Annotated in this window: 43 protein-coding genes (2 of these 43 only partly in view); 18 read left to right on the forward strand and 25 right to left on the reverse strand. The window is 40.5% G+C overall.

Annotation, left to right across the window (positions count from 1 at the left end):
* Together SAE01_RS12480 and SAE01_RS12485 are read right to left on the reverse strand one after the other, a co-directional pair.
* Window positions 1-20: the beginning of an APC family permease gene (locus tag SAE01_RS12480; protein ID WP_147204097.1), read on the reverse strand. 1,444 nt of this gene lie to the left of the window's left edge; the window shows 20 of its 1,464 coding nt (coding positions 1-20); its start codon is at window positions 18-20; its stop codon lies off the left edge, out of view.
* Between the two features lie 75 nt (window positions 21-95).
* Window positions 96-692 carry an OmpH/Skp family outer membrane protein gene (locus SAE01_RS12485; protein ID WP_147204098.1) on the reverse strand — a complete coding sequence of 199 codons (597 nt, stop codon included), beginning with the start codon at window positions 690-692 and terminating at the stop codon, window positions 96-98.
* A gap of 312 nt (window positions 693-1,004) precedes the next feature.
* Here SAE01_RS12485 and SAE01_RS12490 point away from each other — a divergent pair, with 312 nt between their 5' ends.
* Window positions 1,005-1,907, forward strand: coding sequence for a DUF4382 domain-containing protein (locus tag SAE01_RS12490; protein ID WP_170234153.1), 903 nt, complete (start codon window positions 1,005-1,007; stop codon window positions 1,905-1,907).
* Between the two features lie 156 nt (window positions 1,908-2,063).
* Here SAE01_RS12490 and SAE01_RS12495 read toward each other — a convergent pair whose 3' ends face one another.
* Window positions 2,064-2,465, reverse strand: a complete 402-nt coding sequence (locus tag SAE01_RS12495) for a hypothetical protein (RefSeq protein ID WP_147204100.1) — start codon at window positions 2,463-2,465, stop codon at window positions 2,064-2,066.
* Window positions 2,466-2,467: 2 nt separating this feature from the next.
* A complete protein-coding gene (locus tag SAE01_RS12500; RefSeq protein ID WP_147204101.1) occupies window positions 2,468-3,751 on the reverse strand; it encodes a type IX secretion system plug protein in 1,284 nt (427 codons plus the stop codon).
* 99 nt (window positions 3,752-3,850) lie between these two features.
* On the opposite strand from SAE01_RS12500, the gene SAE01_RS12505 reads away from it, so the two are divergent.
* Both SAE01_RS12505 and SAE01_RS12510 read left to right on the forward strand, forming a co-directional pair.
* A complete protein-coding gene (locus tag SAE01_RS12505; protein ID WP_147204102.1) occupies window positions 3,851-5,089 on the forward strand; it encodes an ABC transporter permease in 1,239 nt (412 codons plus the stop codon).
* 177 nt (window positions 5,090-5,266) lie between these two features.
* Complete coding sequence (locus SAE01_RS12510) at window positions 5,267-5,749, forward strand: hypothetical protein (protein WP_147204103.1); 483 nt, start codon at window positions 5,267-5,269, stop codon at window positions 5,747-5,749.
* A gap of 71 nt (window positions 5,750-5,820) precedes the next feature.
* Here the strand turns inward: SAE01_RS12510 and SAE01_RS12515 are convergent, their stop codons facing one another.
* Entirely contained in the window at window positions 5,821-6,558 is a 738-nt protein-coding gene (locus tag SAE01_RS12515; RefSeq protein ID WP_147204104.1) for an RNA methyltransferase, read from the reverse strand.
* 19 nt (window positions 6,559-6,577) lie between these two features.
* On the opposite strand from SAE01_RS12515, the gene SAE01_RS12520 reads away from it, so the two are divergent.
* Entirely contained in the window at window positions 6,578-8,944 is a 2,367-nt protein-coding gene (locus SAE01_RS12520; protein ID WP_147204105.1) for a BamA/TamA family outer membrane protein, read from the forward strand.
* Here the strand turns inward: SAE01_RS12520 and truB are convergent.
* Window positions 8,921-9,616, reverse strand: a complete 696-nt coding sequence (truB, locus tag SAE01_RS12525; RefSeq protein WP_246113230.1) for a tRNA pseudouridine(55) synthase TruB — start codon at window positions 9,614-9,616, stop codon at window positions 8,921-8,923. The genes SAE01_RS12520 and truB overlap by 24 nt on opposite strands.
* Before the next feature lie 339 nt (window positions 9,617-9,955).
* On the opposite strand from truB, the gene SAE01_RS12530 reads away from it, so the two are divergent.
* Entirely contained in the window at window positions 9,956-10,570 is a 615-nt protein-coding gene (locus SAE01_RS12530) for an HAD family hydrolase (RefSeq protein ID WP_147204107.1), read from the forward strand.
* A 259-nt stretch (window positions 10,571-10,829) separates the two neighbouring features.
* Here the strand turns inward: SAE01_RS12530 and SAE01_RS12535 are convergent, their stop codons facing one another.
* The 3 genes from SAE01_RS12535 to SAE01_RS12545 form a co-directional block, all read right to left on the reverse strand.
* On the reverse strand, window positions 10,830-11,090 hold the full coding sequence (locus SAE01_RS12535) for a hypothetical protein (protein WP_147204108.1): 261 nt from the start codon (window positions 11,088-11,090) through the stop codon (window positions 10,830-10,832).
* A gap of 146 nt (window positions 11,091-11,236) precedes the next feature.
* Window positions 11,237-11,860 (reverse strand): DUF4230 domain-containing protein, encoded by a 624-nt coding sequence (locus tag SAE01_RS12540; protein WP_147204109.1) that lies wholly within the window; start codon window positions 11,858-11,860, stop codon window positions 11,237-11,239.
* Window positions 11,857-12,423, reverse strand: coding sequence for a DUF4230 domain-containing protein (locus SAE01_RS12545; RefSeq protein WP_147204110.1), 567 nt, complete (start codon window positions 12,421-12,423; stop codon window positions 11,857-11,859). Before SAE01_RS12545 ends, SAE01_RS12540 begins: the two co-directional genes overlap by 4 nt.
* 250 nt (window positions 12,424-12,673) lie before the next feature.
* Between SAE01_RS12545 and SAE01_RS12550 the strand changes: the two genes are divergently transcribed.
* The 5 genes from SAE01_RS12550 to SAE01_RS12570 all read left to right on the forward strand — a co-directional run bounded on the left by SAE01_RS12550 (window position 12,674) and on the right by SAE01_RS12570 (window position 20,487).
* Complete coding sequence (locus SAE01_RS12550; protein ID WP_147204111.1) at window positions 12,674-13,354, forward strand: 2-C-methyl-D-erythritol 4-phosphate cytidylyltransferase; 681 nt, start codon at window positions 12,674-12,676, stop codon at window positions 13,352-13,354.
* 63 nt (window positions 13,355-13,417) lie between these two features.
* The gene (locus tag SAE01_RS12555; RefSeq protein ID WP_147204112.1) at window positions 13,418-14,158 is read left to right on the forward strand and encodes a hypothetical protein; all 741 of its coding nucleotides are present in this window, start codon (window positions 13,418-13,420) and stop codon (window positions 14,156-14,158) included.
* Window positions 14,159-14,160: 2 nt separating this feature from the next.
* The gene (locus tag SAE01_RS12560; protein WP_147204113.1) at window positions 14,161-16,935 is read left to right on the forward strand and encodes a TonB-dependent receptor; all 2,775 of its coding nucleotides are present in this window, start codon (window positions 14,161-14,163) and stop codon (window positions 16,933-16,935) included.
* Between the two features lies 1 nt (window position 16,936).
* The gene (locus SAE01_RS12565; RefSeq protein ID WP_147204114.1) at window positions 16,937-18,064 is read left to right on the forward strand and encodes a DUF4249 domain-containing protein; all 1,128 of its coding nucleotides are present in this window, start codon (window positions 16,937-16,939) and stop codon (window positions 18,062-18,064) included.
* A gap of 8 nt (window positions 18,065-18,072) precedes the next feature.
* Window positions 18,073-20,487, forward strand: coding sequence for a hypothetical protein (locus SAE01_RS12570; protein ID WP_147204115.1), 2,415 nt, complete (start codon window positions 18,073-18,075; stop codon window positions 20,485-20,487).
* A gap of 8 nt (window positions 20,488-20,495) precedes the next feature.
* Here SAE01_RS12570 and SAE01_RS12575 read toward each other — a convergent pair whose 3' ends face one another.
* From SAE01_RS12575 to SAE01_RS24500, 5 genes are all read right to left on the reverse strand, one after another.
* A complete protein-coding gene (locus SAE01_RS12575; protein WP_147204116.1) occupies window positions 20,496-21,431 on the reverse strand; it encodes a GNAT family N-acetyltransferase in 936 nt (311 codons plus the stop codon).
* Window positions 21,432-21,525: 94 nt separating this feature from the next.
* Complete coding sequence (locus SAE01_RS12580; protein WP_170234154.1) at window positions 21,526-24,285, reverse strand: M1 family metallopeptidase; 2,760 nt, start codon at window positions 24,283-24,285, stop codon at window positions 21,526-21,528.
* A 46-nt stretch (window positions 24,286-24,331) separates the two neighbouring features.
* A complete protein-coding gene (locus tag SAE01_RS12585; protein WP_147204118.1) occupies window positions 24,332-25,306 on the reverse strand; it encodes a Gfo/Idh/MocA family protein in 975 nt (324 codons plus the stop codon).
* Window positions 25,307-25,556: 250 nt separating this feature from the next.
* Window positions 25,557-26,135, reverse strand: coding sequence for a GNAT family N-acetyltransferase (locus SAE01_RS12590; RefSeq protein ID WP_147204119.1), 579 nt, complete (start codon window positions 26,133-26,135; stop codon window positions 25,557-25,559).
* A 71-nt stretch (window positions 26,136-26,206) separates the two neighbouring features.
* On the reverse strand, window positions 26,207-26,365 hold the full coding sequence (locus tag SAE01_RS24500; RefSeq protein ID WP_170234155.1) for a hypothetical protein: 159 nt from the start codon (window positions 26,363-26,365) through the stop codon (window positions 26,207-26,209).
* An 89-nt stretch (window positions 26,366-26,454) separates the two neighbouring features.
* Here SAE01_RS24500 and trpS point away from each other — a divergent pair, with 89 nt between their 5' ends.
* Together trpS and SAE01_RS12600 are read left to right on the forward strand one after the other, a co-directional pair.
* Window positions 26,455-27,459, forward strand: a complete 1,005-nt coding sequence (gene trpS / locus SAE01_RS12595; protein WP_246113231.1) for a tryptophan--tRNA ligase — start codon at window positions 26,455-26,457, stop codon at window positions 27,457-27,459.
* A gap of 66 nt (window positions 27,460-27,525) precedes the next feature.
* Entirely contained in the window at window positions 27,526-28,161 is a 636-nt protein-coding gene (locus tag SAE01_RS12600) for a deoxynucleoside kinase (protein WP_147204121.1), read from the forward strand.
* Window positions 28,162-28,217: 56 nt separating this feature from the next.
* On the opposite strand, the gene SAE01_RS12605 is transcribed toward SAE01_RS12600, so the two are convergent.
* The 3 genes from SAE01_RS12605 to SAE01_RS12615 all read right to left on the reverse strand — a co-directional run bounded on the left by SAE01_RS12605 (window position 28,218) and on the right by SAE01_RS12615 (window position 32,310).
* Window positions 28,218-28,781, reverse strand: coding sequence for a UbiX family flavin prenyltransferase (locus SAE01_RS12605; RefSeq protein ID WP_147204122.1), 564 nt, complete (start codon window positions 28,779-28,781; stop codon window positions 28,218-28,220).
* 735 nt (window positions 28,782-29,516) lie between these two features.
* Window positions 29,517-31,172, reverse strand: a complete 1,656-nt coding sequence (gene glgP, locus SAE01_RS12610; protein WP_147204123.1) for an alpha-glucan family phosphorylase — start codon at window positions 31,170-31,172, stop codon at window positions 29,517-29,519.
* A 181-nt stretch (window positions 31,173-31,353) separates the two neighbouring features.
* On the reverse strand, window positions 31,354-32,310 hold the full coding sequence (locus SAE01_RS12615; protein WP_147204124.1) for a hypothetical protein: 957 nt from the start codon (window positions 32,308-32,310) through the stop codon (window positions 31,354-31,356).
* Window positions 32,311-32,437: 127 nt separating this feature from the next.
* Here SAE01_RS12615 and SAE01_RS12620 point away from each other — a divergent pair, with 127 nt between their 5' ends.
* From SAE01_RS12620 to SAE01_RS12635, 4 genes are all read left to right on the forward strand, one after another.
* Entirely contained in the window at window positions 32,438-33,130 is a 693-nt protein-coding gene (locus SAE01_RS12620) for a metal-dependent transcriptional regulator (protein WP_147204125.1), read from the forward strand.
* The gene (locus SAE01_RS12625) at window positions 33,096-34,973 is read left to right on the forward strand and encodes an Nramp family divalent metal transporter (RefSeq protein ID WP_147204126.1); all 1,878 of its coding nucleotides are present in this window, start codon (window positions 33,096-33,098) and stop codon (window positions 34,971-34,973) included. Before SAE01_RS12620 ends, SAE01_RS12625 begins: the two co-directional genes overlap by 35 nt.
* A gap of 144 nt (window positions 34,974-35,117) precedes the next feature.
* Window positions 35,118-35,717 (forward strand): DJ-1/PfpI family protein, encoded by a 600-nt coding sequence (locus tag SAE01_RS12630; protein WP_147204127.1) that lies wholly within the window; start codon window positions 35,118-35,120, stop codon window positions 35,715-35,717.
* A 9-nt stretch (window positions 35,718-35,726) separates the two neighbouring features.
* Window positions 35,727-36,587 carry an alpha/beta hydrolase gene (locus SAE01_RS12635; RefSeq protein WP_147204128.1) on the forward strand — a complete coding sequence of 287 codons (861 nt, stop codon included), beginning with the start codon at window positions 35,727-35,729 and terminating at the stop codon, window positions 36,585-36,587.
* A gap of 45 nt (window positions 36,588-36,632) precedes the next feature.
* Here the strand turns inward: SAE01_RS12635 and SAE01_RS12640 are convergent, their stop codons facing one another.
* The 7 genes from SAE01_RS12640 to SAE01_RS12675 all read right to left on the reverse strand — a co-directional run bounded on the left by SAE01_RS12640 (window position 36,633) and on the right by SAE01_RS12675 (window position 43,052).
* Entirely contained in the window at window positions 36,633-37,760 is a 1,128-nt protein-coding gene (locus SAE01_RS12640; RefSeq protein WP_147204129.1) for a DUF418 domain-containing protein, read from the reverse strand.
* Between the two features lie 321 nt (window positions 37,761-38,081).
* Window positions 38,082-38,432, reverse strand: coding sequence for a VOC family protein (locus tag SAE01_RS12650; protein WP_147204131.1), 351 nt, complete (start codon window positions 38,430-38,432; stop codon window positions 38,082-38,084).
* Between the two features lie 51 nt (window positions 38,433-38,483).
* Window positions 38,484-38,882, reverse strand: coding sequence for a hypothetical protein (locus SAE01_RS12655; RefSeq protein ID WP_147204132.1), 399 nt, complete (start codon window positions 38,880-38,882; stop codon window positions 38,484-38,486).
* A gap of 120 nt (window positions 38,883-39,002) precedes the next feature.
* Window positions 39,003-39,401, reverse strand: a complete 399-nt coding sequence (locus SAE01_RS12660; protein WP_147204133.1) for a VOC family protein — start codon at window positions 39,399-39,401, stop codon at window positions 39,003-39,005.
* 262 nt (window positions 39,402-39,663) lie between these two features.
* Entirely contained in the window at window positions 39,664-40,002 is a 339-nt protein-coding gene (locus SAE01_RS12665; protein ID WP_147204134.1) for a TfoX/Sxy family protein, read from the reverse strand.
* Between the two features lie 91 nt (window positions 40,003-40,093).
* Window positions 40,094-42,601, reverse strand: coding sequence for a TonB-dependent receptor (locus SAE01_RS12670; protein WP_147204135.1), 2,508 nt, complete (start codon window positions 42,599-42,601; stop codon window positions 40,094-40,096).
* Between the two features lie 109 nt (window positions 42,602-42,710).
* Window positions 42,711-43,052 (reverse strand): hypothetical protein, encoded by a 342-nt coding sequence (locus SAE01_RS12675; protein ID WP_147204136.1) that lies wholly within the window; start codon window positions 43,050-43,052, stop codon window positions 42,711-42,713.
* Window positions 43,053-43,522: 470 nt separating this feature from the next.
* On the opposite strand from SAE01_RS12675, the gene SAE01_RS12680 reads away from it, so the two are divergent.
* Complete coding sequence (locus tag SAE01_RS12680; RefSeq protein WP_147204137.1) at window positions 43,523-48,064, forward strand: beta strand repeat-containing protein; 4,542 nt, start codon at window positions 43,523-43,525, stop codon at window positions 48,062-48,064.
* Window positions 48,065-48,274: 210 nt separating this feature from the next.
* Here SAE01_RS12680 and SAE01_RS12685 read toward each other — a convergent pair whose 3' ends face one another.
* A complete protein-coding gene (locus SAE01_RS12685; protein ID WP_170234156.1) occupies window positions 48,275-52,753 on the reverse strand; it encodes an SdrD B-like domain-containing protein in 4,479 nt (1,492 codons plus the stop codon).
* 1,025 nt (window positions 52,754-53,778) lie between these two features.
* Between SAE01_RS12685 and SAE01_RS12690 the strand changes: the two genes are divergently transcribed.
* On the forward strand, window positions 53,779-57,671 hold the 5' portion of the coding sequence (locus SAE01_RS12690; protein WP_147204139.1) for a DUF8693 domain-containing protein. 2,152 nt of this gene lie beyond the right edge of the window; 3,893 of the gene's 6,045 nt are visible here — the first part of the coding sequence; it begins with the start codon at window positions 53,779-53,781; its stop codon lies off the right edge, out of view.

Below are 57,671 nucleotides of genomic sequence, written 5' to 3' on the forward strand. Positions count from 1 at the left end.
GAAGCAGTAGTATTATCCATATAAAAAATTATCCCGTCTGGCTATGAGCTAGACGGGATGAAGATATGAAAATGAATATTGTTTGCTTGCGACCCTTAATCTTTCTTTTTGTAAGTGGCGTTTAGTCCTCTCAACATGTCGCTTGTAATATCGTAACTGCTGTCTTTGTAATAAATAGTTCCGGGTTGGTGAGCAAGTATGTAAGAGTATCCCTTGTCTTTATTAAAATCCTTTAAAAAATCTTCGATAGTCTTGTTGACCACTTGCATTTTTTTAAACGACTCTTCCTGTAGATCGCCGCCCATCGCCTGCTCTTTATTTTGTATCATCTTTTGCTCCTGCATCAATTCCTGTTGCATGGCGCCCTGCCTTTCCTGTGTCATCGTTTGGGCTTCCTGTTGGTACTTATTTACTTTTTGCATATACCGGTTCTTCAGAGAAGTCAACTGGCCGGTGAGCTGGTTTTCTTTTGCCTTCAGCTCATTCTTAACTTCTTTCAGGTACTCGTAATTATTCTCGATTGAATCCATTTCGAAGTATGCAATCTTGAAAGGACCTGTTGGAGCGTTAGCCATTACTTTAGTTGCTTCAGGTGCTTGTTTCTTAGAAGAGGAAGAAAAATGGAGGTAAAACAACACACCTACTAAAACGAGTAAAACAACATTAAAAGCAAGGAGAAAATTTCTATTCATAACAAAATTTAAAGCGGCAAAGTAAAAGGAAAGCGGACAACAAAAGTGTTAAAAAGCATTGCCCGCCAAGCTATTTGGCGATTTGTTTTGAGGCATTAAAATGATTTTTTGAAACCAGCCGTCAACTCATTTCCAAACATTGTTGTGTCACTCACTTGTGCCTCGTTTTACTACTGAGCCAATTACTCTCTAAAAAGCTTCAAACCTTCAAACGCCGCAATGAAGCGGCAAGAAAAGGCAGCGAAATAAATGTTTGAATTAAAGCGTTATGTATCCCGTCCCTGTAAAACCTGGGCAACTAAATCTAATTATATGAAACCATTTGAAAAATTAATTGCAGGGTTAGGTGTTTTGGCAATAACGGCCAGCGTTGCACTGACGGCTTGCAGTAAATCAGCAGACACTGCTGAAGTCAGCGACGAGGTATCAATCTACTTAACAGATGATGCAGGTCCCTTTGACAACGTTTTCGTTGACATTCGGTACGTAGAAGTGAAAGTGCAGGAGGGATACGAAAACAAAGAGCATGAAGGAGACAAAGACGACGATGATGATGACCACTTTGATGATAACGACAAGGATGGTGACAATGATAATAAATCGAAGGATCAGTTTGGCAAGTGGGATACATTGTCAATCAGACCAGGTGTGTATGACATTTTAAAACTGAGAAATGGGGTAGATACTTTGTTCGCTAAGGGCAGGGTAAAAGGCCGGGTTAGAAAAATAAGACTTACCCTTGGTAGGGAGAATTCTGTCGTGCTGGCCGGTACTGCATACCCTGTGCTGTTACATCCCGGGATCAATAACTACGTTTATATCAGAACGCTTAACAGGCATCACGAAATGCTTGCCGCGAAACATATTGGCTTTTGGGTTGACTTTGACATCTCAAGTTCTATCATAAAAGATGGTAGCAAATTTTATCTCAGGCCGGTGATAAAACCTTTTTGCGAAAAGCAATTTGGAAAGGTGCAGGGAAAGTTGGTTGCAGCAGACCTGCATACGTTTGTAAAAATATACAACGCTAAAGACAGTGGAGCGGCAATACCAGAAAGATCAGGTGAATTTAAAATCCGGGGATTGAATGAAGGTACTTACAAAGCGAAATTTGTAGGCGTGTCAGCAAGTAGACTAGTAGATACTACTATTAATGATATTAAGGTAGTAAAGGGCAAAGAGACAATTATTCCTACTGTAACGCTAAGGAGATAATTGCCTTAAAAAGATGCAAAGTAGGCTGGTCGAAAGAACGGCCTATTTGTTTTTCTAGCAATTCTGAAAAATATCTTGCATCAAAAAATTAATCGCTAGGGCTAAGGGTAGAGTTAAAAGAAGAAAACTAAACCTTAGGATAGAAAGCAAAACCTACTAATTCTTTTTCTTTCCTTTTTTGGTCCACTCATCAAGCAACTCTTTTTCAGTTTTAAGAACAGGGATAATTTCCACCTTTTTTACCCAAATAGTAACGGTCTTTTTGACTTCAGGTCGCGCCTTTAAAGCAGCGGTTATCACAACAGAGTCAACCTTACTTGAAGTATCAATGATGAGATTATTGCCTTCCCACTTACCCGAAGAACTTGAGAATAATACTTCATCAGCCATTAAAGGGAGAAATGAACCTGACGAAAGTTTTCCGTCTACATTGATATAATTATAAACTCCTTTTTTCAAACTGTCTACATACAAATTGAAATATATCGTTTCTACCTTTTGCGATTTAGCGGCAAAAGAAGCAATAGTAAGCACCAGTAGAAACGCGAGTTTTTTCATAATTAAAATCCTATCCGTCGGCTTTGAAGTGAGTTAATAGATGATACACCAATCAACTCGTCATGGCGGCCGGAAAGAGAGCGATAATATATTAATACGGTATAGTCATTTTCAGTCTCCCAATAATTGCCATCCGTTTGCTCAACAGAAGCTATACTATTACGGTTACCGGCATCTTTGGTTACATACGTGTATGAATAATAACCTTGTTTTAAGTACAACGTTTTTTCGTATACACCCTTGGTCACGTTGTACGTCATTGCGCTGGTATCGTTCATATTGTACTTGTTCATTTCACCCACGACAAAAACCTTTTTGTTAGGATAGGGAACGTTCCCCTGGGGCATAAAAGTGAAATGGACGTTTGCGTAATCGGTCTGCCACCAAGGATTAGATACCTCTGTAGACTCAACAAAATACAAACCATTGTAGTCTGTAAATTTCAAATAACGCATCTGCGTTCTTTCAGGATCGACCTGCAAATAGACGTTGATATCACCAGGAAGAAAATCTGCTTTTGCAACCCGCTCACTTTGATAATGAAAACTCCTTAAGTCAGCCCAGCGAAACTCTTTACCTGCAGGAAAAATAAGGTCGTTTTCTGTGCTAAACTCCATCATATTATTACGGATAAAAGTAGGCGGTATATTCATTTTTGCATTGTCCCAACGAAAGTTTTGCAACACAACAGCTTTAATTTGTTGTACCGGGTTTACTATGTTCAATTGCCCTTTATTTACCTGGAACTCGATTTTTTGATGTGTTCTAAAAATCTGAGAATTGAAAGGCTGAACAACTTTGGTTCCTACATCAGCCAACTTCTCGTATACTAAGACCCTGCGGGTAAAGGCAAGTTTACTGGTGTCTCCATCTAAGAAAACTTTTAACAGGTAGTTACCACTCTTTGACGGGACACAATTACGATCAGGAAGAACCGCCTGGTAGTGCACATATTTACTTTGTGATATAGACGAGAGCCTATATTGATTTAGGCGAATTTGGCTAAAGCCTTTCAAATAGTCGAAAGTGCTGAGGTCAACGGGCGTCCAATCGGCATTGCAAAGTTGAAAGGTATAATAGTAGTTCTTCACCCTTCCCTCCATATCATCAAAGTGTAGTTCAAGCAACTCGTTACTATTCAGACCGATGATTGGATAGCCTAATTGGTTGCCCTGCAAGTAAAGTTTTATGCCCTGAATATTAGGCATAACAGTAACGTCGGGAAGCTGGGCGAATGAAGAAAAATGTAAGTTTAAAACAATTAAGAAGGTTAGTACTCGCAACATGTAAAGTATAATTGAAGACTCTAACCTACAACAATCCAAATGATTTTGTTGCAATGGTGTCATCAATGTAGCTTTGGCAATTATCTAAAATCATGCCGATTGAATGTCGCTGTTTTCATAGCTCGCCGCCTTGCTTTTAATGCTCAGTATTCTTTTTCCCGCTTCATTATTCGGCTCGCTGTAACTGCTACTGCAGTAAGTGTTGCGGCTATGATTATCACCCTTGCTTTTGTGAACGGTTTCCAGGAAACGGTGAGCCAGAAGGTGTTCAGTTTTTGGGGTCACATTCGATTACAACAGTATGAGCCTAACAAAGCCCTGGTGGCAGAAGAAACTCCTTTGGCAAAGAATGATACTGTCATAAGTTCTTTAAAAAAAAATCCGCAAATTCAAACCATACAAGCTTTTGCAACAAAAAGTGCAGTACTGCAACGCCAGGCAAATATTGAGGGAATATTGTTTAAAGGCGTAGAAAAGAATTATGATTTTGAGAACCTTAAAAACTTTTTGCGCGAGGGCAAGTGGCCGGATTTTGAAGATAGTTTGTACAGTCATGATATCGTAGTGTCGAGACCTATTGCAGACCAAATGGAGATCAAGCTTAACGACAGCATTAAGATACATTTTATAGATGCGACCGGTGGAAAAAGCAACTTCAGAAGAATGCGGGTTAGCGGTATTTACAAGACAGGTATCGAAGAATATGACAACCTTTTTGCCATTGGCGATATTCGACTCATCCAGCGATTAAACAATTGGGAGGTGAATCAAATAGGCGGTTATGAAATTTTTTTGCACAACTACAAAACGATGGATACCGTTAACAACAGTATCCTTGAAAATAGTTTCATTCCTATTAACTGGACAAGTAAAACAGTGCGAGAAGTCTACCCGAACATATTTGATTGGCTAGGAATACAGGATGTAAACCGGGACGTAATCTTTATTGTAATGGCAGTGGTTGCCATCATTAATCTGATTACGTGTTTATTGATTCTTGTACTGGAAAGAACAAGAATGGTCGGTATTTTAAAAGCGGTTGGCAGCACCGACATTACCATACAGAAAATATTTTTAATACAAGCCACCTACATCACCTTGCTGGGCGCTGGAGCCGGGTTATTGTTTGGCGTAGGTCTTTGCTTACTGCAGCAATATACCGGCTTAATTACTTTAAACGAATCCGCATATTATGTCTCTGTGGCACCGGTAAAAATAATTTGGTGGCAGGTTGGTGCTGTTTGTGCCGGAACGGTTTTCGTTTGTTTCCTTTCATTGATACTTCCCACACTACTGGTACGCAGCGTGCAGCCGGTGAAAGCAATACAGTTTAGGTAAATAGCGATTCTTCTTTGAAATAGGTTGAAACTAGTAGGTGTTTATGAAGTATCATTTACACATATGATAGATCGTTTTCCTCACTTTTTCCATTTTCTCCTCTTGGAACCTCTGGAAGGAAATTAGCATATAGTACCTGTATTCTCATATTTGAAATAATCAGTTAAAAACGTACATATGAAAAAAGTATTTTTTGCAGGCTTGCTTTGTATAGCCCTTGGATCATGCGGGAATGGTTCGGAAAGTAATACGACTGCAAGCGACAGTACCACTACATCCACCGAAGGAACAATGGGTACCGGTTCAGAAACGGGGATGAGTGGCGACAGCACTACGGGACAAACTGCAACAGGAAGCGGAACTGGTATTGGTGACGGAACAGTTACCGGCACAACAGGAAGCGGGACGCCTTTGGGTAGCGAAGCCGGGGGTTCCTCAGGATCTACCTCCGGGTCTAGCTCAACGGGTAATGCTTCGGGCGGAAGTACTACAGGTACAGGTGCATCAACAACCGGAAGCGGATCTGTACCCAGCGGAAATGGTAGCGGTACTGTCACTGGCACAACAGGAAGCGGAACAGGCAATAGCGGAACTGCAGGTAAAGGTGCCGGCACGTCAGGAAGCGGATCAAGCAAAAGCGGAAGTTCTAAAAAACCTTAGGCGAAAAAATGAAAGCAACTTAGAGACTTTCCATCACTTTTCTAGTTGCTTTCATTTACTATAAATATCCCTTATTGTCCTTGCAGGTTTACCAGGCAACCAACGATTATTCCGGTAGCTACAGCGGCGTTCAAAGACTCAGCTGCACCGGTGCGGGGAATAGTAACCGGGTGGGTAATGTTAGAAAGCATTGGTTCACGAATACCTTTTGATTCGTTTCCAATCACAACAACTCCTTCAGTAGCTTTTTTGGTCCCGTAAATGTTTTCACCGTTCAGTAGGGCTCCAAAAAAAGGCACCTCGTTTCGGAACTCCCACGCTTCAAAATCCTTGTACCAACATCTTACCCGCAAAATACTTCCCATGGTAGATTGCACGACTTTAGGATTATAGATCTCAACGCAATCATTGCTGCAAACAATTTGGCTTATACCAAACCAATCGGCAATTCTTATAATTGTTCCCATATTACCGGGGTCTTGTATTCCATCAAGCACGATAGTTAGATTTTCTTTTAGTATCGGCTCACCAATAGTCTGAGTTTGCTTTGCAACGATTACAACTTCATTCGGTGTCTGAAGATTACTAACACGACTAAGTTCTATTTCAGAGATTTCTGTCACCAGTGCTTTTACAGTAGGGTTTCTCTGCACCCATTCTCGTACCGCATAGACGTGTTTGATTTCAAACTCACTGTTAATCAATTCTTCAGCGAGCTTTGGCCCTTCAGCTATAAACAATCCGTCCTGATCCCTTTGTTTTTTGTGGTATAAAGATTGAATATATTTGAGTTCATTTTTTGTCAGCATAACATCTGTATAATATAATATGTTTCATTACGGCGCAGCCTACAAATTTCTAATTCCTGTTCTCGTTATAATGCTGTTGGCCTCTTGTACCGTTGTAAAAAACTATCCTGCAAACACACCTTTTGTTTTCAAAAATAAGATTAATGTAACAGGCGAAATTTCGAAAGATGAGAAGAACCGCTTACAGACTGAATTGTATAATTACTGGGATGATAGTTTGAAAGTTAATAGCATTCTGCAATTTGGAGTTCGTACCGTTATCAAAAATCCCAACGTTTTTGATAGCGCCGACATCAATAGAAGTGTTGTGTTTATGAACTCCTTTCTTACTGCACAGGGATATTACAACTCTTTGATTACCCCACAGACACCGATCGTTGATACAGTAGAAGATCAGTATCGTACAACGGTGGAAATGGACATTAGTGTAAATAAGAGTCTCAAAATAGATTCCGTAGCTTACGACACTTCCTTTCTGCCTGAGTTGCGAAAACTGGCTTTAGAAAATAAAGAAGAAAGCAGGCTGATTAAAAACAAGCCGTTCACACAGGCCGTCGTATCTGGTGAGCTTGATCGGCTCGTAGCCCTTTTCAGAAAAAATGGTTTCTACAGATTTACCAGGGAAAATCTTTATGCCGAAGTTGACACTACCGACATTTCTTTGTTAGAAGTAACCCTCGATCCATTTGAGCAGGCAAGAAAGATTTCTGAGTCGATAGAGAAGAGAAAACAAAATCCTACCATCAATATCACCATCAAACCTGATGTATCTGCTGACTCAAATGCCTTTAGAAAATATTATACAGGTAAGATCTTTTACTATCCGCAAACCCTAATTAATCAACCGCTTGATTCGGTTCTAAATAAAGATTTTCCACTTGTAACAAATCAAAGGGAATTTACTTTAAAGCAGGAAACTCAAATGGTTATTATGAGGCCGTTGCGTGAACACACTTACTTGAAGGAAGGCACTATCTACAACGAGGAAAGTTATTATAAAACGATCAATGCTTTTTCGCAGCTGGGCCCATGGAGCCAGGTGGATGTAAGAGCAATTCCGCGAACGGACTCAGCAAGTATTCTTGACTTTCATTTCTTTCTTACCCCTGCTTCTAAATATTCTTTCGGTTATGATTTTGAGGTCAGCCGCAACAGCGGAAGTATCTATTCCAGCAACCTGCTTGGTATTACCAATGTACTTACACTTCGCAATCGCAACCTTTGGAAGCGAGCAGTTCAATCCAGCACAAACGTGCGGGCAGGAGTTGAGTTAGGATTTACTGACACCGCAGTTTTACAAACGATCCAGGCAAGTGTATCGCAAACTTTCAGTATTCCTCGTTTTATAACTCCCTTTAAAATAACAGGCGTAAAAAGTCTTGATGATTATAAAACGGTCATCAATCTCAATGCCTCTTACACTGATAGAAGAAACTTTTTTCGGTTGAGGTCTGCCGTAGCATCGTGGGGTTATGAGTGGAGAAAGAATAACCATGTTTGGTTGTACCGTCCGTTAAATATCGAATTGTATAGCCTCGATACTTTGTCGGGTCTATTGGCAGCATTTGAGAAAAATCCTTTCCTGCGAACCGCTTTCAATACGGGTTATGTGATCAGCCAGAATATTACCTACAGTATCACCTTTACCAATCCGCGCCATCCAAACGTGACAAATAACTTAAGAATTTCTGCAGAGGAAGCTGGCGGCCTGATGGGAAGGTTTGTAGGTTTAAGAAACAAAATCTACCAATACCTGAAATTTGAAAGTGAGTTCAGCCAGGTGAAGCAATGGCGAAAAACCTCTTTTGCTTATCGGCTGTTTGGTGGTATCGGATACAACTATAGTAATGATCCTGTCATTGGTCAGTCGCTTCCTTTCTTTAAACAGTTCGCCGCTGGCGGTCCTAATAGCATGAGAGCATGGGGGCTCCGACAGTTAGGCCTGGGATCATCGCTTGCCAGCGATACTTCTACAGGCTTTCGCGATCGCTTCGGCGACATTCAGCTTGAAGCCGACTTTGAGTACCGCTTCCCGATTACTACTATCGGAGGTGTAAAAATTAATAGCGCCCTTTTTGCTGACGTCGGCAATATCTGGAATCTGAAAAACATTGTTGAAAACCCTGAAAGTAAGCTCACCCTCGATCGCCTGGGGCGCGACATAGCCATAGCGGCGGGAACAGGTTTACGCTTCGACTTCAACTATTTTCTTGTTCGCTTCGACTTCGCTTACAAAGTGAAAGATCCAGCCCGGCGCAGCAACAATGGCTGGATGAGTATCAGCGATTTTGAATGGAGAAACCGCGAGTATGTAAAGTACATTAACGGCAGAGAGCTCAAGAGAAACAACTTTGCTTTTCAATTAGGTATCGGGCTGCCCTTCTAAAAAAGTCCCCGTCTTTTCCTTCCTCACAAATCCTTCCATTGTTTGCGCATCTGCTGCCAGGTAATCACCAATTCTTGTTCGCCTTAGGCTGCTTAAGTAAGCGCCGCATCCCAACTGCTGGCCGTAATCGTTTGCGAGACTTCTTATATAAGTACCCGTTGTACATACTACTTTAAAATACACGACAGGCAGGTCTACTTTTTCTATCGTGAAACTCTTAATAGTAACCGGCCTTGGCTCTAACACCACATCGATGCCCTTTCTTGCCATCAGGTAAACAGGTTTTCCGGCTTGCTTTATAGCCGAGTGTATGGGAGGCACCTGGAGGATGTCGCCTGTAAAAAAAGCCGTTGCAGCACGCAGTTTTTCTTCTGTAATCTCACTGATATCTTTTGTCTCTATCGGCTCACTTTCAAGATCATAAGTTGGAGTTATTGCGCCCAGTGTAAACGAACCAGTATACTCCTTTTCCATCCCCATGTACTCGTTTATCTTCTTGGTAAACTTGCCAGTACAGACAATCAGCAATCCCGTAGCAAGGGGATCAAGCGTGCCTGCATGTCCTACTTTCTTAATCTTAATGAGCGACCTTATTTTTCTAACCACGTCAAATGAGGTCCAATCAAGAGGTTTATCAATTAGTATAACCTGCCCGGCCTCATACTTATTCAAATCTTTTTGCAATGCTTTTTTGGCAAATGTAAATCTTGCTTAATTGGTACAGCAACTACAGTCGTAATTAGAAGATTTGTTGCTGGGTTAAATGGACGGGAAAATCTTTTTTAGCTATTAAAATAAATTTTGGTCCCGCCACAGGGATTTCTATTGGTCTTAAGTTGCGTCGCACACTTGTACAGCTAAGCATCTTTTCAGCACACATTTTTCAAAAACCGAAATAAGTCTCAAGAGTAGATGGCGTACCTTATGTTTTATCAAACATTCCCCAAAAGCTTCGGCGGTACTTTCGGCGCAAAAGTTGAATTAGTTACGTAAACAAAAAATAAATTAAGTATGGGGCACGATAATAACGGCAAGTACGAAAAACTGATGGAGCTAACCAAAGGTGACTACAAAGCTTTCTTGTATGACTGCGACGGCACACTTGCCGACAATATGGAAGATCATAAGGAGACTTACGAAAGAGTAGCCTCAGATGGTGGGGTAGAAATTGATCCGGGCATAGTGGATGAATTAGCGGGATACCCAACAACTGAAGTGGTAGCCGAAATAAACAAGAGGTATAAAAGCGATTTTAATCCGAAGGAATTTGACGCTTCGAAGTCCGAGCTGTTTTACAACGAATTCATCCCTCAAACAAAACCTATTACTCACGTAGTGGACCATTTGAAGGCCAGTGCAGGAAAATACAAAATAGCGGTAGTCTCTGGCAGTTCACGGAAAACGATCAAGAAAACATTGGAAGTACTAGGGATAGACTCATTGGTTGATCTTATGGTCTGCTCGGAAGATTATGAAAAAGGCAAACCAAATCCAGAGCCTTTTTTAATGGCTGCCGAAAAACTAGGCGTTGAACCTGAAGCATGTATCGTATTTGAAGACGGTGACCCTGGTGTTCAGGCAGCCGAGGCAGCTGGAATGAAGTCGATAAGAATTGACAAAGTGTAAAATGAAATCTTGCGCTGCAACCTATGCTTCTGCTACATCATCTATACAAGTGGTTTTTCATAGAATATTGGATAAAAACAGGGCAGCATTTCTATGCAGCCCTCTTTTTTTAAACCAATATTTTTTGAACTCATCTTATAGATGAAAGTGAGATTAGAGCAAGAAAAATCAGGGAAATTTTAGCAATGCTAATTAGGGAGTAACGAGTTGTGTTTTCGTTACTGGCAGAATACCAGGTAAAAAGGCTTAAACCTGCAAATCATAAAACCAAGAGAAGACTACTTAAAGCATATATAATCTTACTTGCGTATATGGTCGGAACTTCATTGCGTGTGAAAGTCGCTATCACTCTTTTGAATTTGTGCTGAAGGCTCGTCTTTGTTTCTATAAAGAAGTTATCAATCTGAAACAGCTCATATTTTATTACTTTCTTTTCAAATCTCTCAGAAACTTTTTTTGCGTCAAAAATGGCTGCTTTTTTTTGCTCTTCGTCTAAATCGTTAAATTGTTCAACTGTCATCGTTTCCATTTGCAATAGTATTGTTAAGAATTATGCCAATAAAGCAAACAGAACAAATTTGAATAAAGTGTTATAAGTAACAGTGAGTGACACAACGATGTTGAGTAAAGACGTAGAGTCGGGTAAACAAATCATTCTGTAAAAAATTAAAACACCTCAACATGCTTATACCCAATGTTGTGCAAAAAATTTTCCATAACAATTTTGGCCTTCGCATCTGCCTTAGTTAATATGTGTTGGTTTAATGCGTGCTCTATCATTTTTCGCCTTGCCTGGGCCTTTACACGAATCACTTCATCATTTGACCATTCTCCTTTTTCAACAAACGTTTCAAAATCTGAAGGATTTAAAATAGCATCTAAAATTTGAGCCTTGGGTAACTGAACACGAACAGTATCATTTTTTATGGTAACACCTGAGTCAGACAATCGTGTTAGGTCGGTACCGACTAAAATTTTTCCCCGCCCAATTATAACCAGTTGCTTGTCTGCAGACGGAAGAATAGGCACAGGCGTAAACCGATTAAAGCCGTTGACAAATGCAGAACCTTTTGTTTTTATAGTAGTGTCAGCAACAACCTCGTCAAACGAGGTATACGTAATCAGTTGTCCTATTGACTTTATTTCTTTTATAAGTATCGGCGTTTGATCGATCGTTATTTGTTTAGAAACAAAAATATTTTTCATAGAAGGGATAACCACCCGTGTGATGAACCAGTAGCAGATCAGTAAGAAAATGATTTTTGTAACCAGGGATGCGACCTTTCTCATTGCATAGGATTTTGACGCGTACTTCCATCGTAAGTAATCCGTATGTTGTCATAGCCCAGTCTCTTTAAAAAGCTCGTTACAAACATCGAAGTATTTACTTTAGCCTGGTTTAGTATTCCCAATGAGTCAATGCTGTTTAGTATCTGCTGTTCAGCTTGTGCTGCCAGTGCATCCCGGTCTTGCGATTTAAACTTGTCTCTAAACACACTCACCGTTTCGTATTCAGTCTTAATGCCTTCAGCAGGCAAGCTAATACTGATAACCTTTGGAGGAGGCAGGGACACTTCAATGTTTTTGCCTGCTATTTTAAAACTGTTTTCATTTATCGCACCCATATCGATGCCTGCTTTTATATGTGCCTCACAACTCATCAATATTTTTCGATCGCCTACCTTAAACCATGTTTTATTGTCGCTTGCTTTAATCACTTTCGTCACAGTGTATTCTACCGTTGCCAGGTCGCTCATTTCTCTTAATGTAAGCACACCCGGCTTCTCATCGGTATTATCCTTTTTAGCACAAGAAACTAAAAACAGTAAAAGTATAAGGATAGTCTGCTGCATATTTTATATTGCTATTTTTTTATACCGGCATTTGTTTTTCATAGCGTCATTCTTGCGTCGCAATCCGTTCATCATTAAAACTTAGTGCAACTCATAAAAACGTTGCTACTTGGTTTGATCCTCTGCTAAGTCATTTGCCATCACTACAATTGCCACCTGTTGACTTATTCTAATAATAATGAAAACTATGCCTTCTATAGTTTTTACAACACGATAAAAACGGTATTTGTTTTAAAAGCATCTTTGTGCGATGAAGAAATATGCTATAATCGTAGCCGGTGGTTCTGGTCAAAGAATGGGAAGCGAGGTGCCAAAACAATTTCTATTAATAAAGGGGAAACCGCTGCTTCAATACACTCTTCAAACTTTTCTACTCACTTACGACGATCTGCAAATTATTTTAGTTCTGCCACGACAGCAATTCAATTACGGGGAACAGATTGTAAAGCAGATGGATGCAGAAGAACGCGTGCAAATAGTAGCCGGTGGGCCAACTCGCTTTCATTCGGTACAAAACGGGTTGAAGCAAATAACTGAGCCCGCCATCGTTTTTGTGCACGATGGTGTTCGGTGTCTTGTTTCAGTTCCATTAATACAAAGATGTTATCAGCAAGCGTTAGAAAAAGGAAGTGCGATACCTGCTGTAGTTGCAACTGACTCGATTCGTGTTGTTGAGGGAACAACTCATTTAACCATTGATAGAAACAATATTCGCATCGTTCAAACACCTCAAACTTTTCGGTCCGACATTCTATTGGCTGCTTTCAAGCAGGAATATACGGAAGCTTTTACCGATGAAGCTACGGTAGTGGAAGCGGCAGGTAACGAAGTGTTTTTAATAGAAGGCGAACACAACAATTTAAAAATAACCCGCCCGCTTGATTTGTTTATCGCCGAAAAGTTATTGGAAGAAGGTTTTCACCGACAATAAGATTATGCAGGCTTATCTAGGCAATAATTTCAGTACATTCGGTGCCTAAACTATTCTGCTTGTATGACTGGGTTACAGATAAGAAGCTTGCTGATTTCGGTCATATTTCTTTGCTTTTCGATACCAGGTATTTCACAGGCTTTAGTGCCTGACTCTTCTCTTTCACCTGCTGCAAAATCTGCGATTAGCTTTTACAGTACCACCCTAAAAGAACAACTCCGTTTATATAACGGAAAAGAATACCAGGAGTACATTCTTCCATTTGACGAAGGTCATCCTTATTTCATTCAAACTAATTTCAATAAGGGGACGATCAATTACGATGGTAATACCTACAGCGATGTTTCCATTTTATATAATCTCGTTACAGACGAGGTAATCATTCTTAATGCTAGCCAGGTATTGAAAATTCAGCTCCTAAAAGAAAGGATTAAAGCTTTTTCAGTGTTGGGACATACCTTCTTACATCTTGAACCCGACACTGGTCTTACAAAAAATATAACCTCCGGCTTCTATGATATTCTTACCGTTGGGAAAACTTCCTTGCTAGCTCGCCGGACAAAGAATATTCAGACTTATACTAAACAGAAGCTCGAGTTGAAGGTTTTTGAAAAAGATCATTTCTATCTGAAAAAGAACAATACCTATATTCAAATACGCGGTAAGAAATCTTTGCTCGAACAATTTGACGATAAGAAAAAGGAGATACAGCAATATATCAAGCAAAACAATCTTAACTATCGAAGGGCTGCTGAAAATTTTATGATAAAAACAACCGAATACTACAATCAGCTAACGAAGTAATAATGAGACTTTTTAAACAAATCTTGCTGCTGTGTTTTCTTTTAGCCTCCGTGACAAATTATGCCCAAAAAACAAAAAGTGAACTAATAACCGGCGCATTTAGAAGTGCCGATATAGATGAATTTGTAAAGACAATTGAACAGCAAACTAACTATACCTTCTACTATAACCGCGCCCAGTTCGATTCGTTTGCTGTTACAATAACCGTTACTGCTATGCCTCTGACAGAGCTGTTAAAAACAGTTTTTCAATACACAGATTTTAATGCTAGTATAGATAACGAACATCATGTCTTTCTTACGAAAGGAGTTTCAATAGTTACAACGCTTGCAGCGCCGGGTAGTACAAACAGAAACGACTCTCTTAAAAATGCACGGCTTTCTTCAAATCAAAATAATGGAAAGCCGATCATCGGCGCACAGACTTTTGCTAATGATAAACTCTACCAGATAGGCGTAAAAACGCCTGGTTCAAATGAAGGTACCGCAGTAGTATCTCTTTACGTAACCTCATTGAAAACACAAGAACCGCTCTCCCAAAGTTCAATAGGTTTAGATGGAAAGGACGACGTGGCGACAACTGACAGCAATGGTATGTACCGTCTTGTACTTTCTAAGGGACGTCATATTGTTACCATAAACAGCTTTGGAAAAAAGGCAGCGCGCCGACAACTCATTGTATATGCCGACGGATTGTTACCAGTTGAAATGGAAGATGAAATACGCGTGCTTGAAGATGTGCTTGTTTCAACCCAACGAAATATCAATGTGAACAGGGCACAGATGGGTTCAGAACGGCTTAACATTAAAACTATCAAACAAGTACCTGCGGTCTTTGGTGAAGCGGATGTGTTGCGGGTAATCCTAACCCTGCCGGGGGTAAAATCTGTAGGTGAAGCCAGTACAGGTTTTAATGTCAGGGGCGGTGGGGCTGATCAAAATCTTATACTTTTCAACGATGCTACCATTTATAATCCTTCGCACTTTTTCGGTTTCTTTTCAGCCTTTAACCCGGAAGTTATAAAAGATGTCGAATTGTTTAAAAGTAGCATACCTGCAAAATATGGAGGTCGTTTATCTTCTGTCTTAAACATTACCAGTCGCGAAGGAAGTAAGACGAAGTACAGTGGTACGGCGGGCGTCGGCCTTCTTACAAGCCGTATTACTGTTGAAGGACCTATTCAGAAAGATAAGTCTTCGTTCATCTTTGGCGCACGCACAACCTATGCAAACTGGTTGCTCGAATTATTGCCCAAAAATTCCAACTATAGAAATAGCGCAGCTTCCTTTTATGATTTCAACTTGCTGCTAAGTCAAAAAATCAACGAAAGGAATGATTTGTATTTTACCGGTTATGCGAGCAAAGACCAATTCAATTTGAACAACGATACGGTATATGGTTATCAAAACAGATCGCTTTCAATTAAGTGGAAGCACGTGTTTAATAGCAGGCTTGAAGGCGCTTTTACAACAGGACATGATAGTTATAAATATCAAAATTCCAGTGAAGAAAATAAGATAAACGCCTACAAGATGGGCTTTGATATTAACCAGCTCAATCTAAAAACAGATTTCACCTATACGCTAGATCGTACGCATATAATTGACTTTGGTTTGAGTGCTGTGTATTACAAACTCCACCCCGGATCTTTTGTTCCTGTAGGGCAGGAGTCTTTGGTTACTCCTAATGTTTCATCACCCGAGCAGGCGGCAGAAAGTGCGGTGTACATTAATGACCGCTACGATTTTAGTAATAAATTTTCGGTAAGTGGAGGCATCAGGTATTCTATGTTCAATTACCTGGGAGCACAAAATGTAAATGTGTATGCCGCAGGTTTGCCGAAGCAGGAAAGCACTTTAATAAACAAGGTTTCCTATACTCCCGGCCAGGTTATTAAAACTTATCACGGCCCTGAAGTTCGGCTGTCGGCTAAATATTCTTTAACAAAAAGCTTCTTCGTTAAAGGAAGCTACAATACGTTGAGGCAGTACATTCACATGTTGTCTAACACAACTGCCATTTCTCCAACCGATATTTGGAAGCTAAGCGATTTAAATATTAAGCCCCAATTCGGCGAGCAATTCTCAATTGGATTTTTTAAGAATTTTGGAGTTGACTCTATTGAAACATCTGTTGAGGTGTATTATAAAAAAATACAGAATACCCTGGACTATAGAAGTGGCGCCCAACTCGTGCTAAACCCACATATCGAAACGGATGTTATTAATGCAAGGGGTAAGGCATACGGGGTTGAGTTGATGGTGAAAAAAAGAATAGGCAAACTAAATGGATGGATGAGTTATACCTGGTCGAGAACGCTGCTGCAAATGAATGATCCTAACATAGGTACCCCTGTTAATGGTGGGAAATTCTATCCTGCTAATTATGATAAACCGCATGATGCAACAGTTGTAGGTAACTACGCCATCAACCACAGGTTTAGTTTATCCTTAAATCTAACTTACAGCACTGGAAGACCAATTACTTTGCCTATTGGTAGATATTATTACGGCGGTTCACAAAGGGCACTTTATTCTGATAGAAATGCCAATCGCATCCCAGATTATTTCCGTACAGATTTTTCTATGAATATTGATGGAAACCACAAAGTTCACCAACTAACGCATAACTCCTGGACGATAGGGGTATATAATCTTACCGGGAGAAAAAATCCTTACTCCGTTTATTTTACATCCGAGAATGGCGTAGTCAACGGTTATAAGCTTTCAATCTTTGGAAGTGCAATTCCTTTTATTAATTACAACATAAGATTTTAATATGCGCAAAGTATGGATGGTCATATGGGTAGTTATTATAGCCATCGTTTGGGTAGGGTGTAAGGAGCGTTTTGATCCAAAGATACCGTCTTCTCAAAGCAACTACCTGGTTGTGGAAGGATTTATAAATGCACGCGGGTTCACTACCATAAAATTAAGCAGAACAGTAGCTATCAAAGATTCATCGAAAGTGAAACCTGAGTTAAACGCTATTGTCACCATAAAGGGTGAAGACAATTCTACTTTTAATGTACGGGCAACAGGAAAGGGTTCTTATGTATCAGACTCTCTTATTTTAAAACCAGCACAGAAATACAGGTTGCAAATAAAGACTACGACAGGAGAATATTTATCAGAGTATGTAGCCGTAAAGCAAACACCCTTAATCGATAGCATAAGCTGGAAGTATAAAAATAGCGATGTGGAAATTTCTGTAAATACACATGACCAGCAAAACAACACGCGCTATTACAAGTGGGATTACGAAGAAACCTGGGAAATACATTCTGCCTACATGACTTACTATGAATATAAAAATGGTGCTGTTACTCCACGTCAATCATTTGATGAGATCTTGAAGCTTTTCTACTGTTGGAGAAATGAAAGCTCCCAAAGGATTATTATAGGGTCATCAGCTCAACTTGCCAATGACGTCATTAGTTCTGCGCCTCTTATAAGCATTCCAATGCATGCCGAACGATTTAGTGTTCGCTACAGCATTTTGGTTCGTCAATATTCCTTAGATCGAAAAGGCTACGATTTCTTCAGTATGATGAAAAGTAATACCGAATCTTTAGGGTCAATATTCGATCCACTACCGTCCGAGGTTACGGGTAATATTAGTTGCGTCAGCAATCCAAATGAGAAAGTTATCGGTTACATTCCAGCGTCTACCGTTAACGAAAAAAGAATTTTTATATCCAATGTTCCCTCACGTTTCACTCTCGACTGTCAACCAACTTATGTTGCTAATAACCGCGATAGCTTTCGGGTTTATTATGACATGGGAGGACTATTACCCTACCAGGCAGAAGGAACGCCGGGGCCAATAAAAGGATATTACTCAGCTTATCCTGATTGCGTTGATTGTACTTTAAGAGGTACTAACGTAAAACCTTCATTCTGGTAAAATTCAAAATGATTAAACTTTTGTGTTCACATATTTCATTTTATAAAACACTCGTTTGTATCCTTTGCTTCGCCCTAGGCGGATTTTCGTCGTTTGCGCAAACTGATCAATCAGAAGGAATTCTAAAAAAAATAGCGGAGTATAAAGACCAGGTTTTAAGGGAAAAAATCTTTGTGCATACAGACAGAACGTCTTATGTAGCGGGGGAAATAATCTGGTTTAAAATATATTGTACCGAGGCTGCGAATAATCATTTGTTAGACGTGAGTAAGGTCGCTTATGTGGAAGTGCTTGACAAAGATCAGCAGCCGGTACTTCAAGGCAAGATAGCTCTAGATGGGGGAACCGGAAGCGGTTCATTCGTTATCCCGTTAAATATGAGATCAGGGAATTTTATACTTCGTTCTTATACAAATTGGATGAAGAATTTTGATCCGGAATCTTATTTCCACCAGGGAATAACTATCATCAATACCTTAAAAGCTGAAACTGCTACAACTGATAAAGTAGTGCGTACTTACAATGCACAATTTTTCCCGGAAGGTGGAAGCCTGGTAAGTGAATTAAAAAGTAAGGTAGCTTTTCGCGTAACAGATAATGCGGGCAAAGGAGTAGAATTTAACGGAGTGGTGGTTGACCAGGAAAATGATACAGTTCTTCATTTTAAGCCTGTAAAATTTGGTATCGGCAATTTCACATTTACCCCGCAAAAAGGTAAGCAATACAAAGCGATTGTTACCGCCAGGGAAGGAATGGTTACTTCCCAAAATTTGCCAGTACCTCTTAGTTCCGGCTTCGTTTTAAACATTCCGGATGTAACTGCAGGTAGTTCTTTAAAAATTAATGTCCGTACAAATACAACGGATCGTTCCGCCTTTTTAGTCGTTCATCAAAATAACCAGGTAAAAGCTTCAAACTACATGCGGTTTGAAAATGGTAATGCAGACTTTCAATTGGACAAAAGCAGATTAGGGGACGGTGTTACTTACATCACTTTGTTTAACCAAAACAATCAGCCCGTTTGCGAAAGGCTGTATTTTAAAAAGCCTCAGCAACAATTAATGATTGAAGCAGGTGCAGATCAACAGCAGTTTGCAAATCGAAGAAAAGTTACTGTGAGCTTACTTTCAAAAGATGAAGGCGCAAACCTTGATCCATCAGAAATGTCAATGGCAGTTTTTCTTGTAGACTCTTTGCAATCGAGACCGGAAAATATCAATACCTACCTATGGATGTCATCAGATTTAAAGGGTATTGTGGAGGCGCCGGAATATTATTTTGATAACAACAGTGTTGAAGTAGATGCGGCAGTCGATAACCTTATGCTGACGCACGGCTGGCGTAAGTTTAAATGGGATGAGGTACTTGGCAACAAGAAACAGACATATACTTTTTTGCCTGAGTATGAAGGACACCTGGTAGGAGGCAAGATCATAAACAAGTACACCAATTCACCAGGGAGAGATGTTCCGGGGTATCTTTCTGTTCCGGGCCCACTTTTTCATCTCTATACTGCCCTAAGTGGACAAGATGGAAGTATCTACTTCAATACATCCAATTTCTTTGGATCGACATTGATTGTAGGTCAGACAAACAGATTAGCGAGTGACTCTTTTCGCTTAGATATTTCAAATCCGTTTTCAGAAGAATATTCCTCTATTAAAGTGCCTTCGTTTAGTCCGCTTCAAATTTCACCTCGTCAATTATTAAACAAGAGCGTACACATGCAGGTGCAAAATGTTTATAGCGGTGAGAAATTGAACCGGTTATTAGCACCACAAATGGATACGGCTAGTTTTTATGGCAAACCTGAATTTAAGTATATGCTGGAGGATTATACCCGTTTTCCGACAATGGAGGAAGTGCTGCGCGAATACGTGAGAGAAGTGAACGTTAAAAAAAGACGGGACAATTTTATACTAACAACTGTAACCAAAGACGAACTAGGTAATCCTATTATAAAAGAGCCAGTAGTGCTGCTAGACGGAGTACCGCAATTTGACAATGGCAATAAAATAACGCACTACGATCCTCTGAAAGTGCAAAAACTCGAAGGAGTGCAGGAAAGATACTTTTTAGGCCCTGTTAGTTTTGATGGCGTTGCCAGCTTTTCTACCTACAGCGGCGACCTCGAAGGGTTTCGCTTAGATACTACATCAACAGTTCTTGACTATGATGCGCTGCAATTGAAAAGAGAGTTCTACGCACCTGGTTACGGCACAAGCAAGGACTACTCAAGCAGGCTTCCTGATTTTCGCAGCTTGTTGTACTGGTCCCCTGATATTAAGACAGACAATACCGGCAAGAAAGAAATAAGTTTTTATACTTCTGACCTTACCGGAAGGTTTGCAGTAATTCTGCAGGGAATTTCAAAAAGCGGAAGATCGGGGTCAAAAGTGTTTACGATAGACGTGACAAAATAGCTTCTAGCTTATTTTTTAAAGAGTTTTAGCGGCCATGGAAGAAGGTTGTATTTTAGTTTAAAGTAGGGTTGGTTAATACTTCCAAAGTTTTGATAGAAGTTTTTCACCCCGGGCAAATCTGATCCTTCAAAATCAAAAATGAAATCTTTGCCTGAAAATTCTTCTATTACTGCATCTAGCAAAAAATGATTTGCTTCACTTTTCCTTCCTGCAGTTGTTGTCGAGTTCATGAGGTTGTAAATCCTCTTGCCGTCGGTCAATAACAATACCGTTGCCATTGTTGTTCCGTGCTCATCCACTGCTTCCCTGCATAGAAGCATCCCGTTTTCTCTGCAGTATGAACAGATCTTTTTGAAGTTGCGGTAGTCGTCATTGTTTACATGGGGCATCCGTTGTCCGTATTGCTCCCTGTATAACTGAATAGACTGATCGTACTCGCCTTGCTCGCGGTAAAAGAGTTGAAATCGCTTGCTTCTTTTTAGATTTCTAAGGAGGTCTCCATGATAGTTAGCCACGGTATTTTTATAAGTAGCTGAAAGGTCAAGAATGAAGTTGGTTGCGGTAGTTACCTGGAGCGAAGGATCAGGCGGAAGTGTTGAAACGACGTAATTCCAATTGACTTCACAGAATCGATATTGATGCTGTAAATACTTGATGATCTCTTTATAAGGCACGGCAACTTCTTGCTGGCAGAACACACCAAGCTGTTGAGTAAAAGATGGCTGGTATAAATAAGTAATACCAAGTTTTGTACGGGTGGTTAAAGGTAGTGCCCATTCATAATCCCCACTGATAAGAGCGTTCCAACCAGGAGCTATATTATCGAGATAAAAAGATTGCGCGTAGATTAATCGGTTTTGAGAAAGGCTTATGCAATTGTCCCATTTGGCTTTGTTTATCTCGCTGTGTTGTAAGAATTGTATGTGGGGAGAAATGCTTTTCAAAAATGTAGAATTAGCTTTTTTAGTACAAGTGTGCGACGCAACGAATAACGAAACAAGTTCCTCTGCTGGCTACCATAATTCCATCCATCTTCTCCTACAAAGGAATATCCTTCAAAACATCCTGCAGCTTTAGTTTACTGATATTGATAGTGAAAGCAATTGTTTTTAAAAATCTTTTTTCGGTGATAGTTGACTTGTAATAGTTGCGGTAGACCTTACTATAAACAATCGGAATATAAATATCTATCAAAGAATGAAAAAGAGGAATTTGAATACCCGCATCATAGATAAAACGACCACTTGCAGGGTTTTCTTTCCATGCTTCGGCATAAGTACCAACGTCTGCAAAAATCTTAAGAGGAATTTTGATAGGCAAAATACTCAAAGGATTGATGTTGTCAGGCAGGTCCGATGAAAGGTTCAAACTCATTAACCAATCGTCTGTTTTGCCTACTTTATTTCCTAGCAAAGCGGTATTTACTTTAAAGAAGCCATCCCGCTCCATTACCTGCTGACTTTGCCAACCCTCAAACTCGTTCCTTCCAATAAAATAATCACTGTAAGTATAGTCTTCGTATCCGGTCGGACCACTCATGTTTAAAAAGTAACGGTCGTTTCTAAACCTTACGAGGGTAGTAGCTGGTTTTAAATAGAAAAGCTTTCCTGCAAAAAAACGGGCAGACATTCCTGATTTTCCATCAGAATAATTGAAAAACATTTTGCCTGTAAGTCCGGTTTTTATAAAGTCTTTTCCCTGGTCAGTTGAAACGGTAAGGCTATAAGGAAACAGCACCCGATTGTCACTGACACTTAAAGACAACCGATTTATATAAGAGCGATTGTTGATAGTCGTTACCCGGTCAAAAGTGTCTGTAGCCGTGTAGATAGTTTTGAAATCGAGCGCCCCTTCATTCAGTAAAAATGTTTTCCATTGTGCAACAAAACGACGGGTTGATAGGGAGTCTTTATCAAAGAGAGTAAGCTTTACAGAAGGCACCCAGCGTTTAACGCCCAATATAAGCTTAGTGTTGTCGGCTGTTGTGAAATCGTTTTGTGAATATGAATTGTAGCTAAGTGCCGTGCTTACATGATAGTTTCTTTTATAAACATTATAAGAAACACGTCCAAAGCCATTTAATTTTTTTGAGCCGGTTCCGTATAGAACTCCTGCGAGGTATTGCAGCTTTGGCAGGGGTAGCGTGTAGTTGTTAATCATACCGCCGATCATGCCCTTGTCGTAATAATTGTAACCGAGCGCCGGGGACAGATTGATATAATTGTGTTTATTATCGAGGCTATTAAATACGAACGCTGGTTTGAGCGACTTTTTTTGTGTGGTGTCGAATGACCCCATTTTGTTGAGCAAACTGAAGTGCGAGTCCAAATTCTTACCGGCGGCTTTTTCAAGACTTGTTTTAAAGTCGTCAGGGTAGGGATGTCGAAATTTCCAATCACTGTAATACGAATGCATCGCTTTATCAAACTGGTCTCGCCCGAGTTCATCCTCTAATTTTTTCATCCACCAACTGGTTTTGTAGTAGGCAGCAAGCGCGTAGTTAGTAGTTGTGAAGTCTGTTGAACTGGTTTCTATTGGCTGGTCTTTTTTAATTTTCGCGAGGGTTTCAAAAATTACATGTTCATCCGTGCTTGTTTCGTTCCCTAGAAACGATTTCTTTTTTGAGAGGGTAGGAGGGTACTTCTCCGTTTCATATCTTTTTTGATAAAAAGTATTCATTCCTTCGTCCATCCAGGGATGCGTTCTTTCATTTGTAGCAAGTGCGCCATAAAACCAGTTGTGGCCAATTTCATGAACAATAGTAGCGTCCAATTCCTTCCCAGTCTCCTGGGCTGTTATGAGCGTTATGGTAGGATACTCCATCCCACCGCTATTTTCATTCTTACTACCCTGCACAACGCTGCAGGTAGAGTAAGGGTAATCGCCAAGCCACCCACTATATCTTCTTATTCCATCTTTTGCATAAGCAATACTTTCTTTCCAGCCTTTTGATTGCGGTTTGTAGAAAGAGAAGACATCAACAATTTTGTTAGAAGTAAGAACAGCAGTGTCGTATTGTACTATGAACGTTTTACTGGCAAACCATGCAAAATCGTGAATATTGTTTTGCTTGTAATGCCACACTTTGGTGTTCCCGTCGGCAGTATGCTTTCCTTTTTCTTTCAATTCCTGTAAAGTAGCTGCATCCTGTAATACACCCGTTGCCGCTACTATATACGCTGAGGGTACTGTAATTTCTACATCAAAATTTCCAAATTCACTATAGAACTCGCCCTGGTCGAGATAGGGCATAGGGTGCCACCCCTTTTGATCGTAGACAGCAGGTTTCGGAAACCATTGAGTGATTTGGTAATCCCTGCCCACATGACCTCCTCTTGAAAAATTGTAAGGAAGTTTTACTTTAAAGGGCGTGCTAATAATTGTTTTGCTTCCCGGCGCAAGCGGCTTGGGTAGCAAAACTTGTATGATATCAATGTTATTGGTATCGTTGACTACAGTAGCGTTGATGCCGTCTACTTTAAAATTCAATTGGTTAATGTATCCTTTTTGTCCTGGTTTTGAAAAGTAGAAATCCGTCCGCCGTTCTTTCAAAAACTGCTCGCTAAAAGCTGTCCTGTCGTTTTTATAAGCGTTTGGCCAAATGTGAAACCAGATGTATTGAAGTGTGTCGGGGGAGTGGTTGATATATTCAATTGTTTCAAACGCTTCCAGTATATTGTCCTGGTCATTTAGTGACACGTTTATGGTAAAGTTGACTTCCTGCTGCCAATAACTTTCCTGACCATAGATAAGATCAGAAAAAAGGGCAAGGGATAAAAACAACAGTATTTTTTTCACCAAGGGTCTCATTAGTAATTGAAGATGGCAGGTTGATTTGCTTCAGTTAACTTAAGTTTCGGTTGTGGCTGATCTTCTCAATTATTTGATGCGCTACTTCCATAGCTAAAAAGCCATCTATCTCGCTTACCACTGTCGGCTTATTATTTATGATTGAGTCAACAAAAGCTTCAAGCTCCAGCTTTATCGCGTTTGAGTCCTTCACGACTGGATTGGCAACAGCAATTGTTTTTTTTCCGTTTGGTGTTTCTATGTCAAAACAAAAAGCATTTGCATCTTCCGCCTGCTTTAGTTTTATGACTTCGGTTTTCTTCTCCAAAAAGTCAATCCCGATATAACTATCCTTTTGAAACATCCGCATCTTGCGCATTTTCTTCATGCTGATGCGGCTACTTGTAAGATTGGCAACACAGCCGTTATTGAACTCGATCCGTACGTTGGCTATGTCTGGAGTATCCGTCATCACCGCAACGCCACTGGCTAAGATGTTTTTTACATCACTATCAACAATGTTTAAAATGATATCGATGTCGTGGATCATCAGGTCGAGAATTACGCTAACCTCAGTACCTCTCGGGTTGAACTGAGCGAGACGATGAACCTCAATAAACATAGGGTTGAGTCGAGTATTCTTCAGAGCCAAAAAAGCAGGGTTAAAACGTTCAACGTGTCCAACCTGCATTTTTATGTTTGCTTCCCTGGCCATGTTTACCAATAGCCGGCCTTCATCGATCGTATGAGCTAAGGGTTTTTCTACAAATACATGTTTGCCTTTTCGGATGGCTTTTTCACACAAATAAAAATGGTGATTTGTCGGTGCGACAATGTCAACCGCGTCACACGCATCTATAAATTTATCGGCGTCGGTATATCTTTTTAGTCCGTATTTTTCAATTACTTCTTTAGCAGTCTGTTCTACCGGTTCATAAAAACCAACCAGTTTTACCCCCTCGATTTCTTTCCAGTTATTCAAATGAAATTTCCCTAAATGTCCCGTTCCAAATACACCAACTTTCAGCATAATAATTCTTGCATTTAATGCGGGTAAAGATAGTTAGAACGAAGATGTAAAGAATTATTTGTGCTTTTAGGAAATCAGCTCAATAATGTTGCTAACTGTGGGCGATTAAATTTTTTATGAACCCAGCTACGTGTTTCATTAACGACATCGTTGCATCGCACTCTTGTACTTTCAGCAGTTTTAGGGGCTTTTTTCGTTTTTGCTTAAAAGCCAATATTGCTTTTGCTGACATTTAAAAAAGATGGAACGACTAACAGTCCTTGCAATCTGTGGTAGTTTCTTTCTTTTTCTTTTTGTGCAATTCACGCCACTCATCTTCCAAAATCCCCATTTCTATCAGGCACCAATACGTTCCGTCATCATATCTTAAAACATCGCGCATAACACCCTCTTTTACAAACCCACATTTCTCATAACACCGGATAGCTGCTTTATTGAAATCATACACACCGAGGCTAATCCTATGAAGTTTCAATTCTTCAAATCCAATTTTCAGAATTGCATTGATCATTCCTGGGCAGTATCCTTTGCCTCGTTCTGCAGTATTTCCCACAAGCACCCGGCTTATTCGTCCTGCCCTGTTTTTTTCGCTTATGCTACCGAGGGAAATGTGGCCTACGGTTTGGCCGATTTTTGTGTCTACAGCTTTGTATATGAAAGCATCAGATTTCTCAAGATTATTCGTGTCTTCGATGTACCAGTCCAGGCTCTCTTCTGTTAACGGGTATCTAAATAAAGAGCCTGCCCAGTTGGTGATTAAATGCTCGCTGTTCATCCATTCTATTAGTTGCTTAAAGTCCTCCCGGTCGAAATATTCCAGCTTTATCATTCTTATTTTTTAATATGTAAAAGTTTCTCTCCTGTTCCCTTAGGGCAAAATAAATTAACTCCAAGCAGTTTCTAATAAATAAATACATAGGCAATGCCAGAAATGGATAGCACAGGAGCATTGCTATTTTGAGATTTAGCAATGGTACCGCAGGCTGCCGGATATTTAAAAGTACAAGCGTGCGACGCAACAATGGGAAGTAGAATTACCAATGCCGGATCCAAAACCATTCTAGTTGTTTTAAATTCTTCCATTTTCGAATTTTCAAATTCTTCCCATTTTCACATTGCATAACCCATTCCTTATCTTCGCCCTCGTTATGGAAGGAAAGAAACCAATAGTAATGAGTGGGATCAGGCCCACAGGTTATTTGCATCTTGGAAATTATTTTGGCGCAATTCGCAATTACGTACGCATGCAAGATGAATTTGAGTGCTTCTTTATGGTAGCCGACTTGCATTCACTGACAACACATCCAGACACGAAAGAATTAAAGGCGAACGTTCACCGCGTGCTTGCAGAAAATATAGCGTGCGGGCTTAACCCTGACAAGGCTGCTTTTTATTGCCAGAGCCATATTTACGAAACATCCGAATTATACCTGTACCTGAATATGTTGGCGTATAAGGGTGAGTTGGAAAAAACGGTTACGTTTAAAGATAAGGTTCGTCAACAGCCGGACAATGTAAACGCCGGGCTATTAACTTACCCCGTTCTACAGGCCGCAGATATTATTTTGCACCGTGCCTCACTAGTACCCGTGGGGAAAGACCAGGAACAACATTTGGAAATGGCGAGGAATTTCGTCAATCGCTTCAATCACCGTTACGGAGATGTCTTTCCTGAACCCCAAGCTTTTAATTACAATGTACAACTGGTAAAAGTGCCTAGCCTTGATGGCTCTGGTAAGATGAGTAAGAGCGAAAACCAGATGGCTACGCTATACCTTGCTGACAGCGACGATATGATCAGGAAGAAAGTAATGAAGGCCAAAACCGATAACGGACCGACCGAAACTAATTCGAGCAAGCCCGATTATATTGAAAATATGTTTTTGCTAATGGGCCTTGTGTCGGAGCAGGAAGTGATTGATAAATTTGAAAGTGACTACAACAATTGTAACATCAGGTACGGCGACATGAAAAAGCAATTGGCGGAGGATATGGTGAAATTTATAGCGCCCATTCGGGAGAAGGTTGAAGGCATTTTAGGCAATGAATCTTATTTAAGACAAATCATGGAGACGGGTGCAGAAAAGGCCCGGCAAAGTGCAAAAGCAACCATGGAAGTAGTTCGCCAAAGTATGGGACTCAATTACTTTTAATAGCACTCTTAATGGAAATTTTGGTTACTTTACGAACATACTTTTACAAACTCGGGCAATAATTTCATGGCAAAAGCAGCAAAACCAAAACACATAGCAATAGCAGGCAATATTGGCGCAGGTAAGACCACACTTACTGAGGCGCTGAGCAAACATTACAAGTGGATACCTCAATTTGAAGATGTCGAAAACAACCCCTACCTGAATGATTTTTATGAAGAAATGCCTCGCTGGAGTTTCAACCTGCAGATCTACTTTTTGAATAGCCGTCTAAACCAATTGTTGGAAATTGAAAGGGGGTCTGAAACAATCATACAAGACAGAACAATATACGAAGACGCAAATATTTTCGCTCCCAACCTGCATGACATGGGCCTTATGAGCAAGCGCGATTTCGATAACTACTACCAATTTTTTCAGACTTTGAAGTCCATGGTTAAGCCCCCTGATCTGCTGATTTACCTACAAGCCTCCGTGCCTACATTGGTAGGACAAATTCAAAAAAGAGGTCGTGAGTACGAAGAGAATATCCGTCTTGATTACCTAAAAAAACTCAATGAATATTATAATAAATGGATTGAAGGTTATCGAGAAGGTCCTTTATTGATAATTAACGTTGACAAGAATAATTTCGCTGAAAAGGAAGAGGATATGGGCGAAATAATAAATAAAGTCGACGCTCAGTTATTTGGCTTGTTCTAAAGCCCTAAGGGAGGTTTGGATAAAAAACTGCCCTAATTTCTATTTACCCAAATTCTCTATTTATTGCCCCATCTATAGGTTGAGATATCTAACCCGGCAAGGTCAATAAGGCGATCTACCACTGTCATAGCGGCTTCTTCAATTGTTTTCGGATTGCTGTAGAACGACGGAGTAGCCGGACAAATGATACCGCCTGCTAGTGTAATTGTTTCCATATTTTTTATATGGATGAGGCTATAAGGCGTTTCGCGTAGCATTAAGACAAGTTTTCTTCTTTCCTTCAAAATGACATCAGCAGCGCGCGTTACGAGGTCGTTACTAATACCCGTTGCAATGCGGGCAAGGGTGCCCATACTACAAGGCGAAACCATCATGATATTGTATTTGGCTGAACCTGATGCAAAAGGTGCATTAAAGTCGTTCTTCTCATAAAACTTTACCGGCAGGTTTTTATAGTCTTCGTTGCCCAACTCAGTCCGCCAGATTTCTTTTGCGTTTGTGCTCATCACTACGCTTAATTCTTCCCACTGATTTTTTATTGCTAATAATTTATCAATTAAAAGTTTTGGATAAATGGATCCACTCGCTCCGCTTATAACTAAAAGAATCTTATTCGGCATGTAAAGAATTTTGGTAAAAATACATCCATTCCAGCAGGCGGAATTTTAGTCGTAAGCCGGGGACAGTTATTCTAACAACAATTTCAAGACAGCATCGTTCGCTAACTTTCTAATTAATTTATTTCAAAATGAAATGTCTCTGGTCTTGCAACTTAAAGACTGCTTAGCGCTTCTATACAAGTGGTTTTTCATAGAATATTGGATTAAAGCGGGGCTGGATTTCTATCCTGGCCCCTATTTGTTTTTAACCCGACGTCGTAGTGCTGTTGTTGCTTTAACTTATTCATTCACAATAGCTAATACAAAAAATTATCTTCCGGCTTCTGCAACTATAGCGTTCAACCCAGCATCTATATAAGTGGTTTTTCATAGAATATTGGATTAAAACGGGGCTGGATTTCTATCCTGGCCCCTTTTTTATTTTTACGAATTCAGCCTAACAAAAGAGTTTTTTTATCGGCTGCCTACTTCGTATCTCATCTGTTTTGAAAGTCGGAAAGCCAATATAATTTTGAGTTGTTGTAAGAGAAAGGACAAAGGAATTTTTGCTTTGCCACCTATTTCCAGGCTGCATTTCCATCCAGTAGTACAAGCGTGCGACGCAAGAAAAGTAACATTAGTGTCTGCAGCTGGGTTTAAACGAAAAACAAAGCTTTTTGCTTTTACGTTATAATAGGTGGAATAAAAAAAGTCCACCTAGTTGAGGTGGACTTTACATTTATAAAAAGTAAACGTTTAATAATTGTAGAGTAATTCGTAGTACTCGTTGGCCATACGATTACTTTCAAATTGAAAGCGAACGTCGCGCATGCCATTTTTAGTAATCTGTCTCCAGGTATCTCTTTTATTGTAGTAAACAGGAAGAATTTCGTTTTCAAGAATGCTGTAAAGATGGTTCAAATCATGTTCATCCTGCTCTTGCACATGCATGTTTTCGTAGTCTGCCTGAGGAACTACAAATCCATTGTTACCATGATTGATAAATTCCGGGATCCATCCATCGTCGGTGCTAAAATTAACTGCGCCGTTCATGCATGCTGTCATTCCGCTTGTTCCAGAAGCTTCTCTTGGAACTCTCGGATTGTTCAACCAAATGTCAGCCGCCTGTTTTAAACGCTTACTCAAGCCAAGTTCATATCCAATCAACACCGCAACATTCTTGAAACTCTTGCTTAAATGGATGAGGTTATTGAAATCTGAAATGGCGGGGTAATCAAGCGGGTAAGGTTTACCAGCCCAAATTATTTGAACCGGATATTTTGTATCGGCCATTAGCTTCTTAAACCTTTCAATATCCCTGGTTATTAATTCAGCTCTTTTGTAACCGGCAAAGCGTCGGGCCCAAACAATGGTTAGCACATTAGGATCAAACACTTTACCTGTCTGGTCAGCAACAATATCAAATGCTCTTTTCTTCAGGTGCTTTTTCCTGTCGTCGAAAAGTACATCGTTGCCTTGCTCCATGTAATTATACAATTGCTTATCTGCCCAATAGAGCCAGTTCTGTGCGTTGGTGATAGACTTGATAGGGCAAATGTTGTCATAGCTTTTCCACATCTCGCGACTTACATGACCGTGCAACTGTGATACGCCGTTGGCTATTTTAGCAAAGCGTAAAGCAGCAAGAGAATGATTGAACAGATCGTCTTGTATGCCCGTAACTTTTCTCACTTCATCAAGGGTGAGACCGCAGAAATAACTCATGCTTTGGCACAAGTAAATATCATGTTTCTCGTTACCTGCTTCCTCAGGAGTATGGGTAGTAAATACCAAATGCTCTTTTACCTGTTCTAAACTTTTAAATTTATTGTACAAGTAAAACGCTGCTGAAACCCCGTGCGCTTCATTCAGATGATACTTATCGGGGTTGAAGTTCATTTCATCTATCAGCTTTGCACCTCCAACACCTAATAATATAAACTGGGCAAGTTTAGTAGAAACGTTTGCATCGTACAACCGGTGACAAATCGTTTGAGACATATAGTCGTTCTCAGGAAGATCGGTTGATAATAAAAATAGAGGCGCACTATTGAAAACGGTAGGAGGTAGGTAAAACGCTTTTACCCAAACAGGAGATTCGTGAATGACAATCTGGTATTTAATACCCGTGTCTTCAAGGTAGCTATAAATTTTTTCCATCCATGTTACTTGGAGGCTTTGGTCCTGGTTGCGGGCCTGGTCATAATATCCGTATTTCCAAAGTATGCCGACTCCGATAAGATTTTGACGTAATTCGTAAGCGCTCCGTAGGTGAGAACCTGCCAAAAAGCCGAGGCCTCCGCTATATATTTTGAGGGGTTGATGGATCGCAAATTCCATAGAAAAGTAAGCGACGCGTTTAGAATAGCGGTCATCAACCGTGTAAGGAATTGAATAATTTCTGAAGTTCATAGTTGTTTTTTGCTTAGAAAAGGGTGCAATATAAAAGGAAATATTTTAACGGGATTTTTGCCAGTGAAGGCAAGCATGAAAGAAGTAAGCATTTCAGCTGTTTAAAATTATATATAACTAGATTTTACTTTTAGCTAAAAAGTTGCTTCAATGATTAGTAACGAAGAATATGAAGTGCGGGTTATGTCTTATTTTTTTTGGAAGCTGCTTTTATTTCCTTCTTCCTTGTGTATGTGTCATTGAAGAAACACTTGATGCCACGATAGTTGCCACAACTACCTGTTTCTTTTACTTTTACCTGGCTTGAAGTAAAGCTAAAGTCAAGTTTACATGGGTCACCTTCACCCTGGTAAATAGCTGCTTTTTCTGAAACCATTTTCATCGTACCCCTTAGTTCTCCGCCACACGTTTCGCCTTCGCTTCCACTTTCAAAATAAACGAAGAAAAGATACTCGTCAGGATTTCTACCATCTCTTACAGATACAATGTTTTTATTGCCCTTTACATAATCGCCGCTGTATTTGTATTTTTTAGGAAAAGTATCGAGTGGATTGCTCAAAGTTTTTTCTGCTCTTCTGTCTTCATTCGTCTCGGTAAGTACGGTGGTAAAAAGGCCGACGTTATTGTAAGCGTAAATTATCCTATTATAGAAAATATCATTGTTAATTGTCCATTCCCTATTAATACTTATTGAAAGCTTTTTGTCAATAGTTGCAGTAGCCACTCTCTCATCATTGTTTGAAATTACCAATGGCATATTAGCCATAACCTTATTCTTATCGTACACAGATAAGTATATTGCTGTGTCAGCTTTTCCCGTTACTAATGTGATGAAATAAGTCTCTTTTTCTTTTTCTCCAAATTTCCCTATTGGGTGTATTACAAATTTTCTGTCCTTCCCAAATGGATTATTAAGAATAGTATCGGAAATAAATTGGGTGAAGATGGTATAGCTGATAGTATTGGTATCTGAAAGTTGTTTCATGTTAGTGTCTGAAACAGTAAAGGGCAATTTTATGTCGTTGTAAGCATTAAAAAATTCATCTGCTTCAACATGTTGATTACCGGTCAGCTTTTTTTTATCCTTACAAGCAAATAATGATAATAGTATAATTGGCAACCACAAGTATGTCCTCATCAAGAAGTATTTATAAAAAAATAAAATTAGTTATTAATCGATTGCTTTGATGATTCAATTTCGATACCTCCCATTTGAATAATATAAAAATAAAGGTTTAGGTTTGTCTAAATTTTATTTTCAGCACATGAAATTTTCGGTAAGTGAAGAAAACTATATCAAGTCAATCTATCATCTTCAGCAGCAAGGTGAGGTGGTTAGTACCAACGATTTAGCCTCAGAACTTCAAACAAAGGCTGCCTCCGTTACCGATATGCTTAAAAAGCTAAACGGGAAAAATTTGCTTAATTACGAGCGTTACCAGGGATTTACATTAAGCGATGAAGGCACGAAAGTCGCACTTAGTATTGTTAGAAAACATCGGCTCTGGGAATATTTTTTGGTTCACGAACTTGAGTTCGGTTGGGATGAGGTGCACGATATAGCCGAAGAACTTGAGCACATCAGCAGTCCCCTGCTTGTAGAAAAGCTGGACAGTTATCTAAGCCACCCAAAGTTCGATCCTCATGGAGATCCTATACCTGATATTAATGGCAAGATGGAGTTAAGAAAGCAGGTCAATCTTATAGATCTGCCTTTGGATGTGGAGGCAGAGGTAAGTGCGGTAGGCAGCCAGTCAACAGAACTACTTGAATTATTGAAACATAAAAATATAGGAATAGGTACAGTACTCACTGTGCTTAGAAAGTTCACATTTGATAATTCGCTTGAAATAAAAGTGAGAAATTTTCCTCCATTTTCCATCAGCCAACAATTGGCGCAAACTTTATTTCTAAAACCTTTGTATGGCTCAACAACAGTCGGAAGCATCTCTAAGTGAGGTTCATGGAAGTATAGATGTAACAAAACAACAGAAAGGGTGGCGAAGGATTTTAGCTTATCTCGGTCCGGCTTACCTGGTTAGTGTCGGTTATATGGACCCGGGAAACTGGGCGACGGATTTGGCAGGAGGTGCGAGATTCGGATATACCTTAATCTGGGTGTTGCTAATGAGCAACCTGATGGCCTTGCTCCTGCAAGGCTTAAGTGCCCGCCTGGGAATTGTACGACGAATGGATTTGGCGCAGGCAAATCGCGAGGTTTATCCTCCTTTTGTAAACTTTGCTTTATACGTTCTTGCCGAACTCGCCATCGCTGCCTGCGACCTCGCAGAAGTGCTGGGTATGGCAATCGGCATCCAACTACTAACGGGTCTTCCTTTAATTTGGGGTGTGTCCATCACCGTTCTAGATACATTCCTGTTGTTTTACCTCCAGCGACTTGGAATGCGTAAGATGGAAGGCTTCATTATCGGACTCGTCGCCATTATAGGGTTTTCTTTTCTGGTAGAAATGATATTTGCTAAGCCTCATTTAGGGCAGGTTATTAAAGGCTTTATTCCTTCTATTCCAAACAGTGATGCATTGTATATTGCCATTGGTATTATCGGTGCGACGGTAATGCCTCACAACTTATATCTCCACTCGGCTCTTGTTCAAACAAGAAAAATTGGTAGCTCAAAACCTGCAATTAGACAAGCATTACACTACAACAGGATCGATAGTACTATTGCCCTTAATGCGGCCTTTTTTGTGAATGCTGCCATCCTTATTCTTGCAGCTTCAGTGTTTCATGCATCGGGCAATACTGAAGTTGCGGAATTGAAAGAAGCTCATAGAATGCTTGCCCCATTACTGGGAAATAAAATGGCGCCGGCATTATTTGCAATCGCTCTAATTGCCGCCGGTCAAAGCTCTACCATAACCGGTACCCTTGCCGGGCAGATTGTAATGGAAGGCTATCTTAATCTTCGTATCAATCCTATGATAAGAAGATTAATCACGCGGTTGCTCGCTATTATTCCGGCCTTCTTTTGTATCCTATATTTTGGGGAAGAGCGTATTGACAGATTGCTTATTCTAAGCCAGGTGGTTTTAAGCGTACAACTGGGATTTGCAGTTATTCCATTAATCCATTTTGTAAGCGATAAAGAAACGATGGGCGATTTTGTTATAAAGTGGCCGATTAAAATTCTTGCATGGTTAATCGCTACTATACTTGTTTACTTAAATGTAAGAATGGTTGTAAACGAATTGGGTTCCGCTTTTACAAATGATATCAATGTCTTCTCGCTGATACTTATCATCATCGCAGTGATATTCTTTATAGCACTTTTTATCTTGATGACCATTTTGCCTTTAATTAAAAAACGTAAAAAGACTGACACTGCAAGAATGCATATGAATGCAGGCGTGTTACAGAAGTTTACCATCCCGCAACTAAACTGCATTGCTATAGCCCTTGACTTCAGTAAAAATGATGAAAACCTGATCGCAAACGCATTGTCGCAGGGCAATGAAACTACAAAGTTTTTATTGCTGCATATTGTTGAAAGTCCTTCAGCTCGTGCGTTTGGAGAAAATTCTGATGACTTTGAAACAAGAAAAGACCGGCAACATTTGCAGTCATATGTAGAGCAGTTACAAAACAAAGGATTTATAGTAGAAGGCAAACTTGGGTACCGACATAGAACAAAAGAAATTGTACGCATTGTGAAAGAAGCAAATGCAGATATGCTGGTGATGGGTGCTCACTTTCACACCGGTATAATGGATTACCTCTATGGCGAAACAGTTGACAAAGTGCGACACCAATTAAGGATACCGGTACTGATTGTAAGCTAGGGGAGAAAGCTGCAAGCCTCAAGCCCCAGAGCCAAGAACGCTGCAAGCCTCAAGCCCCAGAGCCAAGAACGCTTGCAGCTTTCTCCATACTATCAGCACTGAAACTTCCTCAACCGTCGCTTATTTTTACATAACTTTATTTCTATGACAACGAGTAAAAAAATTCTGATAATTACCGGGGATGCCGGGGAAAGTTTTGAAATTCTATACGCCTCTCATCGCTTGCTAGAGGCAGGATACGAACCTGTTATTGCAGCTCCTACTGTAAAGCGAATGAACCTGGTAATGCATGATTTCGAGCCATGCTGGGACACTTATGTAGAGCGCAAGGGTTACTTAATTGAGTCTGATATTTCGTTCGATGATGTAAATACTGACGACTATCATTCAGTACTTATTCCCGGAGGTCGTGCTCCTGAATTTTTGCGAAACGATCAGCGCGTTATTAACATTGTAAAAGCTTTTTACAATAGCAACAAATACGTTTTTGCAATTTGTCATGGCGTTCAAATATTGGTAACAGCAGGCCTGGTTGATGGTAGAAAAATTGCTTGTTACGAGCATGTAAAATTTGAAGTTGAGTCTGTAGGTGGAATTTATGTTACACCCGATCAAGCTGTTCAGGACGGAAGAATTATTACCGGCAAAACATGGCAGTCACATCCTGAATTTTATCAAATTGTATTTAAGTGCCTTGAAAGGTCAAAAGAAACAGAGCCGGAAGTTCAGGCGGTGCTTAATTAAGTGGCCTCAATGTTTCTTTATAAGCAATACGACCACGATGGGCTAGACAGGCAATTTAATAACCGACTTCATGTGCCCGATTATGCCGACTACTTTGACCGCTGGGAACGATTAAGCAGGGAGGCACAACAAAAATTCGAGTGCGTCAAGGATGTTCCTTATGGCCACCTGCTGCGCGAAAGATTAGATGTTTTCCCATCCGCGCTTCCTCAATCCAAAACCCTGGTCTTTATTCACGGAGGCTATTGGCAAATGTTGGATAAGTCAATGTTTAACTTTATTGCCAATGGCTTTCATGAGTATGCAGTTACCACTGTTATGATCACCTATCCGCTTGCCCCGGGAGCATCGTTTGATCAAATCGTATCATCAGTTAGAAAGGCAGTTGGATGGATTTATGAAAATGTCTCTGCGTTTAACGGAGACCCCAACCAAATCTATGTAGCAGGTCACAGTGCAGGCGGCCATCTTGCAGCTATGTTAATGGCAACAGATTGGAAGCTTATAAATGCAAGTCTTCCGGAAGACCTTATAAAAGGAACCTCTGTTATAAGTGGCTTGTTTAATTTAACTCCCGTTCGTCTTTCTTATCTGAACGAGGTATTACAAATGGATGAACAGGCATCACTTCGTAATAGTCCTGTAATGCTACACCCCATAAATATTTCTCCTTTGATTATAGCTGTAGGTAGTGCCGAGACAGCGGAGTTTAACGATCAAAGCAAAGAATTATATGAAGCATGGAAATACAAGGGCCTGGACGTTCAATTTTTGCAGTTACCTCAATTCAATCATTTTTCCATTGTCGAAGCACTTGCCGAGTCTGAGACTGCACTTCACCAATCTTTAAAGGAGATGATGTCTCTTTAAAACCTGCCCATCACTACTCGTGGGTGCTTTAAATGATTTAGCTGGTTATTTCCAAATACTTCTAATTTGTATTCCCGGCTTTGAAATTTTTCGCATCAGCGTTTCAAGGGCACCATTCTTAAATTTTCTACTCCATAAGAAACTAAACAATACACTTATGCCAAAAAATAAAATTGCATAGAATAAAATGAAAAGTATTCCAACTGGTTGCGCTTGTTGAGGATAACCAGTATAAGGTTTATGAGTAAGTTTTGACAAGATAAGTACCCCGACTGTCATATGTAAAACGTACAGTGAAAGTGTCATTTGTCCCGTGCCGGCAAGCGCTTTAATTAATTTACTTGTGGACAGCTTGTTACCAATATACATGCAGGAAGCAATTATCATAAAAGCCCAACCGGTTGTAATCATCATAAAAGGAATGTTTGCAGGAAAATAGTCCTCCATGATATAGGACCAAGATTTAATATAAAACTCGTGTCGCTGCATGTTATCAAAGTCATATTTTATAAACAGTCTTAGCGCCTTAAAAGCAGCGAGTAAGCCAACGCCAACAAAGAAAATTTGCTTCCAAGTTTTTTTGTCGTGCCAGTCAAGGCGACCTAAAAACATCCCCAGAGAGAAGTACGCAAACCAGGGAAATATTGAGTTCCAACCATTATAAAAAGTATTTCTAAGGAAACCAGCCGGTGTCCAAAAGTCAGCATAACGGGTTGTTTGCAAATCCCAACTTGTAGTTACAGGAATTAAAAATTGCAAGGCGTTGTATACAACGATAGCCAAAACTGCCAACCATAGATAATATTTCCTGCGTATAAATAATATAAAGGCGGCGATATGCATATATCCTCCATAGAAATGTAAAATGTCGCCTGGCCACCAATTGTATAGTAATAAGCCCAGGCCAAATAAAAACCATGAGCGTTTTAGAATGACTGTTTTTAGCTCGCCTTTCTGTTCCTGGCTATAACCTTCCCTTTGTGTCATCAATATAACGCCCATCCCTGCACAAATGATAAATATGGAAGTGGAGTTTCCTATAAATAGATCTGCGAAGCGTCCATAAATAGTTTCTTCTCTAAATGATCCGAAGCAAAAAGTAAAGTTTACGATGTACATCCCAAAAATGGCATATGCCCTTGCTAAGTCAAAACCTATGATTCGTTGCTTCATTCGCGGTGTTGATTGTAACCGTTTTAGTATTCTTTATTCGGCTAAGTTGCTATTGATACAATGTCTGCGCTTGTTTCCAGTACGCCTTCAAAACTGAAAGTTTACTATTGTACCGCCCTTTTTCCCATCTTATTACAGTTGTCTTAGCCTTGGTAGGGGTTACCGGTAATACATTGCGTACGGCAGGCCGTTTAATTATTCTCTTGTTGTCTTTTGCAGGAAATATTTCTGTTGGTTTTGAGAACGAGACAGAGGTTGAAGAAATAAAGATTGTTAGAAGAAAATGCAGAATTTTTTGAAACATAAAAGAGAGGACAAAACTTATTGAACAAAGTGCCAGCACACACCGGCAAGGTCAATTATATTTAGTTCTTTACCATAAGGCTGCGAAGTAATCCTTCCAATCTTAATCCCAAACTTATCTGCTAGTTGTTTGTCTTTTAATGTTGCTGAAAATTCTTCTATATCATCTACATGAACACTTAACATGAAGTTTTCGGCAAAAGCTGTGTTGTCGTATTTCTGTAAAATAAACTTGCACCCGTTGTTCTCAAAGCCTACGTAGTCGCCGGCGTTCCAACTAATCTTAAAACCCATTTCGAGAAACAAGTTTTTGGAAGCTTCGAAATCTTTTCCGGAGGGTACAAATGGTTCAAGCGATAAGAATTTCATGAGCAGTAATTGGTTTACAGGAGTGTTAGTTGAATGAGCCTGACATTTATCCTATGTCAAAGTCAGGTACTTTTTGCGTCCCAATGTTAGATAATAGGTTAACAACAAAAAGACAGGAATCGACAGGAGAACCAAATACCGGTTCCCATACTTCACATTGACAATTGAAGCAAGAATGATAATAAGCGGAGCGAATGACATGAACCAGTTCCCATGTTTGAACCCTCCGACTGTAAGACTTTTTACTCCTTCAGCCTCAACCTCAAATGATACAACAGGACTACTGCACCAATCAATCTTAGCTAAGACAGTGTGATTTCCTGGCGAAACGTTGAACTCTTTTGTTTCGCCGTTGGCAACGGTTCCCACTTTTTTACCATCGATGTAGATGCCATAATTTCTTGCCAGGTTCAAAACTTCAGTTTTCCGATTGACTATTACTGTTGCCATATTTACCGGGATATTTTTTTTCTTTACTGAATGTAAATATTTTCTGGATACTGTGATTAGGTCAGTTGCAGCAGTTACGATAACATATAAGTCTTCTAACCGCAGCGGTGCTTCAAGTCTTTATAACAACGGTTTTCCAATTTCCCAATGAAGCCCAAAGGGGTCAATCATCCGACCTAATCGCCAGCCATGTCCTTCACCTACCGCAAATACTTCAACTGCTCCTGCCTGCAGGGCTTTTGCAAATAACATGTCGGGATCATCAACGGTCAGTATCATTCTAACAGGTTCGCCATCCGTTACGTTTGGGGCAGCGCTTACTTCTTCGTCTGCGCTGCCACTTATCCAAAACTCAGCACCATCTACCGAAAGTTTTACCACCAGTCCCTCGGGAGTTTCGAGCCTGTACGTCTCAACTGCCGCAAAAGCCTCTTTGTAAAAAGTTACTGCAACAGCAGCATTTGGTAAGGTGAGCCAAGGGCTCAGGCTGGTAGGAGTGAAGGCAGTTTTTTCGGTCATTGCAATTAGTAGATTTAGAAGCTAAAGCTCTTTCCGCCATGTAGGTATTTAAGACAACCGTATGAAAAAAATTTTTCAGCGTTGAAATAGTCTTTTAAAGATAGGCTCTTTGCAACTATTACTTAGAGCGTCGTTTCCAAGTTCTGCCACCTGTACCTATTACTGCTTTTACTCTGCTACTATTGATGTTTTTAAGGTCTTTTTTTGTCGGCAGTATAATTATTTAAAACGTTGAACAACTAGGGCCATCTTGTAATGCATCTCATTTTTTCTTTGAAGCTTTTGCTACTTTATTAAAGTCAAGTGCAAGCTGAATCCAATAATGTAAATCCTCGTCTGTTTCTATCACATGCTCATTAACGTGAACATAACCTTTGTATTCCCGGTTGCTCATCTTAACTGTTTCTACACCTTTTTTACTGATCTCATGGTCATGCAAAGCCGGATCAATACGACACATTATTCTATCCTTCCCCGCAGTGACGCACATTTTATTGTCAACCATAAAGGCCAACCCTCCGAACATTTTTTTCTCTTCTACTTCCGGTAAATGAGCCAGCGCTTCTCTCAACCTGTTAGCTAATTTTTCGCTGTAAGCCATGATAGATTGGTTTTACAATTTGAACAAAATGTTTGGAGCAGGAATTTTAAGGTTTAAAAATTATGGTTAGCTACTCATCTCAATCTTCTTCTTACGTTGTTTGTTTGCTTTTAAAGGATAAAGGAAAGTTGAGCTTTAAACTGAAATTCCTTCCCATGTTATAAATACCGTTGTACTGCCTTGAACTGTTTGGGTAAGGTTCAAAGTATTTCAGCCTATTTAAATGAGATTGATAAGCAACATCAAAAAGGTTGTCTGCAATTACTGAAAAGGTTACGATTGTTTTGCCTTTTGCATTAGTAACATCAGCCCCAAAGCCTGCGTTTACTGTCCGGTATCCCGGAGTATAAGTTTCGGTGTTGTAGGCTAGGTAAACTCGTTTTTGTGCAGCATAATTTTCAAGCTGAACTTTTACGAATGCGTTTGAGAAGTGTCGGGATAGTTTTTTGAAGTTTCCACGAATTTCAGAAAACGTGTGCAGAGGCGGTACGAAAGGAAGATATTTAGAACTATCAGATAAGCTCTTTTGATTATTTACGCCCTGGTTGTTTCCATAAACAAGCGACAGCGAGTTTTCAAAATGCAGCCAGTCCAGCGGGTGCGGGTGAATATCGACACTTATTTCCGCTCCATATAAGTGTGCCTTTGCTGCCTGGAACTGAAAGGTTTGATTACCGGGCACTATGACTGAATCCTCGCCCTTGTTGTTTAAAACCTTCTGGTTGAAGATAAAGTTGGAAACATTGTTATTAAAGATTTCAGCATTGATGGTGATGTGGGGCGTGTTGTAATTTATGCCCAAATCTTCCTGCAAACTAAACTCCGGTTTGAAGTTAAGATTGCCGAGCTGGTAAATGCTGGTACCGGGATGAACACCATTTGCTGAAATTTCTGAAATGTTTGGCGCCCTAAAACCTCTTCCTATATTCAGTTTAGCGGTTAGGTTATCAGAGAAACGATATGATAATCCAACGCTTCCACTTACTCCTGAAAAGGTATGCTGGTAGGCATAAAAAGGTTTTTGCGCACCGGTTCTGTTCGCTCCGGAAACTGCATATGTGAATCCTGTTGCAGGATCTTCTTTAGTAAAAAGAGCCTCATTATTAAAATTGCGGATATCATATCTTAATCCTCCCGCTATCTCCAATTTGCTCAAAGACTTTTTTACGAAAATGAAAGGACCTGCATCAAATTGGTGGTAGGCAGGAATAATAAAGTCGGTTCCTTTTTCGGGGTTGTTATTTTGGTACATTCCGTTTATACCCGTTGTAAGGCTGAAACCTTTCTTTTCTCTGAAGTAATATTTAACGTCGTAAGAAAAAGTATTTAAAATAAGATAAAGGCCGGCAACTTCGGGAGACTGCGGATGACTAAACTCTTGCCGAATACTTTTTTGATAAGCGAGGTTAAGCGCTACTCTACCTTTTCCTACGCTGAAACTGTTGGCAGTATACAACCTGTAGTGTTGTACACGCTGGTGCAAAGGCGTAATCTTATAAGATTGTAATTCGCTTCGCGATACAATGGGTCTTATTGTATCTGCTTCAGTGATTTGTTTAGTAAATCTTCTTGTCGCCGAGTCGCGGCTTCCATCAGGTATTTCCTGCAAGTCGTTGTAAGTAGAGAAGCCCAGGTGAGAGTAACCCCAATCACGGTTTAAACCAATTAGGCCGCTAAAATCTGTTTCTCTAAATGCAGTTCCGTATACCCGGCCATCAATTTTATTTCGATAGTTGGTTGCCATTTTATGGGTAAATGTGCCCCTCCACGTAAATGAATTTTTACTGCCGGCGAGCGTTGCCGAGTTAGCAATTAAGCCGTTGTTGGTTTGATATTCATTTGAAATGCCACCAACCACACCATCCCCTGTAGCAGGATTTACGGGAATAAGATTGATCACGCCAGCAACGGCATCCGATCCATAAATCAAACTTGCAGGCCCCTTTACGACTTCGACGCGGTCGACAGTATTCTGATCTATTTCAATTCCATGCTCATCTCCCCATTGCTGGCCTTCCTGCCTCACGCCGTCGTACAAGGTTAAAATACGATTGAAGCCAAGTCCACGGATAAAGGGCTTCGAAACATTAGGTCCGGTAGTAACTGCATTAATTCCGGGAACATGAGATATCGCGTCAATGATATTGGTACTAAGGTTTTGCTGTAGATATTGCCGGTTAACTGCAACGATCGGAATAGGACTTCGCCTGATTGATGTTGCTTTCGAGGAACCTGTTACCACTACTTCCATCTCTTCCGTAATAGACTCTGTCATTGTAAAATTGAGAGTCATGTTTTGCGTAAGAGATATGTTTTTCAGGTTGCTTTTATAGCCAACAAAACCAGCTTGAATGATATAATCTCCGGCCGGTATATTCTGTAAAGTGTAATAGCCTTTTTCGTCGGTTGCGGTACCCGTTTTAAGGTCAGGAATGTAAACACTTGCGCCGGCCATAGCGCTGTCATTTTTTTGGTTTGTAACCCTGCCGGTGATAGAAAACCTGTTTACCCGACTTAAAGTAGCGGGAGGACTTAATTGGGCAAACAAAAAATTTGGGAGTGCAGTATATAAAATAATGAATATTAAAAATGATTTCATCAAAGATTTTTAAAGCGTAAGGAAAGGCAAAAAATGCGCCATTAAAGACACATAGAAAGCGAAAACAATCGTCATTATTTTTTAGAATAATGACATTAAAGTTGAAAGTTTAGGCTATTGCAGGAGGACCCCTTAGCTCAGCAAAAAAGTGATGTTGTGAATAGAAGCTTTCCACGCCCGGGTCAACAAAAGTGAAATGAAAGGTTTGAATGCCGGGACTTGATGGAGTGATCAGGCTTACGAATGGAGTTTGACAAACAAAGCAATCAAAATGACAATTGATGCCCGCCTGGGCTAACTCACTCTCGTGAGTATGGTTATGCGCAACTGCATAATCTGTGTGATCTAAAAATAAATTGTGAAATACAGTTGCAGGAGTAATGCTTAAGGCAAGTATGCAGATGAGTAAAATGTTTACTGCTTTACGTAATATGGTTTGACCTTTTTGCAATGCTTTTTCTGAATTACAAAATAACGTCTATAAAATTTACCACGGAATTTATTTGTTGAAAATAAATGTTGTCTTTGGTCTTCTTTGTCTTTTTATAAATTGTTTTATGAATTCATTTAAAGTATGGTTTGCTAAATACAGCAATGCAGTACAAGAGTGCGACGCAACAAAAGCCAAATAGTTGTATAAATGCCTGGTTCAATAAGAACATTTGACCGCTCTATTTTTTTCTGCTGATGCAACCTTTTTCAGCTAAATCATTTTATTATCTGCTTCCTCATGGTTTTTTAAATATTTTTTAATAAGTAGATAAATATTTTTTATCCGTACTTGTAAACAAGGTCTTAAGTATCATAACCAATGCTAATGTTTTATCCAACTTGTGTTTTAAAATCCATTTTGAGTACTACGATACCTTTTTAGGCGTTTATACGGTAACCCAAACTAGCAGTTAGTTTAAAATCCTAAAAATGAGAACGTTGTTTTCTTCGAGATTCTATTTAAATAAGCCTTCAAATTCTACTAAATCGCCAAGACCTACCAGAAGTTTTTTTAAAGCGTGTCTCATCATAGCCCCTATTTTAATTTGCAACAACGTTTTCTCCGCCACAATAACTACGACCGGCAACGGCAACTGGAGTTCAACAATAGCGAACGCGCCATGGCCCAATGGTATCATACCTGCTCCCGGAGATGATGTTATAATCGGAGATGGTTTCTCTCTTACCGCCAATGGAGATTATACTTGTAGGTCTATCAGCTTTACTTCTGCCGGCAATGGTACGGGCTTAGGCACGTTAACAGTTAATGCCGGTTACACGCTGACGGTTTCTACAGCTATCTCGGCTACTGCTAGCGGTGTTGCCGTAAAGACCAGTGGAACTTACTATTTATCGGGAGGTGGAACAATTACTTGTAACACTATAAACTGTAATAACACCACAATACCCGGTGGTAGTGCAACTACTTATATTACGCTAATCTCAACTGTAGCTAGTCTGTCAGCTTCAGGCAACGTAAATATCTATTCCACGTACAATTCCTCCGGGGGAAAATTTAACAATGGAAAATTCAATATCCAAAGTGGTATTGTATCTGTTGCGGGCAGCATAAATACGTTTAACAGTGATGCCAGTAATATCTCAGCTTTAGACTTAGTCACATCTGCTTCAAATCCCACCCTAAACCTTGGCGGAGCAACTCCCTTTAATCTAAGTTCTACGGGAACAAATAATATTGCTTTAAACGGAACTGGCGCCACTGTTAACTATAATGGCTCCACTTCGCAGTCTGTTTACAATACTCCTTACACGAATCTTACTTTGTCGGGGAGTGGAACCAAATCGCTACCATCTTCTTCACTTTCTATTACCGGAAACATCGCAGTATCAGAAACAGCCATTGCAACCGCAGGCGGTTCATTAACCGTAGGAGGTAGTGTATCGATAGGAATTGGTTCAACTTTTACCGATGGTACTTTTACCCACAACGTTGGGGGAGGCTGGAGCAATGATGGCACTTACACCGCAAACTCTTCTACAATCAACCTTAATGGAGCTGTCCAACAAGTTATCTCTGGCAGTAGCAGAACCACCTTTAATAATCTAAGGCTCAGCAATAGCGCTGGTGCGTCTATAACCACTTCTCCAATCATCAATGCAGTATTGACGTTTTCGAGTGGAAAAATCACAACGGGCATAAACAAAATTTCTTTGGGTGCTTCAGCATCCACGTCAGGCGTTGGTGCAAGCAGGTACATTTATGGAAATGAAGAAATTTTTATTCCGAATGGTTCAGCACCGACCAAAACTTTTGACATTGGAGACAATAGCAATTATACTCCCGTAAATATTACTTTCTCTGGTACAACCACCGGCTCAGGTTCAATTACTGCATCTTCTGCCAGTGGAGATCATTCTGATATCGTTAATTCCGGTATCAACAGTTTACTAAGTGTTAACCGTACATGGACACTTTCCAACAATGCTGTTGCCGGCTTTACATCATATTCTGCCACCCTTAATTTCGTATCAGGAGATAAAGATTTAGGAGGACTTCCTTCAGCTTATGTTGCCCGTCTTTTAACATCTTCAGGTTGGGTGTCTACCAACACTACTGCAGCAAATTTACTTTCAACGCAAGCAACGGGTATGAATGCATTTGGTACTTTCCAAATTGGAACCCCCGGCAGTGCACCTATTGTGGTTTTACAGCCACTAAGCGTAAGCGTTTGTTCATCGAGCGGTACTTCGTTTACAAGTACGGCTATCGGTTTGCCGACTGCCACAGTTAAATGGCAGCGCGATCCAAATACAGGTACTTATGTTGATATTAACGGTTCGACAGATGGCGGCATTTACTCAGGCTTTACGAGTACAACCCTCACTCTATCCAATACTACGGGCTTGAACAGCTATAAATATCGAGCAGTATTTACCAATATCAATGGTACTGCTACCTCCCTTGCGCCGGCATTATCAGTAAGCTTAATGCCTTCGGCAACTATTAGTTATTCCGGTTCACCTTTTTGTGCGACGGGTACTGCTTTGGTAACAAGAACAGGGTTAGCAGGTGGTGTCTATTCTTCAAACGGCCTGGCAATTGATGCAGGTTCAGGCGATCTAGCTTTATCTAACAGCACTCCCGGTACTTATACAATTAGCTATGCTGTCGGTGCACTTTTTCCTTGTCCGGCTTTCCAGGTTACTACGACCGTTACTATCACAGCCCCAGGTAGCTGGACCGGAAGTGTCAGCAGCGACTGGAATGAGCCAGGGAACTGGAAGTGCGGAAGTATACCGGTTGTTACGACCAATGTTATTATTCCATCGGCAGCCCCCAACTATCCAATTATAAACGCTTTGACTCCAGAAATAAATAACCTCACCCTACAATCGGGGTCTTCCATTATAATTACAAACGGAACATTTAAAATCAGGGGAACGATTACTAATTCAGGAGGAACAATTGATGCAACTGCAGGTAAGGTAGAGCTAACCGGAAGTGCTACTCAAACTATTCCTGCTTCGATCTTTACAAGTAATGCTATTAAGGATCTCGCACTAACAAACGCAGCAGGCGTAACGTTGGCGGGTGACCTTAGAGTTACAGGTTCGCTTAGTTTCGGTAGTGTAAATAATTGTGTTTTTACTACGGGCGGTTTTCTTACGCTTGCATCCACTGCTACTGCCACCGCATATGTTGCTGATATCACTAACTCGGGAATAAATTCAGGCAACACCATTAGTGGGCTGGTAACCGTGGAAAGATATGTGCCTGCGAAAAGGTCTTATAGGTTTATCACTTCACCGGTAAACTCTACAAAAAGCATCAAAGCTAGCTGGATGGAAAATACCAATAATCCAAACAGTTGGACGAATAACAATCCTGTGCTAAACTATGGAACTCACATCACGGGTGCATTAGGTAATACCAATGGCTTCGACGCAACGGCTACCAATAATCCTTCACTTTTTACTTTTAACAATGCAATGCAAGCATGGACTGCAGTGACGAATACTGCAGGTTTGGTTACCGCCGGAAACGGTTACAGATTAATGGTTCGAGGAAGCAGAAGTGTTGATTTAAATAATAATGAAGCTACTCCCTCTGCAACTACCCTTCGTGCTACCGGTACATTGGTAACAGGTAATGTAGTAATGAAAAAAACAGGAGGAGGTGGAACAGCAGGCATGCCTGTTCTTGCAGACAGTATTGGAGCCTATAACTTAATCGGTAATCCTTATGCTTCTGTTATTGATTGGAAGAAACTTACAACGACCGGCATTTCGGATGGCTTTTATTACTATGATCCAACTATTAACGGAACAAACAAGAGAGGGGTTTATGTTACGTATAACGGTACTATGGATCAAACTAATAATTCTTCGTCTAAGGTGAACAGGTACATACAGTCTGGCCAGGCATTCTTTGTGCGAACGGAGGCAGCAAATCCTTCAATCACTTTTAAAGAAATTAATAAAACGAATTCACAGGCAAGTGTTTTTAGAAACGTGAACGATCTTCCCAATGTATCTGTTCAACTTCAACTGACCTCGGAGGCGGGCGCGCCCGAAACGGCTGATGGCTTAAAGGTTTATTTTTCTGATGATTTTAGTAATGCTATTTCTAAGGAAGACTCTTATAAATTCAATAACCTCGATGAAAACATTTGTATCCAAAGAAATCATGCCGCATTAAGTTTAGAAGGAAGAAAGCCGTTAGCTGGGACAGATTCTATTCCTTTGAAAGTATGGCAGCTTACTCAAAAAAATTATTCACTAAAAGTCAACCTCAATAATTTTTCTGAAAGAATACAAGGCTATCTACAGGATAAATATTCAAATACAACTACCCCGCTTGCAAGTGAAGAAACAGTTGTTCCTTTCGAAATAACTTCAGCTGCGGCGTCAAGTGCCGCTGATCGCTTTACGATTGTTTTTAAAACCCTGGCAACGCTGCCAGTACAGCTTTCTGCTATAAAAGCATCTGTACTTAACAAAGGAGTGCAGGTAGATTGGAGAGCAGAGTCAGAAGCGGGTATCGATCATTACGAGGTCGAGAGGTCAACCGATGCCCAACACTACACTGCTATAGGTTCTGTAAAAGCGAAAAATATTTCTGGTATTTCTGCTGCATATAACTTCTTTGATAATAGTCCTGCAATCGGAAACAATTATTACCGAATAAATTCTGTCGAAAAATCAGGCGAAGTAAAACTTAGTGAAGTTGTAAGGATCGAAGTTAGTAGTGAGAAAAACACAATTTCTGTTGCCAATAATCCTGTAAAAGGGAACCAACTGAAACTTCTGTTTGACAATGCTACAAAAGGTGATTATAAAATTCGTCTTATAAATGTAGCCGGGGAAACAGTTTTTACAGATAGAATTTTGTATGCTGGTGGCACTATGTACGTACCTCTTATACCGCACGCTCATTTATCAGCAGGTTTATATCAATTGCATGTAAGGGGCGCCAGCTACTTTAAAACAATTCCAGTGCTTATTCAATAATTGACAAATATTGCTGGCGGTTTAACAAGGGCAACCCAATATATTGCGTCTAAAGATTTTGTCGCTTCAATCATTAAATAAAAAGAGACTGCCTTTTGGGACAGCCTCTTCATCTTCACAGGGATTATAATGTAACCGGGTTCTTTATAAACTAGGATGTAAAAGAAACCGGATTTGTTTAGTAAGACCATCCAGGCGATGGATTGTTTATTACTTTACCACAATCAATTGCTGGTTATAAATGTGATAGTTAAAGTCAACCTGGGCATAATAAGTTCCTCCTCTCAAGCCTTCTAATCTATCAAATTTTATGAGGTTCATTCCATGAGATAAAGTTATATGTTGAGTAGCCACAAGTTTACCTGATAGATCAGTAATTCTTGCTGATCCCTTTCCTTCTTTGACTGCCATTACTTTTATTATGATGTAATCTTTAGCCGGATTTGGAAAAACTGTTACGGCAGTAATGCTAAGCTCAGGCCTTGTAATTGTGTTGGCTACGCTTATTGTTCCTTCTGCGCTGGCAGACCTTAACCCTTCAGTATTTTTTCTACTGCAGTTCTTGTGGCCGCAATCGGTGTGTTTGCAATCATTTTTGCAGCTATTGTGTCCGCAATTAGCATGGCTACAATCAGAATGCTTGCAATCGTTTTTGCAACTATCGTGTCCGCAGTTTGAATGACCACAGCCTGTGTGCGTACAATCATTTTTGCAATCGCAATGTGTGGTACAAGGAGTTGTTGTACCGTCGAGCTTTAAACCAAAATCAACTGTAAGATTGCTGTTGTTATCAGAACCATCGTTGATAGGTTCATCACCGGCAGAGAGCGTAATAAAGTTGCTAAATACTTCGTCGTTTACTAATCTCACGCCGTTATTGTCATTATCCTTATTGTCGTTAGGATTTGCATTGCTATTTGCTCCCTGGGTATAAGTCTTTCCAGTGGTAACACCTATGATGTATTTACCGGCAGCAAGATTGCCAAAGTAATAAGTACCATCCTCAGCGGTTTCTAAGGTAGAGATAGCCACGCCGTCAGCCACATTGTTACCATCATTGTCTGGGTATAGTTTTACAGTCAATCCACCGATACCTGGTTCATATACTTCTTTCGTACCGTTGCCATTCAAGTCAGCGAATACTATGTTGCCGACACTAAGATTGGGGCATGTTGTTGGCGGAGTTGTCGGCGGAGTTACGAATGCTGTAAAGCCCGCATCAACAGTAAAGTCACTTTGATCAGCTATAAGGTTAATGGTTACCGGAGCTCCATTTACAGGGTCGCTATCTTTCGTATCGTCACCCGTGTTTGCAGGGCTTGCATGTAAACCTGCAGGGGTAGCGAATGAAATTTTATAAGTGCCCGGGCCGAGGTTAGGGAAATTGTAGTATCCGTCCAGCTGAGGTTTATTTGGATTATTGGCTGCATTGTAAGTTTCAGTTGTAGTGGTTGCAATTGTACCATCAGAGAAAGTTATGGTAACAAGTACACCATTAATACCTGGTTCGCCTGCATCCTGAATTCCGTTTCCGTTATAATCGTTCCAAACGAAATCACCAATGAATGAGTTACCGCACTGGGCAAGGTCGAATGTATTATTGCCATTTGCATCATCACCGTCATCTGTTGGCTCTTCACCATTACCCAGTGTAATTGCATTTGTGTAAATAATACCACCCGGGCCATTAGGGCCGTCGAGTCGGACAAGGTTGTTGTCGTTGTCGACATTATTATCGGGGGATGGACTTGTATCCTGTGTGGTAGAATTTGGACTTTGCTGATAACCTGGCAGTATTGGCATCGAAGCAATGTATCTTCCTTTACTAAGGCCAGTAAACTGGTAGTGACCTAATGCATCAGAAGTAGTTGTCTGGATGGCTGCTCCGTCCGGTATATTGTCTCCATTATTATCAGTATATAAACTTATGGTTGCACCTGGAATACCGGGTTCGTTCACGTCTCTTTTTCCATCGCCGTCAAAATCGTTCCATACCTGGTTGCCTAAAGTAAGGTTAGATACATTCATCTTATCATAAAAGCCTGCATCAATGGTAAAGTTGCTTACGTTAGCTGCAAGGATGACTGTTATAGGAGCGCCGTCTACGGGGTCGCTGTCTTTGGTATCATTTCCTCCCGAATTTGCAGGACTTGGAGTCAAACCTGCAGGTGTAGTGAAGTTTATTTTGTAAGTGCCAGGCCCAAGGTTAGGGAAATTATAGTACCCGTCAAATTGAGGATCATTTTGATTATTGGCTGCGTTATAGGTTATAGTTTTAGTAGTCGCAGTTGTTCCATCAGAAAAAGTGATGGTTACAACTACACCATTGATACCCGGTTCGCCTGCATCCTGAACTCCATTGCCGTTTAGATCTTTCCATACAAAATCACCAATGAATGCATTACCGCACTGCGCAAGATCTAAAGTATTATTTCCGTTAGCGCCGTCGCCATCAGCTGTAGGCTCATCATTGCCAGAAAGCGTGATAGCGTTGGTATAAAGAATGCCACCTGGTCCGTTAGGTCCATCCAGTCTTACCAGGTTATTGTCGTTATCAACGTCATTATTAGGAAAAGGGCTAGTGTCTTGCGTGGTTGTATTCGGACTTTGCTGATAGCCAGGTAATACAGGCATAGAAACTATATACCTTCCTTCAGCCAGATTTAAAAATTGATAGCGCCCGTTAGCATCACTGGTAGTAGTTTTGATCACTGCTCCATCAGGAAGATTATCCTCATTATTATCAGTATACAGACTTATAGGCGCACCTGGAATACCGGGTTCGTTATCATCTCTCTTACCATCACCGTCAAAGTCGTTCCATACCTGGTTGCCTAAACTAAGCGATACAGGAGGAGTTGATGTAATGCATATGTCATCTATCGCTACGAAGAATAAACCTTTTTTAGGATCTCTTATAGATAACTCAAGCGTAGTTACACCTGCGGGAACTTTGAATGTGCCACAGATTTGTGTCCAGTCAAAAGTTACTCTGCCTGTGCCAATAGAAGTGCCATTAGCATACAGGCCAAGCACGTAATTAGCCCCGTCACCAAGGTTTTTCAATAGCGTAACATAAGTACAGAAATTGTAGGTAGCACCTGGCACTACACTTATTTTAGTATACCAAACCCTGTCGGTTTCATCGTTACTTGTGTGGGCAGCAAGAAAATAATTACCCGTACGGGGATGTATGTCAAGGTATCCGCCGCCGCTTAAATCATTGACCGACTTTACTACCTGGTAAGAACCATTTCTCGGCAAACCGTTGTATAAATCAGATGCGGCAGTAGTAGAAGAAATGCTCGAACCACCTGATTCGAATCCCCCGTAATGCCCTGACGCATTTGTAAGAATGTTGCCTACACATCCGGTATCTGTATTTGTTTTTATAAAAAAACCAGCATCAACGGTAAGGTTGCTTGTACCCGCAGCAACAGCTACAGTTACAGCACCATTTACTGGGTCGCTGTCTTTTGCATCACTTGTACCCTGGTTTACAGCAGAAGGCGTAAAACTTGCGGGTGTACTAAATGTTACTTTGTAAGTTCCTGTTGCCAATGCTGTAAATAAAAACTTTCCATTCGCATCCGTTGTAATTGTGCGTGTAGTTACACCGTCAGGAAACAATATTTTCACATTAACTCCTTGTAAGCCCGGCTCATTTAGGTCCTGGATTCCGTTTGCATTTTTATCATTCCATACAAAATCACCTAGTTGACTGGTTCCTCTTAGGGCGATGTCTAATGTAAGGTTAGAATATTGATCATCACCGTCGGTAGTTGGCTCACCTGAAGCAGATAATGTAATTGCCTTTGATCGTACTTCGCTTCCCGCCTGGTTTGCACCAACCAGATTAACCCCGTTGTTATCGTTATTTACATTATTGTCCGGATCAATCGTTGACACAGGACCGCGTGTATATCCCACGGGAATGATTACACCCACAATATAATTTGCCGGTTTAAGATTACTGAAATAGTACAAACCCAAAGCATTGGTTGTAGTGGTGGCAATCGCAGCACCATCAGCAGTATTGTCGTTGTTGTTATCCGCATATAACTTTACAGTAGCGCCTGGCGTTCCTGGTTCGTCTGCATCTTTATTACCGTCGCCATCAATGTCGTTCCATATCAAATCTCCTAATTTTAACAAAGGCGTTCCACCAGAGCAATAAGCAGCAATTTTAGAACAATCCGTACCGGTTAGTACATGAAGTTTAAGCGTTTTGTCTCCGCCATAAACAGGGTAAGACGGATTTGCAGCGCAGGGAGAAACATTCGTTCCATCAACCATTAAAATTCTTACATCAACATTACTTAATGCAGTGGTAGCATTTGCAATGGTTAGTGTTGGTGCAGCAGTTAGCTCACCTTTCGAAATTGCATTAGAAACATTGAAAGTAGCACCGTTAATAGTATTGTTTCCGTTTACAAAACACTTCCAGGTACCCGAGTTATCGCGGAACTGCCAGTTATAGTTTGTGTTGGTGGCTGTAGCACTTAGACGTGCATTTACAGTAACCGTGCTTCCCGCACATATATAGCCGCAAGATGAAAAATAATCAACGGTATGTGCTTTTAGCGAAAAGGCATTAAAAAAGATTGAAAGGAGTAAAAAGAGTGCTTTTGGGAGCAAGGCACACCTCCTTGTTATGAAAGAAAATTGATGGGTAGAAAAATGATGCATACGCATTTTGAATTAAGGATTAATGAATAAGAAGGTGCATATGATTAAGCATTTGAATCTTCAGGTCGAACGGGTTCATTTCTAAAACAGCCTTGCAATGGAAGGACATTGTATATGTCGAACCACTAATAGTATAGCGTTAACAGAAATGATAATTGATAGCTTACAATTAGCTATATCGATATTACAAGAGGTACGGAGGAGGTGGGCGTTGTCTGAATATTGGATTTACCTGGATGAGGGTATACTTAAATGAGTGTTCTTAGATAAGTAATCCTTCGGCACATTGTATTGATGATTGATGAATGAAAAAAGTTGCAAGAGAAATTCCTTGTGCTGTTTCTACCAACACCCTCTCTTTTAATTGAATAGCACAGGAAATTTCCAATTTGTCAAGATATTTATGAGGCAAGTGCGAACGAATTGGAATGTAAGAAGTTGAGGCTTAACAGGTGTTAATTTGCCTTTCCCTGCGTGGGATTCATACTTCCAAAAATGAAACCTTCTGTTCCCGCTAGCCGGAAAAAATAAAGTTCAGGGATTCTTTAAAGTGAGTAGTTATGATGTTTTTTTGAACTAATTAAATAATTCGCATAGAGGGGAATACTCAAACATCTGCCATCGTTTCTTTTTTTAATCCCATTAAAAATATTTAACCACACGCAAGTGGCATAAGGTTCGCCTAACGGAGGTTTATACTTTGATTAAGGTCGACCTATATTGACTCTTTCTGCGGCGTCGTATAGATCGAAACAGCGTGAATATATATTGGTTTTGATAATAAAGCTTGGATGGAATCGTTGTTAACATCAACGTTTTATTTATACTATATCAAAATCAATATTTGACCTCAATGGATCTTCATATTCTGATTAAGTGAGACTGTTAGGCGTGTTAGGAATGGAGAGGTTCGAAGTGATGTGATAATAGCAGGTATATAAAGACATCATTGTCGAAATATAATATGTTTTCTAAGGTGAACGCCTTTTCGTTCAATGTCTGGTACTGACATTTAAACCAATATCATGAAGAACCTTTACAATATAGTAACTGCTACATCTAAAAATTATTTCAAGAATCTTTTTGTTGTCTTTGTCTTAATCACTGCTTCTTTGTTTTCCTCCATTACTTATGCTCAAACTTATAGGAGTAGTTCGGAGGGTACAGCAGCAGATGGAGCCACTGCTCTCGATGTTTCTAAACCTGCTGGTTTGCAGGTGGGAGACGTTATGATAGCTGCGATAAGTGTAAGGCCATGGAATGTGAGCATAAATAGTGTACCGACAGGATGGGTGTTAATCAGAACTACCACTGCTGGAAGTACAGGATCTGGTGGGGATAATAAACAAGCTATCTATTATAAAATAGTAACTGCTACCGATGTGCTTGCTACTACAACCCGTTATACATGGGGCTTTAGCCTTAGTGAAGGAGCAGCAGGGGGTATTCTTGATTTTTCTGGTGTGGAAAACAGTTACAGCCCTATTGATAAACACGCCGGGGCGGAGTCTGGATCAGGTCTTACTTTTTCTTCACCCAGCATCAACACTACCTATCCCAATGAGGTTGTTCTCGGCATTCACGCATACGGTTCCAGTGGCACATGGACGAACCCTGTGGGCAATACTTTTCCTATGACTCAAAGAGTAGATATAGCTTCCAGGGTTGTTCCCCATGTATTAGGCGTGTCAATGGAAATGAGCCATGGAGTTAAAGTGACTGCAGGAGCAACGGGCAGTGTATCAGCAACCGCTTCTAATGATCCTGAAGTGGGAGTTTCACAAATTGTTGCACTGATGCCAAACACTCAAATTTCTTATGCTGGCACACCGTACTGTAAAAATGAAGGAACGGCGGCGGTAACGCGAATAGGTATAACGGGTGGAGTATATTCTTCTACCTCAGGTCTGAGTCTTAATGTCACCACAGGTGCCGTTGATTTGGCTGCCAGTAGCGCCGGAACTTATGTTGTCACTTATACCTATGGCACCACTCTTCAATATTCGACCACAACTTCAATAAAGGTAAATCCAGTTCCTACGGAAGCAATGAGCGGAAGTGTTACTATCTGCCAAAGTGGTACGGCTCCTAGTATCAATTTTTCAAGTGGCAATGGCACTGCCCCTTATACATTTACTTATAAAATTAACACTGGAGCAAACCAGACAGTTACTACTGCTGCTACCTCTAACTCTATAGCCGTATCTCAACCAACCTCGACAGCCGGCACTTTTGCCTATACATTGGTCAGCGTTGCGGATGCTAATTCCTGTACACTAACTCAAAGTGATGTTGAAACCATAACAGTTAATCCCTTGCCAACTGCCACAGTTAGCGGGGCAACAACTGTTTGTCAAAATGCAACGGCGCCCAATATTACATTTACCGGAGCTGGTGCGACGGCACCCTATACTTTTACTTATAGGGTTAATGCAGGATCTAACCAGACGATAACAACTACTACAGGAAATTCTGTAACAATAGCTCAACCCACAACCACAGTAGGCACTTACACTTATACACTGGTAAGTGTTTCGTCAGCTAATTCCTGTTCGCAACTTCAAGGAGGAAGTGCTGCTATTACAGTTAATCCTTTGCCTACGGCAACTATTGGCGGCACGGCTACTGTCTGTCAGAGCTCGACGGCTCCATCCATTACATTTACCGGTGCCGGAGCAACAGCGCCTTATACATTTACTTATAAGATTAATAGCGGACTTAATCAAACTGTAACAACTACTTCAGGTAACTCAGTAACAGTCACTCAACCGACAACAACCGCAGGCACTTACACTTATACTTTGGTAAGTGTCTCGTCGGCAAATTCCTGTAGCCAGGTTCAATCTGGAAGTTCGGTAATAACAGTAACGCCTTTACCTACTGCAACAATAAGTGGAGCAACAACTGTTTGTCAAAATGCCACTGTCCCCAACATTACTTTTACAGGTGCCGGAGGAACAGCCCCTTATACGTTTACTTATAACATTAACGGGGGAGCAAGCCAGACAGTAACAAGTGCAGTCGGAAGCAGTACTGTAACTGTTGCACAACCAACCTTAACCGCTGGTGCTTTTACCTATACGTTAGTGAGCGTCTCATCTGCTTCTTGTACTCAGGCACAAAGTGGTAGCGCTTTGATCACGATCAATCCTTTACCAACGGCTACGATTAGCGGAGCTACAACTATTTGTTTAAATACGACTGCTCCGAATATTACATTTACCGGTGCCGGCGCAACAGCACCTTATACTTTTACTTACAATATCAACGGTGGCGCCAACCAGACAATTACAACTACTACAGGAAATTCGGTAACAATTGCTCAACCAACATCAACAGTGGGCACTTATACTTATACCTTAGTAAGTGTTTCGTCAGCTAATACCTGTTCGCAACTTCAAGGTGGAAGTGCTGCTATAACCGTTAACCCCTTGCCTACAGCAAGTATTAGTGGTGCTGCTACTGTTTGTCAAAACTCGACTGCTCCAGCCATTACATTTACTGGTGCGGGAGCAACTGCGCCCTATACCTTCACTTATAAGATTAATAGCGGACTTAATCAAACTGTTACAACAACAACAGGTAATTCTGTCACAGTAACTCAACCGACAACAACTGCCGGCACTTACACTTATACTTTAGTGAGTGTTTCATCTGCAAATGCATGTAGCCAGGCTCAGGGCGGAAGTGCGGCAATAATAGTAACGCCTTTGTCTACGGCAACAATAAGCGGAGCAACGACTGTTTGTCAAAATACGACTGCTCCCAACATAACTTTTACCGGTGCCGGAGGTACAGCTCCTTATACATTTACTTATAACATTAACGGAGTGGCAAACCTGACAGTAACCAGTGCAAGTGGAAGTAATACCGTCACTGTCGCTCAATCAACCTCAACCGCCGGTGCTTTTACTTATAATTTGGTAAGCGTCTCATCTGCTTCTTGTTCCCAGTCGCAAAGTGGAAGTGCTTTGATCACGATTAATCCTTTGCCAACTGCTACCATTGCTGGGGCAACAACTGTTTGTCAAAATACAACTGCACCAAACATTACATTTACCGGTGCCGGGGCGACAGCACCTTATACTTTTACTTATAAAATAAATGGCGGAGTTAACCAAACAATTACAACTACTTCAGGAAATTCAGTGACTGTAGCTCAACCTACAACAACAGCAAATACCTACACTTATACATTCGTCAGTGTTTCGTCTGCTAACTCCTGTTCCCAACTTCAGTCTGGAAGTGCTGCTATAATTGTAACAGCCCCTGTAACCACACCTGTGTTTACCGCCGGTTCAACGAGCAGCCGTTGTCAATCGGGTACTACAGTTACTTATACTGCAACAGCTTCAAACGCTACGTTGATTAGTTATACCCTTGATGCTGCGAGTATAACGGGAGGTAACAGTATCGTAAGTTCTACAGGAGCAGTGACTTTTGCAGCAGGATGGACAGGCACTTCAACGATTACTGCTACTGCAACGGGTTGTTATGGTCCTACGACTTCTACGCATACAGTTACTACCGCAGTAGCACCTGTTGCTAGTTTCAACTATACAGCTAATCCTTATTGCACTAACGGAGGGAATGCTTCTATAAATTTTTCAGGTACTGCCGGCGGAACGTTTTCTTCCTCACCTACAGGCCTGGCTATTAATGGATCTACAGGTTTTGTAGATGTTCAGGCTAGTACGCCTGGTGCATATACAGTTAATTATACCATTGCGTCTACAGCAAGTTGTCCTACCTACATCGTAAGTGCGCCGATGACGATAAACATTCACGCAATCTGGAATGGTTCGGTTAGCAGGAATTGGCATGACGCTAATAACTGGTCTTGCGGTGGTGTACCGACACTGACGTCTAATGCGATCATACCTACCGGCATGCCTCGATATCCGATTATTTATTCGGG

It is taken from the genome of Segetibacter aerophilus (genome assembly GCF_007991655.1).
GTDB lineage: Bacteria > Bacteroidota > Bacteroidia > Chitinophagales > Chitinophagaceae > Segetibacter > Segetibacter aerophilus.

Bases quoted from the DNA above. Each gene is read 5' to 3' on its own strand.
- SAE01_RS12530 (WP_147204107.1), top strand. From the start codon at position 9,956: ATGGGGCACGATAATAACGGCAAGTACGAAAAACTGATGGAGCTAACC.
- SAE01_RS12650 (WP_147204131.1), bottom strand. From the start codon at position 38,432: ATGAAATTCTTATCGCTTGAACCATTTGTACCCTCCGGAAAAGATTTC.
- SAE01_RS12520 (WP_147204105.1), top strand. From the start codon at position 6,578: ATGTTTCATTACGGCGCAGCCTACAAATTTCTAATTCCTGTTCTCGTT.
- SAE01_RS12550 (WP_147204111.1), top strand. From the start codon at position 12,674: ATGAAGAAATATGCTATAATCGTAGCCGGTGGTTCTGGTCAAAGAATG.
- SAE01_RS24500 (WP_170234155.1), bottom strand. From the start codon at position 26,365: ATGGTTTTGGATCCGGCATTGGTAATTCTACTTCCCATTGTTGCGTCG.
- SAE01_RS12545 (WP_147204110.1), bottom strand. From the start codon at position 12,423: ATGCAGCAGACTATCCTTATACTTTTACTGTTTTTAGTTTCTTGTGCT.
- SAE01_RS12605 (WP_147204122.1), bottom strand. From the start codon at position 28,781: ATGCCGAATAAGATTCTTTTAGTTATAAGCGGAGCGAGTGGATCCATT.
- SAE01_RS12485 (WP_147204098.1), bottom strand. From the start codon at position 692: ATGAATAGAAATTTTCTCCTTGCTTTTAATGTTGTTTTACTCGTTTTA.
- SAE01_RS12535 (WP_147204108.1), bottom strand. From the start codon at position 11,090: ATGACAGTTGAACAATTTAACGATTTAGACGAAGAGCAAAAAAAAGCA.
- SAE01_RS12620 (WP_147204125.1), top strand. From the start codon at position 32,438: ATGAAATTTTCGGTAAGTGAAGAAAACTATATCAAGTCAATCTATCAT.
- SAE01_RS12540 (WP_147204109.1), bottom strand. From the start codon at position 11,860: ATGAGAAAGGTCGCATCCCTGGTTACAAAAATCATTTTCTTACTGATC.
- SAE01_RS12570 (WP_147204115.1), top strand. From the start codon at position 18,073: ATGATTAAACTTTTGTGTTCACATATTTCATTTTATAAAACACTCGTT.
- SAE01_RS12560 (WP_147204113.1), top strand. From the start codon at position 14,161: ATGAGACTTTTTAAACAAATCTTGCTGCTGTGTTTTCTTTTAGCCTCC.
- SAE01_RS12625 (WP_147204126.1), top strand. From the start codon at position 33,096: ATGGCTCAACAACAGTCGGAAGCATCTCTAAGTGAGGTTCATGGAAGT.
- SAE01_RS12655 (WP_147204132.1), bottom strand. From the start codon at position 38,882: ATGGCAACAGTAATAGTCAATCGGAAAACTGAAGTTTTGAACCTGGCA.
- SAE01_RS12685 (WP_170234156.1), bottom strand. From the start codon at position 52,753: ATGCATCATTTTTCTACCCATCAATTTTCTTTCATAACAAGGAGGTGT.
- SAE01_RS12635 (WP_147204128.1), top strand. From the start codon at position 35,727: ATGTTTCTTTATAAGCAATACGACCACGATGGGCTAGACAGGCAATTT.
- SAE01_RS12510 (WP_147204103.1), top strand. From the start codon at position 5,267: ATGAAAAAAGTATTTTTTGCAGGCTTGCTTTGTATAGCCCTTGGATCA.
- SAE01_RS12500 (WP_147204101.1), bottom strand. From the start codon at position 3,751: ATGTTGCGAGTACTAACCTTCTTAATTGTTTTAAACTTACATTTTTCT.
- SAE01_RS12515 (WP_147204104.1), bottom strand. From the start codon at position 6,558: ATGCTGACAAAAAATGAACTCAAATATATTCAATCTTTATACCACAAA.
- SAE01_RS12630 (WP_147204127.1), top strand. From the start codon at position 35,118: ATGACAACGAGTAAAAAAATTCTGATAATTACCGGGGATGCCGGGGAA.
- SAE01_RS12555 (WP_147204112.1), top strand. From the start codon at position 13,418: ATGACTGGGTTACAGATAAGAAGCTTGCTGATTTCGGTCATATTTCTT.
- trpS (WP_246113231.1), top strand. From the start codon at position 26,455: ATGGAAGGAAAGAAACCAATAGTAATGAGTGGGATCAGGCCCACAGGT.
- SAE01_RS12640 (WP_147204129.1), bottom strand. From the start codon at position 37,760: ATGAAGCAACGAATCATAGGTTTTGACTTAGCAAGGGCATATGCCATT.
- SAE01_RS12565 (WP_147204114.1), top strand. From the start codon at position 16,937: ATGCGCAAAGTATGGATGGTCATATGGGTAGTTATTATAGCCATCGTT.
- SAE01_RS12590 (WP_147204119.1), bottom strand. From the start codon at position 26,135: ATGATAAAGCTGGAATATTTCGACCGGGAGGACTTTAAGCAACTAATA.
- glgP (WP_147204123.1), bottom strand. From the start codon at position 31,172: ATGAACTTCAGAAATTATTCAATTCCTTACACGGTTGATGACCGCTAT.
- SAE01_RS12660 (WP_147204133.1), bottom strand. From the start codon at position 39,401: ATGACCGAAAAAACTGCCTTCACTCCTACCAGCCTGAGCCCTTGGCTC.
- SAE01_RS12615 (WP_147204124.1), bottom strand. From the start codon at position 32,310: ATGAGGACATACTTGTGGTTGCCAATTATACTATTATCATTATTTGCT.
- SAE01_RS12680 (WP_147204137.1), top strand. From the start codon at position 43,523: ATGAGAACGTTGTTTTCTTCGAGATTCTATTTAAATAAGCCTTCAAAT.
- SAE01_RS12495 (WP_147204100.1), bottom strand. From the start codon at position 2,465: ATGAAAAAACTCGCGTTTCTACTGGTGCTTACTATTGCTTCTTTTGCC.
- SAE01_RS12665 (WP_147204134.1), bottom strand. From the start codon at position 40,002: ATGGCTTACAGCGAAAAATTAGCTAACAGGTTGAGAGAAGCGCTGGCT.
- SAE01_RS12490 (WP_170234153.1), top strand. From the start codon at position 1,005: ATGAAACCATTTGAAAAATTAATTGCAGGGTTAGGTGTTTTGGCAATA.
- SAE01_RS12585 (WP_147204118.1), bottom strand. From the start codon at position 25,306: ATGCTGAAAGTTGGTGTATTTGGAACGGGACATTTAGGGAAATTTCAT.
- SAE01_RS12600 (WP_147204121.1), top strand. From the start codon at position 27,526: ATGGCAAAAGCAGCAAAACCAAAACACATAGCAATAGCAGGCAATATT.
- SAE01_RS12670 (WP_147204135.1), bottom strand. From the start codon at position 42,601: ATGAAATCATTTTTAATATTCATTATTTTATATACTGCACTCCCAAAT.